The 57671-nt window shown below is 58.7% G+C and carries 44 protein-coding genes, 1 tRNA gene and 2 pseudogenes (1 of these 47 running past the window's edge); 36 read left to right on the forward strand and 11 right to left on the reverse strand.

Features of this window, described 5'->3' with window-relative positions; translation table 11 throughout:
• Nucleotides 1-143 precede the first annotated feature (143 nt).
• The 6 genes and pseudogenes from PSES9_RS0121735 to PSES9_RS0121760 all read left to right on the forward strand — a co-directional run bounded on the left by PSES9_RS0121735 (nt 144) and on the right by PSES9_RS0121760 (nt 8531).
• Nucleotides 144-1586: an aldehyde dehydrogenase family protein gene (locus PSES9_RS0121735; protein WP_010490557.1), complete on the forward strand. Its 1443-nt coding sequence runs from the start codon at nt 144-146 to the stop codon at nt 1584-1586.
• A gap of 102 nt (nt 1587-1688) precedes the next feature.
• The gene (gene gudD / locus PSES9_RS0121740; protein ID WP_010490559.1) at nt 1689-3044 is read left to right on the forward strand and encodes a glucarate dehydratase; all 1356 of its coding nucleotides are present in this window, start codon (nt 1689-1691) and stop codon (nt 3042-3044) included.
• Between the two features lie 63 nt (nt 3045-3107).
• Nucleotides 3108-4475: an MFS transporter gene (locus PSES9_RS0121745; protein ID WP_010490561.1), complete on the forward strand. Its 1368-nt coding sequence runs from the start codon at nt 3108-3110 to the stop codon at nt 4473-4475.
• A 26-nt stretch (nt 4476-4501) separates the two neighbouring features.
• The gene (gene garD / locus PSES9_RS0121750) at nt 4502-6058 is read left to right on the forward strand and encodes a galactarate dehydratase (protein WP_010490562.1); all 1557 of its coding nucleotides are present in this window, start codon (nt 4502-4504) and stop codon (nt 6056-6058) included.
• 103 nt (nt 6059-6161) lie between these two features.
• A pseudogene (locus PSES9_RS24065) lies at nt 6162-7571 on the forward strand (FAD-binding oxidoreductase).
• A 27-nt stretch (nt 7572-7598) separates the two neighbouring features.
• A complete protein-coding gene (locus PSES9_RS0121760) occupies nt 7599-8531 on the forward strand; it encodes a 2-hydroxyacid dehydrogenase (RefSeq protein WP_010490564.1) in 933 nt (310 codons plus the stop codon).
• A 47-nt stretch (nt 8532-8578) separates the two neighbouring features.
• Here the strand turns inward: PSES9_RS0121760 and PSES9_RS0121765 are convergent, their stop codons facing one another.
• On the reverse strand, nt 8579-8977 hold the full coding sequence (locus tag PSES9_RS0121765; protein ID WP_010490566.1) for a RidA family protein: 399 nt from the start codon (nt 8975-8977) through the stop codon (nt 8579-8581).
• Between the two features lie 137 nt (nt 8978-9114).
• Here PSES9_RS0121765 and PSES9_RS0121770 point away from each other — a divergent pair, with 137 nt between their 5' ends.
• A complete protein-coding gene (locus tag PSES9_RS0121770) occupies nt 9115-10047 on the forward strand; it encodes a LysR family transcriptional regulator (protein WP_010490568.1) in 933 nt (310 codons plus the stop codon).
• A 116-nt stretch (nt 10048-10163) separates the two neighbouring features.
• Complete coding sequence (locus PSES9_RS0121775) at nt 10164-15089, forward strand: alpha-2-macroglobulin family protein (protein ID WP_010490570.1); 4926 nt, start codon at nt 10164-10166, stop codon at nt 15087-15089.
• A gap of 206 nt (nt 15090-15295) precedes the next feature.
• On the opposite strand, the gene PSES9_RS0121780 is transcribed toward PSES9_RS0121775, so the two are convergent.
• Nucleotides 15296-15589 carry a hypothetical protein gene (locus PSES9_RS0121780; protein WP_010490572.1) on the reverse strand — a complete coding sequence of 98 codons (294 nt, stop codon included), beginning with the start codon at nt 15587-15589 and terminating at the stop codon, nt 15296-15298.
• A gap of 212 nt (nt 15590-15801) precedes the next feature.
• On the opposite strand from PSES9_RS0121780, the gene pbpC reads away from it, so the two are divergent.
• The 6 genes and pseudogenes from pbpC to PSES9_RS24075 all read left to right on the forward strand — a co-directional run bounded on the left by pbpC (nt 15802) and on the right by PSES9_RS24075 (nt 23090).
• The gene (gene pbpC / locus PSES9_RS0121790; RefSeq protein ID WP_010490574.1) at nt 15802-18120 is read left to right on the forward strand and encodes a peptidoglycan glycosyltransferase PbpC; all 2319 of its coding nucleotides are present in this window, start codon (nt 15802-15804) and stop codon (nt 18118-18120) included.
• Between the two features lie 113 nt (nt 18121-18233).
• Nucleotides 18234-19100: pseudogene (locus PSES9_RS24070) on the forward strand (EamA family transporter); the annotation flags it as partial.
• A gap of 213 nt (nt 19101-19313) precedes the next feature.
• Nucleotides 19314-20237 (forward strand): glycine betaine ABC transporter substrate-binding protein OsmF, encoded by a 924-nt coding sequence (osmF, locus tag PSES9_RS0121800; RefSeq protein WP_010490579.1) that lies wholly within the window; start codon nt 19314-19316, stop codon nt 20235-20237.
• Nucleotides 20237-21397 (forward strand): ABC transporter permease, encoded by a 1161-nt coding sequence (locus tag PSES9_RS0121805; protein ID WP_010490581.1) that lies wholly within the window; start codon nt 20237-20239, stop codon nt 21395-21397. Before osmF ends, PSES9_RS0121805 begins: the two co-directional genes overlap by 1 nt.
• The gene (locus tag PSES9_RS0121810) at nt 21394-22350 is read left to right on the forward strand and encodes an ABC transporter ATP-binding protein (RefSeq protein WP_010490583.1); all 957 of its coding nucleotides are present in this window, start codon (nt 21394-21396) and stop codon (nt 22348-22350) included. Before PSES9_RS0121805 ends, PSES9_RS0121810 begins: the two co-directional genes overlap by 4 nt.
• Entirely contained in the window at nt 22347-23090 is a 744-nt protein-coding gene (locus PSES9_RS24075; RefSeq protein ID WP_010490586.1) for an ABC transporter permease subunit, read from the forward strand. Before PSES9_RS0121810 ends, PSES9_RS24075 begins: the two co-directional genes overlap by 4 nt.
• A gap of 8 nt (nt 23091-23098) precedes the next feature.
• On the opposite strand, the gene PSES9_RS0121820 is transcribed toward PSES9_RS24075, so the two are convergent.
• The 3 genes from PSES9_RS0121820 to PSES9_RS0121830 all read right to left on the reverse strand — a co-directional run bounded on the left by PSES9_RS0121820 (nt 23099) and on the right by PSES9_RS0121830 (nt 26138).
• Nucleotides 23099-23950 carry a universal stress protein gene (locus PSES9_RS0121820; protein WP_010490588.1) on the reverse strand — a complete coding sequence of 284 codons (852 nt, stop codon included), beginning with the start codon at nt 23948-23950 and terminating at the stop codon, nt 23099-23101.
• A 29-nt stretch (nt 23951-23979) separates the two neighbouring features.
• A complete protein-coding gene (locus PSES9_RS0121825) occupies nt 23980-25467 on the reverse strand; it encodes a SulP family inorganic anion transporter (RefSeq protein WP_010490590.1) in 1488 nt (495 codons plus the stop codon).
• Between the two features lie 221 nt (nt 25468-25688).
• Nucleotides 25689-26138, reverse strand: a complete 450-nt coding sequence (locus PSES9_RS0121830; protein WP_010490592.1) for a DMT family transporter — start codon at nt 26136-26138, stop codon at nt 25689-25691.
• A gap of 423 nt (nt 26139-26561) precedes the next feature.
• Here PSES9_RS0121830 and PSES9_RS24965 point away from each other — a divergent pair, with 423 nt between their 5' ends.
• The 3 genes from PSES9_RS24965 (at nt 26562) to PSES9_RS0121840 (ending at nt 30137) form a co-directional block, all read left to right on the forward strand.
• Nucleotides 26562-27764, forward strand: coding sequence for a collagen-like triple helix repeat-containing protein (locus PSES9_RS24965; RefSeq protein ID WP_051121020.1), 1203 nt, complete (start codon nt 26562-26564; stop codon nt 27762-27764).
• Nucleotides 27765-27829: 65 nt separating this feature from the next.
• Nucleotides 27830-28369 carry a collagen-like triple helix repeat-containing protein gene (locus tag PSES9_RS24970; protein WP_036988398.1) on the forward strand — a complete coding sequence of 180 codons (540 nt, stop codon included), beginning with the start codon at nt 27830-27832 and terminating at the stop codon, nt 28367-28369.
• Between the two features lie 97 nt (nt 28370-28466).
• On the forward strand, nt 28467-30137 hold the full coding sequence (locus tag PSES9_RS0121840; RefSeq protein WP_010490595.1) for a ShlB/FhaC/HecB family hemolysin secretion/activation protein: 1671 nt from the start codon (nt 28467-28469) through the stop codon (nt 30135-30137).
• 477 nt (nt 30138-30614) lie between these two features.
• Here the strand turns inward: PSES9_RS0121840 and PSES9_RS0121845 are convergent, their stop codons facing one another.
• Both PSES9_RS0121845 and PSES9_RS0121850 read right to left on the reverse strand, forming a co-directional pair.
• A complete protein-coding gene (locus PSES9_RS0121845) occupies nt 30615-31028 on the reverse strand; it encodes a response regulator (RefSeq protein WP_010490596.1) in 414 nt (137 codons plus the stop codon).
• A 45-nt stretch (nt 31029-31073) separates the two neighbouring features.
• Nucleotides 31074-31298, reverse strand: coding sequence for a Flp family type IVb pilin (locus tag PSES9_RS0121850; RefSeq protein ID WP_010490598.1), 225 nt, complete (start codon nt 31296-31298; stop codon nt 31074-31076).
• A gap of 286 nt (nt 31299-31584) precedes the next feature.
• Here PSES9_RS0121850 and cpaB point away from each other — a divergent pair, with 286 nt between their 5' ends.
• From cpaB to PSES9_RS0121895, 9 genes are all read left to right on the forward strand, one after another.
• Nucleotides 31585-32526 (forward strand): Flp pilus assembly protein CpaB, encoded by a 942-nt coding sequence (gene cpaB / locus PSES9_RS0121855; protein WP_010490600.1) that lies wholly within the window; start codon nt 31585-31587, stop codon nt 32524-32526.
• A gap of 73 nt (nt 32527-32599) precedes the next feature.
• Nucleotides 32600-33790: a type II and III secretion system protein family protein gene (locus tag PSES9_RS0121860; RefSeq protein ID WP_051121025.1), complete on the forward strand. Its 1191-nt coding sequence runs from the start codon at nt 32600-32602 to the stop codon at nt 33788-33790.
• A 9-nt stretch (nt 33791-33799) separates the two neighbouring features.
• Complete coding sequence (locus PSES9_RS0121865; protein ID WP_010490603.1) at nt 33800-34972, forward strand: pilus assembly protein CpaE; 1173 nt, start codon at nt 33800-33802, stop codon at nt 34970-34972.
• Nucleotides 34969-36240: a CpaF family protein gene (locus PSES9_RS0121870; RefSeq protein ID WP_010490605.1), complete on the forward strand. Its 1272-nt coding sequence runs from the start codon at nt 34969-34971 to the stop codon at nt 36238-36240. The genes PSES9_RS0121865 and PSES9_RS0121870 overlap by 4 nt, the downstream gene beginning before the upstream one ends.
• Nucleotides 36237-37118 (forward strand): type II secretion system F family protein, encoded by an 882-nt coding sequence (locus PSES9_RS0121875; protein ID WP_010490608.1) that lies wholly within the window; start codon nt 36237-36239, stop codon nt 37116-37118. Before PSES9_RS0121870 ends, PSES9_RS0121875 begins: the two co-directional genes overlap by 4 nt.
• A 1-nt stretch (nt 37119) precedes the next feature.
• A complete protein-coding gene (locus PSES9_RS0121880) occupies nt 37120-38022 on the forward strand; it encodes a type II secretion system F family protein (RefSeq protein ID WP_010490610.1) in 903 nt (300 codons plus the stop codon).
• Nucleotides 38019-38807 (forward strand): tetratricopeptide repeat protein, encoded by a 789-nt coding sequence (locus PSES9_RS0121885; RefSeq protein ID WP_010490612.1) that lies wholly within the window; start codon nt 38019-38021, stop codon nt 38805-38807. Before PSES9_RS0121880 ends, PSES9_RS0121885 begins: the two co-directional genes overlap by 4 nt.
• A complete protein-coding gene (locus tag PSES9_RS0121890; protein ID WP_010490614.1) occupies nt 38804-39106 on the forward strand; it encodes a DUF3613 domain-containing protein in 303 nt (100 codons plus the stop codon). Before PSES9_RS0121885 ends, PSES9_RS0121890 begins: the two co-directional genes overlap by 4 nt.
• A gap of 81 nt (nt 39107-39187) precedes the next feature.
• Complete coding sequence (locus PSES9_RS0121895; RefSeq protein ID WP_010490615.1) at nt 39188-41257, forward strand: pilus assembly protein TadG-related protein; 2070 nt, start codon at nt 39188-39190, stop codon at nt 41255-41257.
• An 86-nt stretch (nt 41258-41343) separates the two neighbouring features.
• On the opposite strand, the gene PSES9_RS0121900 is transcribed toward PSES9_RS0121895, so the two are convergent.
• Both PSES9_RS0121900 and PSES9_RS0121905 read right to left on the reverse strand, forming a co-directional pair.
• A complete protein-coding gene (locus PSES9_RS0121900; protein WP_010490616.1) occupies nt 41344-42120 on the reverse strand; it encodes a response regulator transcription factor in 777 nt (258 codons plus the stop codon).
• A 149-nt stretch (nt 42121-42269) separates the two neighbouring features.
• Nucleotides 42270-42746, reverse strand: a complete 477-nt coding sequence (locus PSES9_RS0121905) for a prepilin peptidase (protein WP_010490617.1) — start codon at nt 42744-42746, stop codon at nt 42270-42272.
• 111 nt (nt 42747-42857) lie between these two features.
• Here PSES9_RS0121905 and PSES9_RS0121910 point away from each other — a divergent pair, with 111 nt between their 5' ends.
• From PSES9_RS0121910 to PSES9_RS0121955, 9 genes are all read left to right on the forward strand, one after another.
• On the forward strand, nt 42858-43316 hold the full coding sequence (locus PSES9_RS0121910) for a TadE/TadG family type IV pilus assembly protein (protein ID WP_010490618.1): 459 nt from the start codon (nt 42858-42860) through the stop codon (nt 43314-43316).
• 9 nt (nt 43317-43325) lie between these two features.
• On the forward strand, nt 43326-46079 hold the full coding sequence (locus tag PSES9_RS0121915) for a PAS domain-containing protein (protein WP_010490619.1): 2754 nt from the start codon (nt 43326-43328) through the stop codon (nt 46077-46079).
• A 122-nt stretch (nt 46080-46201) separates the two neighbouring features.
• A complete protein-coding gene (fdnG, locus tag PSES9_RS0121925) occupies nt 46202-49282 on the forward strand; it encodes a formate dehydrogenase-N subunit alpha (protein ID WP_138943181.1) in 3081 nt (1026 codons plus the stop codon).
• A gap of 10 nt (nt 49283-49292) precedes the next feature.
• Nucleotides 49293-50222: a formate dehydrogenase subunit beta gene (gene fdxH / locus PSES9_RS0121930; RefSeq protein WP_010490622.1), complete on the forward strand. Its 930-nt coding sequence runs from the start codon at nt 49293-49295 to the stop codon at nt 50220-50222.
• A 57-nt stretch (nt 50223-50279) separates the two neighbouring features.
• Nucleotides 50280-50909, forward strand: a complete 630-nt coding sequence (locus PSES9_RS0121935; protein ID WP_010490623.1) for a formate dehydrogenase subunit gamma — start codon at nt 50280-50282, stop codon at nt 50907-50909.
• Nucleotides 50910-50996: 87 nt separating this feature from the next.
• Nucleotides 50997-51926 carry a formate dehydrogenase accessory protein FdhE gene (gene fdhE / locus PSES9_RS0121940; RefSeq protein WP_010490624.1) on the forward strand — a complete coding sequence of 310 codons (930 nt, stop codon included), beginning with the start codon at nt 50997-50999 and terminating at the stop codon, nt 51924-51926.
• Nucleotides 51927-51967: 41 nt separating this feature from the next.
• The gene (gene selA / locus PSES9_RS0121945; RefSeq protein WP_010490625.1) at nt 51968-53368 is read left to right on the forward strand and encodes an L-seryl-tRNA(Sec) selenium transferase; all 1401 of its coding nucleotides are present in this window, start codon (nt 51968-51970) and stop codon (nt 53366-53368) included.
• Nucleotides 53369-53371: 3 nt separating this feature from the next.
• A complete protein-coding gene (selB, locus tag PSES9_RS0121950; RefSeq protein ID WP_010490626.1) occupies nt 53372-55279 on the forward strand; it encodes a selenocysteine-specific translation elongation factor in 1908 nt (635 codons plus the stop codon).
• Between the two features lie 36 nt (nt 55280-55315).
• On the forward strand, nt 55316-55849 hold the full coding sequence (locus PSES9_RS0121955) for a metal-dependent hydrolase (protein WP_010490627.1): 534 nt from the start codon (nt 55316-55318) through the stop codon (nt 55847-55849).
• 75 nt (nt 55850-55924) lie between these two features.
• Here PSES9_RS0121955 and PSES9_RS0121960 read toward each other — a convergent pair whose 3' ends face one another.
• On the reverse strand, nt 55925-56485 hold the full coding sequence (locus PSES9_RS0121960) for a hypothetical protein (RefSeq protein ID WP_029529709.1): 561 nt from the start codon (nt 56483-56485) through the stop codon (nt 55925-55927).
• 198 nt (nt 56486-56683) lie between these two features.
• Here PSES9_RS0121960 and PSES9_RS25100 point away from each other — a divergent pair.
• Nucleotides 56684-56779: transfer RNA gene (locus PSES9_RS25100), tRNA-Sec, on the forward strand.
• Nucleotides 56780-56835: 56 nt separating this feature from the next.
• On the opposite strand, the gene PSES9_RS0121970 is transcribed toward PSES9_RS25100, so the two are convergent.
• On the reverse strand, nt 56836-57671 hold the 3' portion of the coding sequence (locus PSES9_RS0121970) for a phage integrase (protein ID WP_010490630.1). It continues 175 nt past the right edge of the window; the window shows 836 of its 1011 coding nt (coding positions 176-1011); the start codon falls outside the window, past its right edge; the stop codon is at nt 56836-56838.

Genomic DNA, 57671 nt, shown 5'->3' on the forward strand with positions numbered 1-57671 from the left:
GAAGAATACGAGCAACTCGCCGCACTGATGGCCAAGCAAGGCGCGCAGTAATTCATCTAGAACCCTTGGCGCGACTTGCCTCAAGGGCTCGCTAAACATTCAACGCGCCGTGGCGTGCTGCGGCCTGTTACCAGGAGGCTCTTGTGGCTGAGACAAAACGCTTTGAAAACTTCATCGGCGGCGAGTGGGTGGCTGGCGCTACTTATTCGGTGAACCGTAACCCCTCTGATCTGAGTGATGTGATCGGCGAATTCGCTCAGGCTGACGCCGCTCAGGTCGAGCAGGCAATTGCTGCTGCACGTGCTGCGTTTCCTGCCTGGTCGACCTCTGGAATCCAGGCGCGCAGTGACTCGCTGGATAAAGTAGGCAGCGAAATTCTTGCCCGCCGCGCAGAACTTGGCGAATTGCTGGCCCGTGAAGAAGGCAAGACATTGCCTGAAGCCATTGGCGAGGTGACTCGCGCTGGCAACATCTTCAAGTACTTCGCTGGCGAATGCTTGCGCCAGTCCGGTGAAGTACTGGACTCGGTGCGCCCAGGCGTGTCGGTCGAGGTGACCCGTGAAGGGCTGGGCGTGGTTGGCTTGATCACTCCTTGGAACTTCCCCATCGCAATCCCGGCCTGGAAAATCGCTCCGGCCCTGGCCTACGGCAACTGCGTCGTGATCAAGCCAGCTGACCTGGTGCCGGGCTGCGCCTGGGCAATCGCCGAAATCATTTCCCGTGCGGGCTTCCCGGCGGGCGTGTTCAATCTGGTGATGGGCAGCGGCCGTGTGGTCGGGGATGTGATAGCCAACAGCCCGAAAGTGGATGGCATCAGCTTTACCGGTTCCGTGGGTGTTGGTCGCAGCATCGCCGCAGCCTGTGTTGCGCGTCAGGCCAAGGTGCAGTTGGAGATGGGCGGCAAGAACCCGCAAATCATCCTCGACGACGCCGACCTGAATGTTGCAGTTGAACTGGCGGTACAGAGCGCATTCTACTCAACGGGCCAGCGCTGCACGGCCTCAAGCCGCTTGATTGTGACGGCGGGCATCTACGATAAGTTTATCGAAGCCATGGCCGCACGCATGAAGTCGATCAAGGTCGGCAACGCCCTGGAAAAAGGCGTGGATATTGGCCCGGTGGTCTCTGAGTCGCAGCTCAATCAAGACTTGAGCTACATCGAGATTGGCAAGGCTGAAGGTGCGCGCCTGGTCTGTGGTGGCGAGCGCGTCTCTTGCGAAAAAGAGGGCTACTACCTGGCGCCAACCCTGTTTGCCGACTCCACGGCTGACATGCGTATCAGCCGCGAAGAGATCTTTGGCCCGGTTGCCAACGTGATTCGCGTGGCTGACTACGAGGAAGCGCTGGCGATGGCCAATGACACCGAGTTTGGCCTGTCGGCAGGTATTTGCACCACGTCGCTGAAGTACGCCAATCACTTCAAGCGCCACGCTCAGGCGGGCATGGTCATGGTCAACCTGCCAACTGCCGGTGTTGATTACCACGTACCATTTGGTGGTCGTAAAGGCTCTTCCTATGGCTCGCGGGAGCAAGGTCGTTACGCCCAGGAGTTCTACACCACCGTCAAGACAACCTATATCGGCTGATACTTGAAAGATGTACGGCACCTCCTCGCAGGCGGGGAGGTGTCGTCGAGTGATGCAGCAGCATATGCAAGCCCTTCATAAGAATAATTTGGGTAAACAGCTATGAACACATCAAGCAATGGCCAGGCCTTCGCCGGCGCGCCAATGATTACCGAATTGACTGTCGTGCCAGTTGCTGGCCAAGACAGCATGTTGATGAACCTGTCTGGGGCCCACGGCCCGTATTTCACCCGCAACATCCTTATTCTCAAAGACAACGCCGGTCATATTGGCGTTGGCGAAGTACCGGGCGGCGAGTCTATCCGCCAGACCCTCGAAGACGCGCGCACCCTGCTGGTTGGCCAATCGATTGGTGATTACAACGGCATTCTCAATCGCGTGCGCAAGACCTTTGCCGATCGCGACTCGGGCGGCCGTGGCTTGCAGACTTTCGACCTGCGCATCACCATCCATGCCGTCACTGCGCTTGAAGCCGCTTTGCTCGATCTGCTTGGCCAGCACCTTGGCGTGCCTGTTGCCGCCTTGCTCGGTGAAGGCCAGCAGCGCGATGCCGTGGAAATGCTCGGCTACCTGTTCTACGTCGGCGACAAACAGCAGACCGACCTGGAATACCGCGATGAGTCCAATGCCGACGATGCCTGGTTCCGGGTACGTAACCAATGCGCAATGACTCCCGAAACCGTGGTGCGCCAGGCCGAGGCTGCCTACCAGCGCTACGGCTTCAAGGACTTCAAACTCAAGGGTGGCGTGTTGCAGGGCGCAGCCGAAGTCGAGGCCATTCGCGCCTTGGCCGAACGCTTCCCGGATGCCCGCGTGACCCTCGATCCAAACGGCGCCTGGTCGCTGAACGAAGCGGTGTCACTGTGCCGTGATCTGCACGGTGTACTGGCTTACGCGGAAGACCCATGTGGCGCAGAAAATGGCTATTCCGGCCGTGAAGTCATGGCCGAATTCCGCCGCGCCACTGGCCTGCCAACAGCCACCAACATGATCGCCACCGACTGGCGCCAGATGGGCCACACCATCTCCCTGCAGTCGGTGGATATCCCGCTGGCCGACCCGCATTTCTGGACCATGGCCGGTTCCGTTCGTGTCGCCCAGATGTGCAACGAGTGGGGCCTGACCTGGGGCTCGCATTCCAATAATCACTTCGACATCTCGCTGGCCATGTTCACCCATGTGGCTGCCGCCGCGCCGGGCAAAGTCACGGCCATCGATACCCATTGGATTTGGCAGGATGGTCAACACCTGACCCGCAACCCGCTGAAAATCGAAGGCGGCCTGGTGCAGGTTTCCAAGGCGCCTGGCATGGGTGTTGAGCTGGATTGGGATGCGCTGGCCAAGGCTCACGAGCTGTACAAGGCCAAGGGCTTGGGCTCGCGTGATGATGCGATTGCCATGCAGTTCTTGATTCCGAACTGGAAGTTCGACAACAAGAAGCCTTGCATGGTGCGCTAAACCGCGTGCAACTCACGTCAGTTCAACACTGGCGTGATCCTCAATCTTTGTTGAGTCAGCCAGATGTCCGCAGTCAAACAAGGGCGGGTGCGCTACAGCGTCCTGCTTATGCTGTTTCTCGCCACCACGGTGACCTTTGCCGATCGTTCAAGCCTGTCGATCGCCGGTTCCGCGATGCAGGCTGAGTTGGGTATTGATGCGCTGACACTTGGCTACATCTTCTCGGCATTCGGTTGGGCTTACGTTATCGGCCAGATTCCAGGTGGCTGGCTGCTTGATCGCTTCGGCGCCAAGCGCGTCTATGGGATCACTTTATTTTGTTGGTCAGTCTTTACCCTGCTGCAAGGCCTTGCTGGCGTGTTGCCGCTGGCTTGGGCAGTGGTGACTTTATTTCTTTTGCGCATGGCGGTTGGTTTTGCCGGTGCGCCTTGTTTTCCCGGAAACGCACGCATTATTGCAGCCTGGTTTCCCACTGCTGAACGCGGCACTGCCACTGCTATTTCAAGTTCGGCGCAGTACGCCGCGACGGCTGTTTTTGCGCCGCTGATGGGCTGGGTGGTGCAGGCGATGGGTTGGCAGCATGTGTTCGTGGTGCTGGGCAGCCTTGGCCTGGTGTTGTGCCTGGTGTGGCTGAGTGTCATGTTCGGCCCCCGTGAGCATCCGCGGATTGGCGAGGCGGAGTTCCGTCATATCGAGAAGGGTGGCGCCTTGCTTGATCTTGCCCCGCGTCCAGCTGGTGCTGCCGGCTTGCAAGGGCGCTACCTCAAGTTATTGCTGACCCAGCGGACCTTGATCGGGGTGTATTTTGGTCAGTATTGCAATAACGCGATCACCTATTTCTTTCTGACCTGGTTCCCGGTGTATCTGGTGCAAGCCCGTGGCATGACCATTCTTACCGCTGGCTTTGTTACTTCATTACCGGCCATAAGTGGCTTTGTTGGTGGCGTGCTGGGCGGGTTGTTCTCCGATGGTCTGCTGCGCCGGGGCTACTCATTGACCCTGGCGCGTAAATTGCCGATTGTCAGCGGTATGTTGCTGTCGAGTTGCATCGTTCTATGCCTCTACGCACAAAGCGATGCCGCCGTTGTCGCGCTGATGGCTTTGGCGTTTTTCGGCAAGGGCTTTGGCTCGCTGGGCTGGACGCTGGTGGCAGATACCTCGCCCCGGCAGATCATTGGTTTGTCCGGCGGCCTGTTTAATACCTTCGGCAATCTCGCGGCGATCACCACACCAATTGTGGTTGGCTACCTGGTCAGTCGCACCGGCTCATTTGATTCCGCGCTGATTTATGTCGGCGCAAACGCTTTGCTGGCGGTGATCAGTTATTTGTTCATCGTTGGTCGTATTCACAGGATCGAGTTGGGCGAAGAGACTGGACCAGGCGCCAATAGCGCTTTGCTTGGCCCCGCCACTTCTAACTCCGCATCCTGATCCTTATGTCACAGGAGAGCATGTCCATGCAGTTGATTCCCCATCAGGATTCGCCGCGCTACATCCGTCTGCACCCGGCCGATAACGTCGGCGTGGTGGTCAACGAGCAAGGTGTGGCAGCGGGCGGTTGCTTTGACGACGGCCTGGAAGCGGGTGAAGGTATTCCGCAAAGCCATAAGGTCGCACTGCAAGATATTGCCCTCGACGGCGAAGTGGTGCGTTATGGCGAGGTGATCGGCTACGCCCTGGAACCCATTGCCGCCGGGCGCTGGGTGACCGAAGCGCAATTGCGCATGCCCGAGCCGCCTGCCTTGGATAACTTGCCGAAAGCGACGATTCCGGCTGCCAGGGTTGAGCCGTTGGAAGGTTACAGCTTCGAAGGTTTCCGCAACCCGGACGGCACGGTTGGCACGCGCAATATTCTCGGTGTGACCACCACTGTGCAGTGCGTGGTTGGCGTGCTTGACCATTGTGTCGAGCGGGTGCGCAAAGAGCTGCTGCCCAACTATCCCTATGTCGATGATGTGGTCGCGCTGTCGCACAGCTATGGCTGCGGCGTGGCGATCAATGCGCCCGATGCCGTGGTGCCGATTCGCACGCTGTACAACATCAGTCGCAACCCTAACCTGGGCGGTCAGGCGCTGGTTATCAGCCTCGGTTGCGAGAAGCTGCAGGCCAGCCAGTTGATGGATGGCGATGCGCTGACCAATGGCATGGACGAAGAGGACTGGCTGTTCCGCCTGCAGGATTCGGGCACCGGTTTCAGCGGCATGATCGAACAGATCATGCAGATGATCGATGCGCGCCTGCAGGTGCTGAACCAGCGTCGCCGTGAAACCGTACCGGCCAGTGAGCTGTCGGTCGGCATGCAATGTGGTGGCAGCGATGCATTCTCGGGCATCACCGCCAACCCGGCGCTGGGCGTCGCCGCTGACTTGCTGGTTCGTGCCGGGGCGACCGTGATGTTCTCGGAAAATACCGAGGTGCGCGATGGCATCCATTTGCTGACCCCGCGTGCGGCGTCGGTCGAAGTGGCTGATGCCCTAATCCGTGAAATGGATTGGTACGACAAGTACCTGCAACGCGGCATGGCCGATCGCAGCGCCAACACCACGCCGGGCAACAAGAAAGGCGGGCTCAACAATATCGTCGAGAAAGCCATGGGCTCGATCGCCAAATCCGGCTCCAGCACCATTGCCGGTGTGGTTTCGCCGGGTGAGAGGATTCGCGGCAAAGGCTTGTGGTTCTGCGCGACACCCGCCAGTGACTTTATCTGCGGCACCTTGCAAATAGCCGCGGGCATGAACCTGCATATCTTTACCACCGGGCGCGGCACGCCCTATGGCTTGTCCATGGTGCCGGTAATCAAGGTGGCGACGCGCACTCAGCTTGCTGAGCGCTGGCCGGACCTGATTGACGTGGATGCCGGGCAAATCACCTCCGGGCGCATGACGCTTGAGGAAATGGGCTGGGCGATTTTCCAGCTGTATCTGGATGTCGCCAGCGGCAAGTCGCAGACCTGGGCTGAACGTCATCGGCTGCATAACGATCTGGTTTTTTTCAATCCGGCCCCGGTGACCTGAGTTTGGTTTCGCCGGGCCTGTTGTCGCGCGATACGGCTTGTCTTGCTGCGCGTTGAATATGGCAAGACGCGTTCCCAACCAACCCATTGTGGAGATTACCGTGCTGCACGAAAAACTGATTCGCGACATTGAGCAGGTGGTCGGCCCGGCCGGGCTTATAACCGACGCCGAGCGCATGCAGAGCTACCTCAGTGACTGGCGCAATGCATACAGCGGCAAGGCGGCGATGGTGGTGCGCCCGGCGAGCACCGAAGAGGTCGCGGCGGTCGTGCGCTTGTGCCATCAGGCGGCTGTGGCGGTTGTCCCCCAAGGCGGCAATACCGGCTTGTGCGGCGGTTCGATCCCTGACCAGAGTGGCGCCCAAGTGGTGTTGTCGCTGACCCGGATGAACGCGATCCGGGCGGTCGATACCGGCAATGAAACCATCACGGTCGAGGCCGGAGTCATTTTGCAGAACCTGCAAGAGGCCGCTGCTGAAGTCGGACGCTTGTTCCCGCTGTCACTGGGTGCCGAAGGCAGCTGTACGGTAGGCGGCAACCTGGCGACCAATGCTGGCGGCACCGCTGTTTTGCGTTATGGCAACATGCGTGACCTGACCCTCGGGCTTGAGGTGGTATTGCCCGACGGGCAGATCTGGAATGGCTTTTGTGGCTTTCGCAAGGGCAAAAACGGCTAAGACCACAAACAACTGTTCATCGGCGCCGAAGGCACCCTCGGCATCATCACTGCGGCGGTGCTCAAGCTCTATCCGGCGCCATGCAGCACCACTACGGCCTGGGTGGCGCTGCCAAGCACGGAGGCGGCCATCGAGCTGATCGCCCTGATGCGCGGCCAGTGCGGTGATCGCCTGACCGGCTTCGAGATGATGTCACGCCAGAGCGTCGAGTTTGTGGTCAACCATGTTGCTGGCTGCAATGACTTGTTTGCCCAGGTTTATCCTTGGTATGTGTTGATTGAAGTCAGCGATACCCTTGCCGATGCCGGGTTGGCGCAAATGCTTGAAACTGCGCTGGCGGATGCCTTCGAGCGGGAGATTGTGCTCGACGCAGTGATCGCCAGCAACGAGACGCAAGTGGCCGGTTTGTGGGCGATCCGCGAAGGGATTTCCGAGGCGCAAAATCACGAAGGTCCGAGTCTCAAGCACGACATCAGTGTTCCGGTGAGCAGTATTCCTGCATTTATCGAGGCGGCTGACCAACGTCTGCTTGAGGTCTTTCCCGGTGTGCGTATTGTGGCTTACGGTCATGTGGGCGACGGCAATCTGCACTTCAACATCAGCAAGCCTGTCGGTAGCGAGGATGCACCCTTCAAGGCGCAGGCCGAGGCGATCATGCAGGTTATCTATGATGCGACGCTGCAATTCAGTGGCAGCATCAGCGCCGAGCATGGCCTGGGCCAGTCCAAGCGCGAGGCGGCGGTGCGCTACAAAGACCCGCTTGAGCTCCAACTGATGCAGGCCATCAAAACCACGCTTGACCCTGCTGGGTTGATGAACCCCGGCAAGGTGCTCTGAAACGCATACAGACAACTAAGGAACCCCATGAGCAAGATTCTCCAGATTGGCCCCTTAAGTGAAAATTTCAACCAGGCACTGGCCGCTGAACACCAGGTAACAGCACTCTGGCAGCAGGCCGACCCACAGGCATTTCTGCGTGAGCAGGGCGCACAGTTCGAGCTGGTCGCGACCTCGGCGCGCTTCGGCCTCAGCGCCGGGCAAATGGAACTGTTGCCTTCGCTCAAGGCCATTTGCAGCTTTGGCGTTGGCTATGATGCTATCGCGGTGGAGCAGGCTCGCGACCGAGGTATTCCTGTCAGCACCACGCCTGATGTGCTCACCGATTGTGTGGCCGACCTGGCCATGGGCATGCTCATTGATATCGCCCGTCGCATCGCTGAATCAGACCGTTTCGTGCGTTCGGGCGACTGGGAAAAACGTGGGTTTCCCCTGGCCATGCGCGTGAGCGGCATGCGCATGGGCATTGTCGGTTTCGGCAGTATCGGCCAGGCAATTGCCCGCCGTGCTGGCGGTTTCGACATGCCGGTGCGCTACCACAGCCGTCGTCCGGTGGCGGATAGTCCTTACACCCATGAAGCCGACTTGCAGGAACTGGCGCGCTGGGCGGATTTCCTGGTCCTGGCATGCCCAGGTGGCGATGCAACCCGTAACCTGATCAACGCGCCGGTGCTCAAGGCCTTGGGGCACAAAGGTTATTTGATCAATATTGCCCGCGGTTCAGTGGTCGATGAGCCGGCGCTGATCGATGCCCTGCAACAGCATGTGATTGCCGGTGCGGCCCTTGACGTATTCGCCCATGAGCCCAGGGTGCCACAGGCCTTGCGTGAGATGAACAACGTCTTGCTGCTGCCCCATGTCGGCAGCGCAACAGTGCAGACCCGGCAACAGATGGAAGACCTGCTCACAGCCAATATCAAGGCTTTCGTCGAGTCAGGAAAGTTGCTGACGCCGCTTTGACTCGCAAGCGCTGAGGTCAGTCTTTAGACCCCAGCGCTGACCGAGGCTTAAGCCTGCTCTGGCAGTTTAGCCACGACTTTGATCTCGAACTGGAAACCATAGAGCCAGGTCACGCCCACGCAGGTGATATTGGGAAAGGGCGCATCACCCCAGAATTCAGGCACCACCTGCCAGATTCGTTCGAACTGTTTTTCGGGGTCGACGATAAACACCGTCACATCAACCACATCATCAAAGCTGCAATCAGCGGCTTGCAGAACCCCATTGAGATTGGTGAATGCCAGCCTGACCTGATCTTCCAGGTTCGGTTCGGGTGAGCCGTCTTCCTTGCTGCCCACCTGGCCGGATACAAATAGAAAACCGTTGGAACGAATGGCTGGCGAGTAACGGTTGGGTTCGTACAAGGCCTGGCGGCCAGCTGGAAAAACTACATCGCGCTTGTTCATGGTCCGTCTCCTTAATCGGCCTCGTTTGGCCCGTAATTAACTTGAAAACGACTTTATGGGCTTGTGCTCGGGCGATAAACCGGCAACCTTGTTCATCACTGTTTGTAGAAACCAAACAATCAACAAGGCTGGATGCTATGGACCGTTTTGATGCGATGCAGGCGTTTGCCCGGGTGGTGGAAACGGGCAGCTTTACCAAGGCGGCTGAAACCTTGCACATGAGCAAGACCACCGTGAGCCAGCTGATCCAGCAACTTGAGGCGCGCCTGAGGGTCAGGCTGCTCAACCGCACCACCCGCAAGGTTGCGCTGACCGCCGATGGCGCGGTCTTCTACGAGCGGGCGGTCAAGCTGCTCAATGATATGGATGATGCCGAAACCAGCCTGTCTGCTGCGGCGTCATTGCCCCGTGGGCGCTTGCGGGTGGATGTGCCGAGCCCCTTTGCCCGCCTGATATTGATCCCGGCCTTGCCTGACTTCCATGCCCAGTACCCGGATATCCAGATTGATATGGGCGTCAGCGACCGCATTGTCGATATCCTGGGTGAACATGTTGATTGCGTGGTGCGCGGCGGCGTGATAACCGACCAGTCACTGATAGCCAGGCGCATTGGCGACCTGCAATTGGGCATCTACGCCGCGGCGAGCTATTTGCAACGCCTTGGCACGCCAACGCACCCACGAGAGCTTGAAGACTCTACCCAGCGTACGGTTGGCTTTATTTGGGCGCGCACCGGCAAAGCGTTGGCCTACACCCTCACACGTGGAGCTGAACGCCAGCATGTTCAGGGGCGCCATGTCTTGGCGGTGGATGATGGCAATGCCTATCTCGCTGCCGGGCTCGCTGGACTGGGCGTACTGTGGTTGCCGGACTACATGGCCAGGGATCATGTAGCCGCTGGCGAGTTGGTGCCTTTGTTTCAGGACTGGCAGCTCGAACCCATGCCGATGTATGTCGCATTCCCGCCTAACCGGCACATCAGCATCAAGTTGCGGGTGTTCATCGACTGGGTGGCTGGGCTGATGCAGCAGCACGCGCCGTTGATCGAGCGCGGGGGTAATACAGGTTGATGCCGATCATCATATTTGAGCGGCAATTGGTCTAAAGTAGTGGGCTGGTGACGGCGCCCCACCGTGCTCGTCTATAGTGTCTGAATTTTACGCTCGCCATGACAGCGGAGGTTGCGATGCGCTACAAGGGAATATTGCTGGGCTTGGTACTGGGTTTGCTCGGTGCCTGTGATTCTTCTTCGGGAACAGCCCCAGCCCCGGTTGCCACGGCGCAAGCGCCTGATGCACCGTCCGTTGCCGCCAGCCCCGCGCAGCCCAAGCCGGCAATCGACCGACAAGCACTGGCCGAGCGCTACGCTGGTCGTGAACTCAGTGTGATCGACGCCTCCGAAGTACAGCTTGACGGTGCCAGCGCGCTGTCGGTGAGCTTCTCCGTACCGCTTGATCCCGATCAGGATTTTGCCAAGCGCCTGCACCTGGTCGACACCAAGACCGGTAAGGTCGACGGTGCATGGGAGCTGGCCGACAACTTGATGGAATTGCGCCTGCGCCATCTTGAACCCAAGCGCAAGTTGGTGCTGACGGTCGATGCCGGTGTGCGCGGCTTGAATGGCGCCACGCTTGGCGATGAAAGCATCACCCGCCTGACAACCCGGGACCTGCAAGCCAGCGTTGGCTTTGCCAGCCGCGGTTCGTTGCTGCCGACTCGCCTGGCCGAAGGGTTGCCGGTGATCGCCCTGAACGTCGACAAGGTCAATGTCGAATTCTTTCGCATCAAGCCTGAATCGCTGCCCGCGTTTCTCAGCCGCTGGGGGCGTAGCGCCAACCTCGACACCTGGGATGCGCAGTCGCTGTTGCCCATGGCTGATCTCGTCTACGGCGGGCGGTTTGACTTGAATCCTGCACGCAACACGCGTGAAACACTGGTGCTGCCAATCACCGGCCTTGAGCCGTTCAAGCAACCCGGGGTGTATCTGGCCGTGATGCGAGCGGCAGGCGGCTACAGCTACTCGCAACCCGCGACGCTGTTCACGCTCAGTGACATTGGCTTGTCAGCACACCGTTATCACAACCGCCTGGATGTATTCACCCAGGCGCTTGAGGGTGGGGAAGCGCAGGACGCAGTCGAGCTTGAGTTGCTCGATGCAAAAGGCAAGGTGCTGAGCACGGCGAAAACCGACAGCAAGGGCCACGCCCAGCTGCCGTTGACCAACAAGGCCGATGTGCTGCTGGCGCGCAAGGGGGCACAAACCAGCCTGTTGCGCTTGAACAGTTCGGCGCTGGATCTGGCCGAGTTCGATATTGCCGGGCCCAAGGCGCACCCGTTGCAGTTCTTTGTCTTTGGCCCGCGTGACCTTTATCGCCCGGGTGAAACCGTATTGCTCAATGCGTTGCTGCGTGATGCCGATGGGCGGCCGCTTAAGTCGCAGCCGGTGAATGTCGAAGGGCGCCGCCCGGATGAGCAGGTCAGCCGCAAGTTCGTCTGGACTGGCGACGACTCAGGTTTTTATCAATATCAACTGCAGTTGGCCGAAGAGGCGCCAACCGGGCGCTGGCAACTGGTGCTGGATTTGGGCGATGGCTCGCCACAGCTGTATGAGTTTTCGGTCGAAGACTTTTTGCCTGAGCGCATGGCGCTTGAGCTGAAGGGCAGCGAACAACCGCTGGCGCCGCAACAGGACGCGCAATTTGCAGTGACAGGTCGCTACCTTTACGGCGCGCCGGCGGCGGGTAATCGCATCAGCGGTCAAGTCTATGTGCGGCCATTGCGTGAGGCCGTCAAGAACCTGCCCGGTTACCAGTTTGGTTCGGTGACCGAAGAACAGCTCGATCAGGATATCGAACTGGATGAGCAAAAGCTCGATCCGCAAGGCAAGGCGACGCTGGATGTGGAGTCGCGCTGGTCGGACATCAAGTCGCCCGTGCAATTGATTTTGCAAGCCAGCTTGCAGGAGTCTGGCGGGCGGCCCATAACCCGGCGCCTGATTCAGCCGGTATGGCCCGCCGAGCGTTTGCCTGCGGTGCGTGGCCTGTTCGAGGGTGACGAGGTTGATGCCGATAGCCAGGCTGAGTTTGAAGTGCTGGTGGCTGACCCCGATGGCAATAAGCTGGCAGCTGATCAACTGACGGTACGCCTGGTCCGTGAGCGCCGCGATTACTACTGGAACTTCTCCGACAACGACGGCTGGAGCTATCACTACAACGAGAAGTACCTCAACCTGAGTGAAGAAAACCTCAGTGTTGCGGCCGATGGCACCGCCAAAGTCAGCTTCCCGGTGGAGTGGGGGCCATATCGCGTTGAAGTGATCGATGGGCAAACCGGTATGTTGAGCAGCCTGCGTTTCTGGGCTGGCTATCGCTGGCAAGACAACGCCGATGGCGGCGCCGTGCGCCCGGATCAAGTCAAGCTGGCCCTGGACAAACCGGCGTACGCCGAGGGTGAGACCGCCAGGGTAACAGTCACTGCACCGGCAGCAGGCAAGGGCTATTTGATGGTCGAGTCGAGCGACGGGCCTTTGTGGTGGCAAGAAGTTGAAGTCCCAGCCGAGGGCAAGAGCTTCGATATTCCAATCGCCAAGGACTGGGCACGCCATGACCTGTATGTCAGCGCATTGGTGATCCGCCCTGGTGAGCGGGCAAGCAATGCCACGCCCAAGCGTGCCGTGGGGCTGTTGCATCTACCGCTGCAGCGAGCCGAGCGCAAGTTGCAGCTGAGCCTCGACGCACCGGAGAAAATGCGCCCGTTGCAACCCTTGAACATCAAGGTCAAGGTGCGTAACGCCGACGGCAGTATCCCCAAGCAAGCGAAAGTACTGGTGGCGGCCGTTGACTCCGGAATCCTGAGCATCACCGATTACGCAACGCCGGACCCCTTCGCTAATTTCTTCGGTCGTAAAGCCTATGGCGCCGACCAGCTGGACGTGTATGGCCAGTTGATCGAAGCCGGGCAAGGACGCCTTGCCAAGCTGGCATTCGGTGGCGACGCGGCGTTGGCGGCTGGCGGCAAGCGCCCGGATACCAGCGTGCTCATTGTCGCGCTGCAAGCCAAGCCCCTGAGCCTGGATGCGCAGGGCGAAGGCGTGGTCAGTCTGGATATTCCGGATTTCAACGGCGAGCTGCGGTTGATGGCGCAAGCCTGGAGCACGGATCATTTCGGCATGGCCGAGGCTAAAACCCTGGTTGCCGCGCCGCTGGTGGCCGAGCTGTCGGCGCCGCGCTTTATGGCTGGGGGTGACCAGACCACCTTGGCGCTCGACCTGACCAACCTCTCGGGGCAGGCGCAAAGTCTCAAGGTCAATGTCACCACCAGTGGCCAGCTACGCAGTGAGTACAGCGAGCAGTCGCTGCAACTCAAGGATGGGCAGCGCAATACCCTGCACATCCCGGTCAGGGCGCTTGGCGGTTATGGCCAGGGCCATATCAAGGGGGCCGTGCAAGGTCTGGAGGTAACCAATGAGGTGCTCGGGCCCTTTGCCCGCGATTGGGACTTGGGGATTCGTCCCGCTTACCCCGCGCAGGTCAAGCAGTATCGCAGCGTGATCAAGGATCAACCCTGGAGCCTGCCGGAAGGTGCGCTGGATGTGTTTGAGGCGGCTGGGCTTGAGGCGCGGCTGGCGGTTTCCAGTCGCCCGCCGCTCAACCTGGGTGAGCAGATTCGCGCGCTCAAGGCGTACCCCTACGGTTGCCTGGAACAAACCACCAGCGGCTTGTATCCGTCGCTCTATGCCGATTCCAGCATACTCAAGCGTCTGGGCATCACTGGGGAGCCGGCACAGCAGCGCAAACGCGCGATCGAACTGGGGAGCGAGCGCTTGCTGAGCATGCAGCGCTACAACGGCAGTTTCGGCTTGTGGGGCGCGGACAGCCCGGAAGAATACTGGCTGACTGCTTATGTGACTGATTTTCTGCTGCGTGCCCGCGAACAAGGCTTTGCGGTACCGGCCGAGGCGCTTAAAAAGGCCAATGAGCGGCTGTTGCGCTATGTACAGGAACGTAACCTGGTTGATGTCGATTACAGCCAGAATGTCGAACACAGCCGGTTTGCCGTGCAAGCCTATGCGGGCTACGTGCTTGCGCGCAGCCAGCAAGCTCCCCTGGGCGCCTTGCGTAGCCTGTATGAGCGTCGTGGCGATTCCCGCTCAGGCTTGCCGCTGGTGCAACTGTCGATTGCCTTGGCGAAGATGGGCGACCAGCCCCGCGCTGACACAGCATTGGCCGAAGGCCTGGCACGGCAGCGTGCGGCCAACACCTGGCTGGCGGACTACGGCAGCCCTCTGCGCGATGATGCCTTGATCCTGTCGCTGCTGGAGGAGAACAACCTGGCGGCGAGTAACCGTGAACAGCGCTTGTTCAAGTTGGCCGATGAGGTGGCAAGTCATCAGTGGTTGTGGACCCAGGAACGCAATGCGTTGTATCTGGCCGGGCGCACCCTGCTGAGCAAACCCGAGCCTGACTGGAGTGCGGCCTTGCGCAGCGGCGACTTCAGCTTTGACCTGAGCAATCAGCAGTCCGGTATCAAGCTCGATGGCACTGAGCTTGCCGCGCCATTGACCATCAGTCATCAAGGCGATGATGCGTTGTACCAGCAACTGAGTATTTCCGGTTACCCGGCACAGGCACCGGCACCGGCCGCTGGAGGTACGAACCTGAGCATTGAGCGTGATTACCTGGGCATGGATGGCAGGCCTCTGGATGTCACTGATCTGCAAAGTGGTGAATTGGTGCTGGTGCACCTGACTGTGCGTGCTACAGAGCAGCGAGTGCCGGATGCCCTGGTGGTGGATCTGCTGCCTGCCGGGCTGGAGCTGGAAAATCAGAACCTGGCCCAAAGCGCGGCAAGCCTGGATGACGCCAGCCACCAGGTGAAGGATTGGCGCGATTCGATGCAGAACGCAGGTATCAAGCATCAGGAGTTTCGTGCCGATCGCTATGTGGCTGCATTGAATGTAAGCCGTTACCACAGCAGTCATTTGCTCTATCTGGCGCGGGCTGTTACGCCGGGAAGCTACCGTGTGCCACCGCCGCAGGTTGAGTCGATGTATCGACCCAGCTGGCAGGCTTTGGGGCATGCCCCGGCGCGCATGGTGGTCAAGCCGCGTTGATCGACTGGCAGCCCGTGGCTAGCTGCTGCGGGCTGCAACACAGCGCGTTGAGGGCTCGGCCCTTCGGGGCGCAACAACGGCAACGACCGTCGCACGAACGACTGCCGCAGCAACGGCTGCCGCAGTAACGACTGGCGTACTAAAGTGCGTTCAGCCTAAAGGATTTGAGCGGCTTTTCGACAGGATATGGCTGGTGCAGTAGTTGCTCAGGTAATCAAGCCGCTCAGCAGCCACAGGCCCAGGAAAGCCCAGATCAAACCTGCGATAATGCCAGCCCGCATAAAGGCGCGAACCGCTTTGTAGAGCATTAGCAAACCAATGATCAGGACCAGAACACTGAGGATGGACGGGGTAATGCCAAGGGTTTTCGACATGCCATTGATAAAGCCTCCAATGGCACCACCAAATGCGTTGAAAAAGCCGCTGAGGGCATCGACTATAAACTTGACCACGGCGCCAAATGCCTGGCCGAGTGACTCAAAAAAACCTGCTACCTGCATCGTGTTATTCCCTTCAATTCCGGGCTCATCATACCCGAGCCTGAGCAGCCTGCCTTGCTCACAATAACCGCCAGTGTGCCATTCATTCGCCTTTGCTGCTGGCGTATTGGTCTGCAAAGAGCAGTGCCGGGTTCCCCTTGCGCCGTGAAATATTCGCTGTACAGGGGATGGCTTTGACCGCGCAAATGCTCGCCAGGTGGCGGCGTCTGCCCATGCGTTGGCGGCTGCTGGTTGTGATGCCAGTGGTGCTTGTCGCCGGTTTATTGATACTCGACAGGGTGTTTCCCTTGCCGATGCCCGGTGATGACCAGGCGCGGGTGGTGTTGGCCGAGGATGGCACGCCGCTGTGGCGTTTCGCAGATGCCGAAGGTGTATGGCGCTACCCTGTCACCATCGACCAGGTTTCGCCCTATTACCTGCAAGCGCTGCTGACCTATGAAGATCGTTGGTTCTACCAGCACCCGGGCATCAACCCGCTGGCGGTGCTGCGTGCGGGTTGGCAGAATCTTAGCGGTGGGCGGGTGGTTTCAGGCGGCAGCACCTTGTCGATGCAAGTGGCTCGGTTGCTTGATCCGCACTCGCGCAGCCTGGCGGGCAAGCTCAAGCAAGTCTGGCGCACGGTGCAGCTTGAGTGGCATTTGTCGAAGGCGCAGATTCTCACGCTGTACCTCAATCGTGCGCCTTTTGGTGGCACCTTGCAGGGGGTTGCAGCAGCGAGCTGGGCATACCTGGGGAAGCCTCCCAGCCAGTTGACCCGTGCTGAAGCCGCGTTGCTCGCGGTGCTGCCCAAGGCGCCAAGCCGTCTTCGGCCTGATCGTCATCCGCGGCGGGCGCAAGCCGTGCGAGACAAAGTCCTGCAGCGTCTTGCTGCCTTCGATGTATGGCCGCAATCGGCGGTTAATGACGCGCTCGAGGAGCCGGTATTGCTGGCGCCCAGGCAAGCACCACGGCTGGCGCCGCTGTTGGCCCGCCGCTTGAATACGCCGGGCAGCCCAGCGTTGATTCACACCACTATAGATGCGGCCCTCCAGCGCCGCCTTGAAGACCTGCTGGTGGGTTGGAAGGCCCGGTTACCCGCACATACATCGGCGGCGATACTGGTGGCCGAGCTGCCAAACATGGCGGTGCGCGCCTATCTTGGCTCGGTCGACCTGGCGGACAGCCAGCGTTTTGGCCATGTGGACATGGTCAGGGCAACGCGTTCACCGGGCTCTACGCTTAAGCCCTTTTTGTATGGCATGGCCCTGGATGCGGGGCTGATCCACTCTGAGTCGTTGTTGCAAGATGTACCGCGTCGCTACGGTGATTACCGGCCGGGTAATTTCGCCGCTAACTTCAGTGGCCCAGTGTCGGCCAGTTCAGCCCTGGCGCTGTCGCTGAATCTGCCAGCAGTACAGCTGCTTGAAGCCTACGGGCCCAAACGCTTTGCCGGAGAACTGCGCAGCGCGGGCGTGCCCCTGGCATTGCCGCCATTGGCCGAGCCTAACCTGTCGTTGATTTTGGGCGGTGCGGGCAGTCGGCTTGAAGAGCTGGTCAGTGGCTACAGTGCTTTTGCCCGTGGTGGAAAAGTCGCGCGGCTGCGTTACCAGCCTCAAGCACCTTTGTATGAGCGGCGCCTGTTGTCACCAGGGGCCGCCTGGATCATTCGGAAAATACTCAGCGGTCAGGCGCGGCCCAGTACCGACCCCCATGCAGAGCTGGTGCAACGGCCAACCCTGGCGTGGAAAACAGGCACCAGCTACGGTTTGCGCGATGCCTGGGCAATAGGCGTGGCGCCGCGCTATGTGATCGGGGTATGGATTGGCCGCCCCGACGGTACGCCCGTGGCGGGTCAGTTTGGATTGGCATCTGCGGCGCCGCTGTTGCTGCAGGTGCATGACCTGCTGGTCAATCGCGACAGCCAGCGCGGTATTGCCCTGCCACGTGATCGGCAACCTGCCAGCGTTGGCGTCGCGGCGATTTGCTGGCCGCTGGGGCAGCCACTCGACAGCAAAAGCGATAATTGCAGGCGCCAGCGGTTTGCCTGGACCTTGGACGGCACCACGCCGCCCACCCTGCAAGCCCAAGACCAGCCACTGGGCCTTGGCCTGCTTGAGCGCGTATGGCTGAATTCGCAGCAGTTGCGTGTCGACGCCAGTTGCCCCGGTGCCACCGCGCGTGATGTGGCCCTGTGGCCCGCACCGCTTGAACCCTGGCTGCCGCGCCGGGAGCGTAGAGCCGCACGCTTGCCCGCGCCGGACCAGACATGTGCGCCACAGGCCGCACCTAACACAGCGCCACTTTCGATTGTGGGCGTGCGTGATGGCGATCGTTTGCGCCAGCCGGCAACCAGTGACCGGGCGTTGCGTATTGAGCTGACTGCGTTGGGCGGCAACGGTCGGCGCTGGTGGTTTCTGGAGGGCAGGCAGGTTGCTGAAACCGCAGCCGATGAGCGCTTTGTCCATGTTTTCAAGCGTACCGGCGAGTTCCAGTTGAGCGTGCTGGATGAGAGCGGGCAGACGGCGTTGCTGCACTTCAGTGTTTTACCCTAGGGCTGGAGGATACAGTGCACTGTACAGCCTGAATTTTCCCTGACTGTACTGCTCTTGTTGCACTCGGCAGTGTTTAGATAGAGGCTTTGCAAGCGCGAGCCCGGAGTACGCCGATGACGCCCAAAGACGTGTTTTTTGCCCTGTTGGTGATCCTGGTCTGGGGGCTCAACTTTGTGGTGATCAAGGTCGGCTTGCATGGTGTGCCACCGATGCTGCTCGGCGCCTTGCGTTTCACCTTGGCGGCCATTCCGGCGATATTCTTTATCAAGCGGCCCAACTTGCCGCTGCGCTGGTTGATTGCCTACGGCATGACGATTTCGTTCGTTCAGTTCGCCTTCCTGTTTTCTGCCATGTCGGTCGGTATGCCGGCGGGGCTCGCCTCCCTGATCCTGCAGTCCCAGGCATTCTTCACCCTGATGTTCGCCGCCCTGGTGCTTGGCGAGCGGGTACGGACCAGCAATATCATGGGGCTGGTGGTGGCGGCAGCAGGTTTGTTGCTGATTGGCATGCAAAGTGGCGCGGGCATGACCTTGGCCGGGTTCGGGCTGACGATTTGCGCCGCGGTTATGTGGGCCATGGGCAACATCATCACCAAGAAGGTTGGCCAGATAAACCTCGTCAGCCTGGTTGTATGGGGCAGCCTGGTTCCGCCGCTGCCATTTCTGGCGATGTCGCTACTATTTGAGGGCCCGGGGCAAATCGAGACATCGCTCCGCAATATCAGCCTGTCGTCGATCATGGCCATTGTTTACCTGGCGTTTTTCGCAACCATCCTTGGCTAGGGCTTATGGAGCCGGTTGATGTCCCGTTATCCGGCCAGCCAGATCGCGCCCTTCTCGATGCTGGTGCCGGTTATCGGCTTGAGCTCATCGGCGTTGCTGCTCAATGAACAGTTGAGCCAGCTGCAAATGCTGGGTGCGCTGCTGGTGATGGCCGGATTGCTGATCAATGTATTTGGCGGCCGGGTATACGGGCGGCTGGTCGCGCCCAAATCCTGGGCAGGTCGCACCTGCCGATTGCGTCTTATGACCGGCCTTTACTTGGCGCTGGCGAGCGCACTGCTTTACTCTTATGCCATCACATGGATGTCAGAGATGACTGGACCGGGATAAATGGCGGCCCAGTCATTGCGTTTGGCATCGTTTTGGGCGCTCGAATAAAGGCGTCGAACTGACCAGGATCGGGGGCATAAGATGTCGTTATCTTCGCGCTTCAAGCAGTTTTTTCATTGTCTGTTGATGTTTTCGGTACTCAGCGTCCCGGCGGCATATGCAGCAAAACCTGTGGTTGTCTCGTCGAAGATCGATACCGAGGGCGCAGTCCTTGGCCAGTTGATCGCACAAACCCTCGAGCGCGGCGGCGTGCCGGTTAGCCTGCGTCTGCAGCTTGGTGCCACCAGCATAGTGCGCAAGGCGCTTATCGCCGGCGAAATTGATATCTACCCCGAATACACCGGCAATGGCGCCTTCTTCTTCAATCGAGCAGACAGCGATGTCTGGAAGGACCCGAGCAAAGCCTACAACACGGTCAAGGAGCTTGATCTGGCTGCCAACCAGCTGGTTTGGTTGCCGCCAGCCAATGCCAATAACACCTGGGCGATGAGCGTGCGCGGTGACCTGGCCCGCGAACATACCCTGGTGACACTCGATGACCTGGCCAAGTACCTGAAGCAGGGCGGAGACTTCAAGTTCGCCGCCAGTGCCGAGTTTGTCGACTCGCCAACCGCCTTGCCAGCCTTCCAGAAAGCCTATGGTTTTAGTCTCAAGGCCGATCAGCTCGTGGTGCTTTCAGGAGGCAATACTGCCGCCACCTTACGGGCCGCCGCACTGCAAACCAACGGTGTAAATGCCGCCATGAGCTACGGCACTGACGGCGGCTTGAGTGCGCTTGATCTGGTTGCATTGACCGACAGCAAAGGTGTGCAGCCGGTGTATCAGCCTGCGCCTTTGGTGCGTGCCGATGTGCTCAAGGATTATCCGCAGATTGAAACCCTGCTGGCGCCTGTATTCGCGGCGCTGGATGAAAAAGTCCTGCAAAAGCTCAACGCCGATGTGGCGGTCAATGGGGCAGATCCACAAGCGGTGGCGCGTAACTTCCTGGATGGCCTCGCTGATTGATGACAAGTGAGCCCAATCGCGTTGTCCTGACCCTGGCGTTGCTGGCGCTGTTGATCGTCTGCCTGGGCGACTTTGCCAGTGTACAGGCCAATCGAATTGTCCCGGGGCAGGGGCTGGGCTTGCTGGCCGGTCCGGGTTGGCCCTGGATGACAGGGATTGTCGCCGGCTTGCTCGGCTTGGCGGGCCTGGCCCTGCGGCCGACAGGCAGGCGCTATGGGCTGATGCTGGGCCTAAGTGGCGCCTTGCTGATCCAGCTCCCGGTGGCGCTCGCCTGGTTTGTCCAGCAGCACATCAGTGCCGAGCAGCCTTACGCGCGGGTGGGCTTGGCGGCCAGCTGCTGGAGCCTGTTGTTCATTGGTGCGCTGTTGCTGGTTGAGTTGCAGCAGCGCGTTGTCGTTGGGCGGCACTGGGTCAAGTTGATCCTGGTGCTGTTGCTTGGTGTCAGCTGGCTGTTGATTGGTACGGGCGCCCTGGCACCTCTGGCCTTGCTGCGTGAGTACAGCAGCCGCAGCTCGACCTTCTGGCAATTGCTTTACGGGCACCTGAGCCTGGTAGGCGGCGCATTGCTGGCGAGTTTGTTGATTGGCTTGCTGGTGGCTTGGCTGATCCTGCGCGTTCAGCCTTTGCAGCGTCCGGTATTTGCCCTGCTCAATTTTTTTCAAACCATCCCGAGCCTGGCCTTGTTTGGCTTGCTGATCGCGCCACTGAGCTATTTGTCCGCGCATTCGCCCCTGCTGCAGCAGCTCAACGTGCGCGGTATTGGCTGGGCCCCGGCGTTGCTGGCCTTGATTGCCTACAGCCTGCTACCAGTGGTGCGTAATACCTGTGTGGCCTTGCAAGGCGTTGCCGCCGATGTGATCGAGTCGGCGCGCGGCATGGGCATGAGCGGTTGGCAGGTCTTCACCCAGGTGCAACTGCCGCTGGCATTGCCGGTGATTATCGAGGGGGTTCGCATTACCACTATCCAGGCGATTGGTCTCACCGCGGTCGCGGCGCTGATCGGGGCCAGTGGCTTTGGCAGCTTTATTTTCCAGGGGCTGGGACAGGGCGCGATGGATCTGGTATTGCTCGGCGCTTTACCGACCATTGTCCTGGCGCTGCTGGCGGATGCCTTGTTCAGTAGCCTGGCGTCATGGGCCAGGGCGGGAGTGCAAAGATGAGTGATGCTGCCATGATCGAGTTACGCAATGTCAGCCGCCAGTTTGGCGATATTACTGCGGTGGACAAACTGTCGCTGCGCATTGAAAAAGGTGAGATCTGCGTTTTTATCGGCACTTCCGGCTGCGGTAAATCAACCACCTTGCGCTTGCTCAACAAGTTGATCGACTGCTCCAGCGGCGAGATATGGGTCGATGGTGAGGATGTTGCCAGCCTCGACAGCAAGCTGCTTCGCCGGGGCATGGGCTACGCGATCCAAAGCACAGGCTTGTTCCCTCACTGGACGGTGGAGCGCAATATCGGAGTGGTTCCACGATTGCTGGGTTGGTCGGCTGACAGGATTGATGCGCGGGTTCGAGAGCTGCTTGAGTTGCTTTCGCTGCCCTACGCAACCTTTGTGCATAAGTTTCCCAGCCAGCTTTCCGGTGGCCAGGCCCAGCGTGTGGGTGTTGCTCGCGCGTTGGCGGCCGACCCGGATATCCTGTTGATGGACGAGCCCTTCGGCGCGCTCGATCCCATCACCCGCGAGGCCTTGCAAAACGAGCTGCTGAGAATCCAGTCGCATATCCACAAGACCATAGTCTTTGTCACCCACGACATTGACGAGGCCTTGCGCCTGGCAACGCGGATCGTGGTGATGGACAAAGGCCGGATTGTCCAGCACGACACGCCGGAAAACCTGCTGAACAATCCGGTCAACAGCTTTGTCGAGGACCTGCTTGGCCAAGGTGAACGCGGTCTCAAGCGTGCCAGCCTGGAACGGGTCGAGGACTTTATGCTGCCCCTTGGCGCAGCAGGCCTGCCAAGCCTGTCCATTGAAGCCGGCAGCAGCTTGCGCCAGGCCCTGTCGCTGATGCTGTGGCAGCGCGCCGATCTGTTGTGTGTGCGTGATCAGGCGCAGGTGCCGCTGGGCATTTTGCCGATCAGTGCATTGCTGCAAAGCAAAAGCTCATGATCGCCATCATCAAGTATTGGCGGGGGCCGCTTTTCTGGTTGGCATTGCTGTTACTCGCCGTATTTTGCATGGGCCAGTTCGAGTTCCTGTTCCGCCAGTTGACGCCCGACGCGGCCGAGGTGATTTATCACCGTGAGAGCTTCGCTCAATTGCTCCTCAACCACTTGCTGGTTGTTGCCGTGGCCGCATGCCTGGCGATCATTATCGGGGTTCTGGCCGGGGTAGTTGTTACGCGCAGTTGGGGGCGGGACTTTTTACCCCTGGTCAGCCAGGTTGCATCCATTGGCCAAACCTTTCCGCCGGTTGCCGTGCTGGCGTTGTCAGTGCCGTTACTTGGTTTTGGTGACCTGCCGACTATTTTTGCGCTGATGCTTTATGGCTTGTTGCCGTTGTTGCGCAATACCCTGGCGGGGTTGCAAGGGGTTGCGGGTTCTACCCTGGAAGCGGCTCGCGGGATTGGCATGTCGCCGCTGCAGGTATTGCTCCAGGTTGAACTGGCGCTGGCCAGCCCCGTGATCCTGGCCGGTATCCGCACCTCTGTAACCATTACCATCGCCACGGCGGCGATTGGCTCGACCATTGGCGCTAGCACGCTGGGCAACCCGGTGATTGCCGGCCTGGTCAACGGTAATACAGCTTATGTATTGCAGGGCGCTGTGCTGATTGGCTTGCTGGCCGTTTGCGTCGACAGCACCTTCGAGCGCATCCAGCATGGGCTTGCCCTGCGTTACGGTGGTTGAGCCTGTCCTCAGCGCAGGATCAACAGAGGGCAGAGGCTTGAGGCGATCAGCTGGCTGGTCGTGCTGCCGAGCAGGAACTGGCGAATGCGTGAGTGGCCATAAGCGCCCATCACCAGCAGGTCGATTTTCTGCTGCAACTGGTAGGTACGAATTGAAGGCTCTACGTCCGCTTCACGCCAGGCAATGCTGACCTCGCTGGCCGAGGGCCTGATGACCTCGGCGGCCTCTTCGAGCAGGGCCTGGCAGGCCGCGCGGTCGCTGCCAACCATCAATAAATGGCAGTGCAGCCCTTGCAGCAGCGGACTGTCTGCGACTCTCTGCAAGGCCTTGCGCGCAGTGAAGCTGCCGTCATAGGCGAACAGGTAGTTCTGTGGTGCAAGGAAGTCTCCGCACGTTACCAGGGCCGGGCATTGCAACGTGCGAATGACGGGTTCCAGCTGGCTGCCTACATGCTCTGCGATGTTGTCGTTGGTGGTGCTGTGGCGGCCGATGACCAGCAAGCGAATGCTTTCTTCCAGGGCAACGAGGCTTTCCACCAGGCTGCCGTGTCGCTGGCGGGTCAGTGGCGACTCAATACCCGCCTGAATGGCACGTTGTTGCGCCGCCTCAAGCATCTGCTGGCTTTGCTCCAGCGCTCGCTTGCTGTGTTGCTGATCCACGCTGGCAAGTTCTTCAAGCAAGTGCTCGCGAGTGCCAAGACCGATGATGCCGCTCAGGTCACTGCGTTGCGGGTACTGGGTCTTGTCCAGAACATGCAACAGGGTCAGTGAAGTTTGCAGGCGCTGGCTTGCCCACACAGCGTAATCACAAACAGCAGGGGCGGTGGTCGAACCATCAATGCAGGCGAGTACTTCTGGCATGGGCATTCCTTATCGATATACGAAGTGTCTCAGTGACCTATCAAGGTGTCTGCCGCCTCGGGCTTATCGTGTACGCCGAACCGGTCGACAATAGTGGCACTGGCTTCATTCAAGCCTAGCACCATGACCTCAGTGCCCTCGCGGCGTAGCTTGAGCACCACTTTATCCAGCGCCGCCACCGCAGTGATGTCCCAGAAGTGAGCGCGGGTCAGGTCAATGGTGACCTTCTCGATCGCTTCCTTGAAGTCAAAGGCATCGGTGAACTTGCTCGATGAAGAGAAGAATACCTGGCCGATGACTGAGTAGGTACGGTGTGTGCCGGCTGCATCCATCTCGGATTCAATGTACAGGAAATGGCCAATCTTGTTGGCGAAGAACATGGCCGCCAGCAGCACGCCGACAAGAACCCCGTAGGCGAGGTTATGGGTGAAGACCACAACGGTCACCGTGGCCAGCATGACGATGTTGGTCGACAGCGGGTAGTGCTTGAGATTGCGAATCGAGTCCCAGCTAAAGGTGCCTATGGAAACCATGATCATCACTGCAACCAAGGCAGCCATGGGGATCTTGCTCACCCAGTCGCTGAGGAACACCACCATGATCAGCAGCACCACACCGGCAATCAACGTCGACAAACGTCCGCGCCCACCGGATTTAACATTAATCACCGATTGGCCGATCATTGCGCAGCCGGCCATGCCGCCGAGCAGGCTGGAGGCAATATTGGCCACGCCCTGGCCCTTGCATTCGCGGTTCTTGTCGCTGCTGGTATCGGTCAGGTCGTCGACAATGGTTGCGGTCATCATCGACTCCAGCAAGCCCACCACAGCCATGGCGGCCGAGTAAGGGAAAATGATCGCCAAGGTGTCGAAGTTCAGCGGCACATCGGGCCAGAGGAAGATTGGCAGGGTGTCGGGCAGTTCACCCATGTCACCCACGGTGCGGATGTCCAGGCCCAGGGCAATGGCGACAGCGGTCAAGGACAAGATGCACACCAGCGGGGAAGGAATAACCTTGCCTACGACCGGTACATAGGGAAACAGGTAGATGATGCCCAAGCCCGCTGCGGTCATTGCATATACATGCCAGGTGACGTTTGTCAGTTCGGGCAACTGCGCCATGAATATCAGGATCGCCAGGGCGTTGACAAAACCAGTCACCACCGAGCGCGAGACAAAACGCATCAATGAGCCCAGCTTGAGATACCCCGCTCCGATTTGCAGCACGCCACAGAGCAAGGAGGCTGCCAGCAGGTATTGCAGGCCGTGATCCTTGACCAGGGTGACCATGAGCAATGCCATGGCGCCGGTGGCCGCGGAAATCATGCCTGGACGACCGCCGACAAAAGCAATCACCACCGCGATACAGAACGAGGCGTACAGGCCGACCTTGGGGTCGACGCCGGCGATGATCGAGAACGCAATCGCCTCGGGAATCAGCGCCAGCGCGACCACCAGCCCGGCGAGAATGTCGCCGCGTATATTGAACAGCCAGGTATTTTTCAGTGTTTGCAGCATGAGCGTTTCCAATAAGGCGAATGTCCGCCGGCTGTTATGCCGCGCGCGAATTTTTGATAGTAAAGCTGGGTTACCCATTCTTATGGGTGCAGGTTAAAACTTTTGATGCACCCTGTAGGCACCTGGAAAAGGCGCACCGAGTGCGGTGCCGGTGTGATTTGGCCGGCAAAATAACACAGGAGCCTCGTAAAATCAGGGCTCTCCCCAGCCTGGCAGGAGGCCTAGCCGCGTCGGATCAGCCAGATTCCGGCAACAAACAACAACAACCCGCCGATTTTTCCGGCGCTGATAGGTGCTTCCTTGAAACCGGCCCAACCAAAGTGATCCGGGTTTCCCGCCATCGTCAATTGCCCGGCAATCCCCAGCGCCATGAACAACACGGCGCCTACCCTTGGTCCTGCAAATGCAGCGGTGGCAATAAACATTACGCCGAGCATGCCGCCACACCAGTGCCACCATGTCAGCCCTTTGAGTGCGCCAAGCGAGGGGACTTCGCGTTGTGCCAATACAAGCAGCAGCAACGCCGTGGTGCCCACTGCGAAGGAAATCAGTGACGCCGCCAGTACGCTCGAAACCTGTTTGGCTAATTGACCATTGATACCAGCCTGTAACGGCAGGCAGGTGCCTGCGATAAAGGGCAGGGCGAGTAACCACCAGATCGGTGCCGGCATGGATGATGTCCTTGGGTGAGGCAGGGGCGCCGTATTATGCCGCAAACCCGCCACTGCCTACAGACCCAAAGTTTCATGCCGGACCCGACATGCAATGAATTGGGCAATCCAATAACAATAAAGGCTGGATAATTAAAGTTGTAAGGGCTATAGCTTAGTAGGCGAGTGGTTAATTGTGGGGCGAATGTATATAACTTTGTGACTAGTCGTTCGTTAGTAGTTTCTCGCTGTTGGGAGAGGGTTATATAAACTGTTAATACCAAGATACGGGTTGTTGTGAATGGGTTATTGGACTTTTATAAGTCACGGGTTGTCTGGGGTTTGAAGTACTAAAGCCCTGAGATGTACAACACTTATAGAGGGACTTTGATCATGAATAATTCCACAATAATTAAAACAAGTAGTGCACTCGCGCTGATACTAATGATTTCGCTCTCTGCGGGTTGCAGCAGTGGCGGTGGTGGTTCGAAAAGTGTTGTAGATGGCAGTGCATCCGACCCAGCCACCGTTGATAACGGCACAGGCAACGGCGGTGGAACTGGTAATGGCGGAGGTACCGGCAATGGTGGCGGAACAGGTAACGGCGGTGGTGGCGATGGCACAGGTAATCCACCGGTGGTGACTAATCCAGATCCCGATCCAGATCCGGGCACCGATCCTGGTGCAGGCCAGACGCCCCTGGTGACTGGCGATGTTGTGGATAACCTTGGCAACACCACCGGGGCTGTTGGCGATGGTTTAACTGATCTGGGTGATCAGATTTCCAACACGCCAATTGCAGGCAGCACGGACTTGACCTCGGGCGTGGGTGGCTTGGTTTCATCAACAGGTGCGGCGGTCAACAGCATCAGCGACGGTTTGAGTGATGGCCTGGGCCAACTCGGTACGGACAGCAACTCGGTAGGTATTACCGTGGCAGGCGTGGGCAATGCGGTGGGCGATCTCGGCACAGGTGTCTCCAGCGTGGGGAACTCGCTGCAGCTTGTCGGTGACAGCGCCGCGATCCAGAAAGTACCGCTGGTGGGTGGCGTCGTCAGTAAAGTCGGTGGCGTTGTCGATGGCGTGGGTGAGCGTGTGACCATGCTGGGTGACACCTTGAGTATTGCCAGCACCACTGGGCCTTTGGGCCAGGTGACCGATCAGCTTGGTTCAAAAGTGTTGGTGCCTGTGGTGAGCATTGTCGAGGGCACAACACAAACCCTCGGCACTGCGACCGGGTTGGGTGATCCTGTATTCGGTGTGGTTGCCAAGGTGGGCGATACCCTCGGTGGGCTGGGTGACAAAGCGGGTGGCGTCGGTGGCGGTAACGCATTGACCACAACAGTGGGTGGTGTATTGAAAGGGGTTGGCGGCACTGCTGGTGCAGCAGGTGGCTACGTCAAGCCTGATGGCGAAGGCACCACAGGCCTGCCTTTGGCGGTTGGTGGACTGAACAGTCTGGTGGCAACCACAAGTGGTGTAACCAGTGGTCTGGCTGAGAAAACCAAACTCAGCGGCCCCGTTGCCGGCTTTCTCGAAACCACAGGTGGGGCAGTGCAGTCGCCTAGCCAGGGCATCAACATCGGCAGCGGCAAAGGCATTGTCGGCGGGGCAGCCGGGAACGGGGGGGGGGGTGAAGTCGCTTAGCCAGGGCATAAACATCGGCAGCGGCAAAGGCATTGTCGGCGGGGCAGCCGGGAACGGGGGGGGGGGTGAAGTCGCTTAGCCAGGGCATCAACATCGGCAGCGGCAACGGCATTGTCGGCGGCGCAGCCGGTAACGGTGGGGCGCTTGGCGGGACTGTTGCCTCGCTTGGTTCCTTGGTCGGTGGCACCGGCCAGCCCAACACCAATTCTGGCCTGACCGCACCATTGACTGTAGCGGGTGCGGCGCTGGGCAAGGTTGTGACTCCGGTGGTAGGTGGGGTCAGCAGCGTAACCCAGCAAGTCGGGGCTGCTACCAAGCTTGATACTCCGGTCAACGCTGCGCTGAATCAGGTGGGTGGCGTGGTGAGCGGTCTTGGAACCCAGGTTGCGGCGGGGAGCAACAACCCGGTGATCAAGCAAGTGGGTAATACCGTGAACACTGTTGGCCAGACTGTTGGCGCCCTGGGAGGCTTGGTCAAAGGTGCCACAACAGGAACTGGTTCAACCGGTGGACTGGGCGGTTTGCTGGGAGGTTTAGGTGCGGGTGTCGCTGCTAACGGTGGAGCAAGTGGTGGTCTGACTGGTGGCCTGCTCAACCGGAAATAGTTGACAGCCTTAGGCGCTGAGCCCTCTCCCTGGGGTTCAGCGTCATTTTTGTTTGTGTGGTTTCAAACGTGTCAGTAGTTTGGTCATGGAGTGTCCTATGCGCGCTTTGTTAGTCCCTGCTTTACTGAGCCTTTCGTGCTCTCAATTGGCCTTGGCGGCACAGCAGTTGCCAAGTTATCTCAACAGCAATGATGTCGAACGAAATTTACCGACGCCCAACCTTCCGGTCGACGCCTATCGACCGAGTACTCCCGAGCTGCAGGTGCCTGAACCCCAGCCATCGCAGCTGCAGATGGGCTCCAAGGTCATGGTCAGGAATATCCAGGTTGCCGGCGGCAGCGTTTATTCCCTGAATGACGTGGCGGCGATCTTTCAACCCCTGGTGGGTCGTGAAGCCAGTATCGGCGAATTGATCAGTGCAACTCGCAGCATTACCCAGCGCTATCAGGATGATGGCTACTTATTGTCCTATGCCTACCTGCCGCCACAGTCTTTCAACGAAGGCGTGGTGCGTGTCGTGCTGGTCGAGGGCTATGTAAAGAACTACCAGCTGAGTGGCGACATTGGCGCTGTGTCCAACTACGTGCGCAAGTTGCTGGATAAGATTCAGGGTGAGCGGCCGCTGACTCGCAAGACGTTTGAGCGCTACACCACGCTGTTGACCATGATCCCGGGTGTCTCTGTCGGTGCTCAGGTTCCGCCGCCAGGCACCACCGATGGCGCCACCACCTTGATCGCGCAAGCATCGCGTAAGCCATGGACATCAAGCATGAACTTGAGCGATAGCAGCCGGGATGATATCCAGGCGATATTGTCGGGCAGCAGCAATGCCCAGACCGCAATGGCCGAGCAAATCACCGTCAGCGGCTTGTTTCCGCCAGGAGAGGACGAAGAGCGCTACTACCGCCTTGATTACAGCCAGTTTCTCGGCAGCGAAGGCACTCAGCTAAGCCTTTATGGCTCGACCTACAAGAGCGAGCCCCATGATCGTCTGCGCCTGGATAATGGCATAGAGCTGACCCGCAAGCGCCAGAACGACCGCTACTCAATTGGCTTATCCCATCCGTTGATTGCGGCGCCTGATCAGCTATGGACAGCCGGTGCGCGCCTGTATGCGGTCAACGACCAGAGCCAGTTCGATGTGGTGGGGTTTCCGCTGAGTATCGATAACGACACTGATATCCGGGTGCTGGGCCTGGAAACAGACTGGCGCCAAGCCGATAGCCAGCGCTTGCGCATCCTCAGTGCCGGCCTCTACCAAGGCATCGATGGCATGGGTGCGAACACGGACAACACGCTTTATGACCTGGACTTCCTGCGACTGCGTTTGTCCGGCGTGCAAAGTGACCAGTATTGGGCGAACTGGCAGGGCGTGATCTCGGCGGCTGTGTACTGGACCGATGACAACCTGCCGGATGCCGAAACCGTCGTACTTGGCGCGCAAAACTTTGGTCGTGGTTACCCCAGTGACCAGGCTTCCGGCGACAAGGGGTGGGGCGCGTCGTACGAGCTCAACTACAGTTACCGGCGCGAGAGCGAATGGTTGCGGCTGTTGCAGCCCTACATCGCGGTCGATGCGGCGCGCAGCTGGTACAACGACTCACCACTGCCGACCTCGCAGCTCTCCTCGGCGGCGCTTGGCCTGCGCTTCGGTGATGCGCGTTACTACAACATCTCTGTGGAGGCGGCAAAACCTATGTCTGACGTCGCCCTGGACAGCAACAACCGGCGTCCACGCCTGACCTTCAGTTTTAGCTACCAACTTTGAGTCAGTGCAGGACGAACACCGCTGCGCAGGGTGTGCGCCGCTTGTCCCCCACGGATCGGCAGGCAGTCATTTTCGCGGTGTACATGGCGGACAGAAAAACGCTGTCCGCCCTACGGGGTGAATATCAACCCTGGGGGGCGACAGCGCGTAGCTTGTCCGCCACGGGTCGGCGGGTAGCCATTTTTCGCGGTGTAAATGGCGGACAGAAAAACGCTGTCCGCCCTACGGGGTGAATATCAACCCTGGGGGGCGACAACGCGTAGCTTGTCCGCCACGGGTCGGCGGGTAGCCATTTTTCGCGGTGTAAATGGCGGACAGAAAAACGCTTTCCGCCCTACGGGATAAATATCTTCCGTAGGGTGTGAAAACGCGCAGCTTGTCCACCATGACCGGGCTAGGTGCTCGACTGAGACATAAAAAAGCTCCCGACCACTAAGGGCAGGGAGCGCGTGGAGTTAAAGCGAGCCGAGCCGACGCTCAGTAGCGTGCGGCCTGCACCGGCATGGGCGGCAGCAGTCGGTGCAGGATCTCGAGCAGTCGGGTGTGGTAAATCGGTTTCTTGAAAAAATCGATCACATTCATCCCCAGTACGTCAGCCACTTCATCTGCTTCGGCGTGACCTGAGGTAACGATAATCGGCAAGTGTTGGCGCGAACAATGCTCGCGCATGTGCTGAATCAGTTGTGCACCGTTTTCTTCCGGCATGCGCAAGTCGGTGATCACCAGCCCAATGTACGGATGGTGGGTCAGTTGCTCGAGGGCCTTGTGCACCGATATTGCGGTGTGGCAGCAATAGCCCCCCAACTCCAACAGCTCTGCCAGCTCCAGCAGAATATCCTCTTCATCATCGACCAACAGCAGCTCGTGGCGCTCGCTGGATTGATGCTGCATGGCGTAACTCCTAGTTTGATAACTAACTTATGAAGTTAGTGTGAACTAGGCTGTTGGACAGCTCGCACCGCCTACTGCAGTACAAATATTAATAAATATAGCTTTTACTGCTGTGCTGATTGGTCCGGCAAACCCAACCAATACAACGGCCACTAATGTAGCCACAATGGCATATTCAATGCCCGCCGCGCCTTTTTCTTCTTTTAGAAAGGTGGTGGTTTTAACCACGGCGGCAATATGCAGTTTTCGAATCATATTAATCAGGGACATCTTAATCTCCTTATATACAGACGTACTCGCACCTTGAGCATTGTCCAGAGCTGGCACCAGCGCAACTGTAAAAAGTAATTAGACCCATGGGTATAGTTATAAAGTCATAGTGGTGAAATGGTGCAATTCCAGCTATCACTTAAACAAGCCAGTAAACGCTTTGGCGCGGGGTTTTACGCCCGAGTGGCGAGCGCGATGGAAAGCTGTTTACTGCCACCTGTATTGATGCCGCGCATTTAAAACAATAAGGCATTCACTAGTTGTCAGGGCAAAGGAGAAAGTCACCATGGACAGCCGGGTAACCATGGCGTTGGCTGGGGTTTTACTGCTGGGAGCAGTGGTTGCAGGGTATTGGGGAATTACGCTGAGCCAACAACCGCCACCCAGCAATAATGCAGCCGTAGCGCCAGCAGTCACTGCACAACCTCAAACCCTGAGCACGCGTATCGACGAGGCCGCAGATAACGCACAGCGTTCAGCCGTGGTGGTTTCAGTCAAGGCATTAGCCCCCTTTGTGCCGATCAAGGCTGAAGATCTTGCCATCGAACAGCTGCGCGTGGCGCCGCAAGGCAGCTTCTCAAGTATCGAGCAGGTTGTCGGGCGCAGCAGCTGGAACCCCATTGGTGCGGGCACCTGGCTGAGCGAGGACAGCTTTGCCGCTGGCGGTCCGCTGGCGCAGATGATTCGTCCACAGGAGCGTGCAGTCGCCGTTGCGGTTGATGAGGTTATCAGCGGTGGCGGCCATGTGCGTCCCGGAGACTATGTGGATGTGCTGCTATTCATGCAGGAACAGGACGGCCAAAAGCAGCAAACCGCTCAGGTTGCAGTGCCTGCCGTGCGGCTCTTGAGTTATGGCCAGGAGCTGGGGCCGAACCTCAATGGCCAGACGGTGCAGATCAAAGACAAGGACGACGCGAAAAAGCAACCCAAGGCCGGTCGCAGCGTCGTGCTTGCGGTGCCGCAGGAGTTGGTGACTCGCCTGATGCTGGCCAGCCAGGCCGGTACTTTGCGCCTGGCCGTGCGCAGTGCTGACGAAGACTTGCACAAGCGTTACGCCGCAGGTGAGAACAATCTGGTGGCGCTCGATGATAAAACCCGCAGCCTGCTGCCGCTCAAGAGTCTTGAGGGCAGGGCGTCACCGCGTGCGGTGACAAGCCCGCGCGCTGTTGCCCGTAGCCCTGGAGTCCAGGTGTTTCGCGGCGTAGAAAACTCTTGGCAAACACCCTGACCTGCAAGGAAGCCAAAGCATGATCTGTATGAGTCGTCGGATCGCTTTCACCCTGGGCCTTATTGGCTGCGGCATGCTTCACCCCTCATTGCTGTTGGCTGCACCGGCGGCCTGCTCATCACTCGCGTCAGTGTCCGCGGTGATTGAAGTAGGGCAAGGCATGCAGCAGCAAATCCGTTATCCAATGGCGATCAAGCGTCTGGCGGTGGGTGATCCTGAAACCGCCGATGTGCGTTTGACCGGTAATGACAGTTTTTTGCTGACCGGTAAAAAGTCGGGCGCTACCAGCCTGATGGTCTGGACCTCATGCAGCGCCGAGCCACGCAGCAGCATGGTCTATGTCGAAGGCGTGGCAACGGCTGCCTTGGCCCGGCCTGTTCATCCCGACCCTCTGCAACTGCCTATCAGCCAGGTGCAGACGGACATCCGCTTTGTCGAAGTCAGCCGCAGCAAGATGAAACAGGCGAGCACCTCGATATTTGGCACCGGCTCCAACAACTTTCTCTTCGGCGCGCCAGGTACTGTCGGCGGGGTAACTGTTTCTCCCGGTCAGGTGGGTGGTATCAGTCCGGCGATCCCGCTGGTGAACAACGGCTTCAATGTTGTCTTCGGCGGCGGCAGCAGCAAAGTGCTGGGAATCTTGAATGCCCTGGAAGGCAGCGGTTTCGCCTACACCCTGGCCAAGCCCAGCCTGGTTGCGCTGAGTGGCCAGAGTGCAAGTTTCCTTGCCGGTGGCGAATTCCCTGTCCCGGTGCCAAGCAGCGGCAGTGACAACATCAGCATCGAATACAAGGAGTACGGCGTGCGCTTGACCCTGACACCGACGGTGGTTGGGTCCAACCGGATCAACCTCAAGGTCGCCCCCGAGGTGAGCGAGTTGAATTTCGCCGCCGGTATCGAGATCGCCGGCACCGTGGTTCCGGCGCTGAATGTACGACGCACAGACACCAGCATCAGCCTGGCGGACGGTGAGAGCTTTGTGATCAGTGGCTTGATCAGCAGCAGCAATACCGCCCAGCTGGACAAGTTTCCTGGCCTGGGCGACATCCCGATCCTGGGCGCCTTCTTTCGTTCGACCAACATCAACCGCGAAGACCGTGAGCTGCTGATGGTCGTCACGCCTCATCTGGTCCAGCCGCTTGCGGCCGATGCACAAATGCCTTCTTTGCCAGGGGAAAACCTGCGTACTTACGATCCGAACTTTTTCAAGATGTACTTCTTCGAGAACGGCAATTTCGACAAACGCTCCGGCTTGTCGCAATAGGGGTTGATTATGAGTCAGACATTTTTAGCCTTGACCCGTAATGACGCCGACCTTGAATGGCTGCGGGGCTCATTGAGCTCGTTGGGCGAAGTGCTCAAAGTCGGTCATGGTGCTCTGAACGAAGTGCTATCGCTGGCAGACGTGACCGGTGCCGGGTTGTTATTTGTCGGCCTTGATCGGGAAAACCTGGTGGCGCAGAGCTCACTGATCGAAGGCGTGCTTGAAGCCAAGCCGATGCTGGCAATTGTGGCGCTGGGCGATGGCCTGGATAACCAGTTGGTATTGAGCGCCATGCGTGCTGGGGCGCGTGACTTTATTGCCTACGGCGCGCGTACCAGCGAGGTGACGGGCTTGGTGCGTCACCTGAGTCGACGCATGCCGAGCCTGCAACCGAGTCCCCAAGCCGGCAAGCTGATTGCCTTGTATTGTCGCCAGCAGGATATCGATGCAAGTGTGATTTCCAGCCACTTGGCACTGGCGATCTCCCAGACCAGTCAAACCACCTTGCTCCTCGACTTGGGATTGCCGCCAGGCGAGGGCTTGGCCACTCTGGGGTTGCAGGCGTCATTCAATTTTGCCGATGCCATGCGCAATATCCGGCGTATGGATGCAAGCCTGATCGACAGTGCCTTCAGCCAAACCGCTTGTGGCATGCGTGTCCTCCCGCAAGGGGCAAAGGATCAGCCTTTTGAAACGGCCACGGCAGCGGAGTTGTACCTGCTGCTCGGGGCGCTGCGCCAGCACTTCCAGTTTATTGTGGTCAATCTTGCAGGCCAGCCCGACAGCGAGGCGCTACGCCTGTTTGTGAGTAACGCCGAACGCTTGCTGTGGTGCACCGATCAAGGGGTTTCTGGTTGTCAGCGCAATCTTGAACTGCTGGCCAACTGGCGAGAGGCCGGGCTCAAGCTACACAACGCCAGCTTGCTGGTTGACCGGTACATGCCCAGCGTCGCCCCGGACAGCGAAACCCTGGGCAAGACCTTCGCGCTACCGGTGATCGAAGTGCTGCCTTCCAGCCCCGAAGTGCGAATGAGTGCGCGCAATCTGGGGCGTAGCTTGTTCGATGTGGCGCCCCGTGAGCGGATCAGCAAGGCGCTGCGCCAGTTGGGTTGCCTGCTGGCCGAGCGCCGTAAAGATGCGCGGGCATCACGCTGGCCATGGCCGAGGAGGAAGTCCGCATGAGTGGCGAAACACTGTTTGGTGGCACCGCTCGCTACAGCCAGGAAGGTCAATATGACGGCCAGGGCCTGAAGCTGATCCTGCACCGTTTTATCATCGATGCCATCGACGATGAAGGGGTCAATATTCTTGAAAGCCCAAGGCCTCAGGTTTCACGTTTTGTCACGGATCGGGTGGTGGATTACGTCAACCGTCATCATCTGGCCGTGTCGCGTTATGAAATGGAGCGGCTGGCCGAAGAGCTGGTCGATGAACTCACCGGTTTTGGCCCGCTCGAGGTGTTGCTGCATGACAGCTCGGTGACCGAGATTCTGGTCAATGGCCCCAATCGCGTGTTTATCGAGCGCGACGGCATGCTCCATCAGAGCGACCTGCGTTTTATTGATGACCAGCATGTGCAGCGGGTCATTCAGCGAATCCTGGCCCCGCTTGGGCGCCGGCTTGATGAATCTTGCCCAATGGTCGATGCACGTATGCCGGATGGCAGCCGGGTCAATGCGATTATCCCGCCAATCGCCCTTGATGGCCCCTGCCTGTCAGTGCGTAAGTTTCGCAAGGACTTGCTGCAAAGCGCGGATTTGCTCGCGCACCAGTCGGTTGATGAAGCCGTCCTGCAATTTATCCGGCTGGCCGTGAGCCAGCGCTGTAATGTTCTGGTCAGCGGCGGCACCGGCACCGGCAAGACCACCATGCTCAATGTCATGAGCTTGTTGGTTGCAGGCCACGAGCGGATTGTCACCATCGAAGACACCGCCGAGTTGCAGCTTAACCACCCGCACGTTGTACGCCTGGAAACACGCCCGCCCAATGCCGAAGGTCATGGTGAGGTGGCGGCCAGTGACCTGATTCGTAACGCCTTGCGGATGCGCCCGGACCGAATCATTCTTGGTGAGATTCGCGGCGTGGAAGTGATCGACGTGCTGCAGGCCATGAACACCGGCCATGACGGCTCAATGAGCACCGTACATGCCAACAGCGCGCAGGATGCGTTACTGCGCCTGGAAACCCTGGTCGGGCTCACTGGCCGTCAGGTCCCCGAGCGTACCTTTCGCCCGATGATCTGTGCTGCGCTCGACATCTTTATCCAGCCCACCCGCCTGCCAAATGGCCGCCGTTGCGTCAGTGAAGTGGTTGAGGTGGTGGGCATTCGGGATGATGTTTACGTGACCAATACCTTGTTCCGGCTCGAACGTCATTCCGGCAAGTTCCTCCGCGAAGCCATGAACCCTGCCAGTGAAAAACTCCAGCATGCCTGGCGGGAACTGCAATGAGCGCGCCGCTGCTGCTGGCTGCAGTCTGCCTGGTGTTGGCGGCATTGGGCCTGCTGGTGATGCAGTACGGTTGGCGCCAGTCACGTGCCGAGCAGGTCATTGAGCGGCTCGGTCAATCCAAGCCGGAAATGATCAAGGACAGTCGTTGGGGCTGGCTGGAACGTGCCTTCCTGCGCGCCGGCTTGAAGCTGCCCAGCGAGCGGCTTGGACTCTTGTTCAGCCTCTGGATGGTACTGCTGGTGCTGAGCCAGTTGCTCGGCGGCTGGCTGTTTACCTTGTTTGCGCTGGTGTTGCCGCCATTGGGCCTGCATATGTTGCTTGGTTGGCGTTATCGCCGGCGCCTGCGGCGGGTGGTGCATCAGTTGGCGCAGATGCTCCACCAGGTGATGCGCAGCCTGCAGACCGGCCGAACCCTGGGTGATGCTCTGGTCAAGGGGATCGATAACGCTCCGGAGCCCCTGCATGGCGCATTGGCGCGGGTGCAGCGCAACGTCAAACTCGGGGTCAGCTTGCCGGAGGCATTGGATGATGTCGCCGAACTCTATGAGCAAGAGGAGCTGCGGATTCTCGCCTTGGGGGTCAAGGTCAATCATCGCTTTGGTGGCAGTGCCAGCGAATTGTTGGCAGGCCTGATCAAGGTGATCCAGGAGCGCGAGCAAATCGCCCGGCAGCTTCGTGCAATGACCGGTGAAACCCGGCTGACGGCCGTGGTTCTGGGCTTGCTCCCGATTTCGATGGCCGCCTATATATTGGCGGTCAACCCCAGCTATTTGATGAGCATGTGGCTCGATAGCAGCGGCCAGAAAATGCTCCTGTGTGCCTTTATTCTGCAAGTGCTGGGCACCCTGATGCTCTGGCGCATGCTGAGGAGTATCTGACATGGCCTGGGCTGCGATGGTCTTGCTGCTGTCCATGGCGGCAGCCTTGTTGATTGCCAATGCGGTGCAGCAACAACGGGTGCGGGCTGTTGTCGCCAAGCGCCTGAGCGGTAGCCGTGAGCAAGCCGATCACAAGCACCGGCGCGGCGATGTACTTATCCAGCAGCTTGGTCGCAGTGGCCTGGGGCGCAAGTTGCTGAGCATGGATGGTGAGACGCACCTACTGCTTAACCGCATCGGTTGGCGTCGGGCTCATCAGCGGGCGTTCTACATGGCCTGCCAACTCCTGCTGCCATTTCTTATGTTGGGGCTGGTAGTCCTGGTGATTTCATTCCTGGCGCAGCCTCCGGAAAAAGCCTGGGTGTACTGGATACTGGCCCTGGGTTGCGGTTTTCTGTTGCCCAAGCGGGTGCTGGCTATGACCGCGACCCGGCGTCAGCAGCAATTGGTTAACGAAGTCTCCATATTCATTCCGCTGTTGCGCATCTTATTTGATGCCGGCTTGACGGTTGAGCAGTCTCTGCGGGTTATCAGCCTGGAAAGTAAAAAATTGCTGCCGGTACTGACCACGGAGCTCGATGCGGTGCTCAAGCATGTTGACTCAGGCCTGGAACTGGCCGACGAACTTAGCATCATGGGCAAGCAGTTGGATGTCGATGAGCTGAGTGACAGCCTGGCAATTCTGCAACAACTGATTCGCCAGGGCGGCGGCGCAATGAGTTCTTTGCTGGCGCTGAAAAAACTACTGGATGAACGCCGCTTGACCAACCTGCAGGAGTACATCTCCAAGCTGTCAGGAAAGATGTCAGTGGTGATGATGCTGTTTCTGTTTCCTGCATTGCTGATCGTCCTTGCCGGGCCAGGCATGAGCGCAATAGGCCGCGCACTTGGAGGTATTTCATGAAGTTGGCAACAGTGTTTTGCAGCGCGTTGTGCGCAGCGGTGTTAACTGGCTGCGCGTCGAACCAGGTGATGCCCGGATATGCCGCCGATAGCGGTAAAGCCTGTGCCAACAAACCCAGCCAGGAACAGGAGTTGGCGCTGAACCTGGCCAAAGAAATGGCGGACGAGGGGCGCCTGTATGCGGCGCTGGCCAACTTGCAGGGGTTGCCGCAATCCTCGCCCGAGGTGCGCCTACGCCAGGCACGGATCATGCGCAGCATTGGTCGTGGAGAGGCGCAAGCGCTTTATCAAAGCCTGATCGGGACTTGCCTGAGCGCCGCCGGCGAGCAAGGGCTTGGGCAACTTGCTGCCGCGCGCGGTGATCAGGTCGAGGCCATGCAACGGCTCGAACGCGCCGCAGCGTTGGCTCCCACCGACGCCAAGATTCGCAATGACCTTGGCGTGGTTTATCTCACACAAAAGCGTACTGACGATGCACGGTTCGAGTTTCTGACCGCCGTGGAGCTGAGTCAGTCAGACAGCTTGCCAGCGACCAATCTGCTGGCCCTGTTGTTTGTGGAAAACAAATCGCAGCAAGCCGCTGACCTTGTCTCGCGCCTGCACCTGAGCGCGGCGCAGGTTCGTGAAGCGTTGCAGCGATCCGAACAGCTGAAATCAGCTGCAACCCCGCTGCCACTGGCTACCCAGGATGGCGCAAGTGATTCGACTGCTGGCTCAGCCGCTGTCGCATCTGTAGGTGTAATCGGTGAGGCCGTCAGCCTAATTCAACAGGACATCCAACCATGAATAGCTCATCCATAAAGCCTCTGGCCATTTGCGGTTTGTTGGTGTTGGGCTTGCTTGTGCCTGTTCCTTCAAAGGCCGAGGACGCCGCGACCACCAGGCCGATACCCCAGAATTCAAAAACCGAAAGTTGGTTGGCTATCCAGCGTGAGGGGCGGGCTGCGTCCACGAAACTACAAACCGCGACCCCCGCCGAGCGTGAACTGGCTTACCAGCGCTGGCTCGACAGTTACAGCCACCCGATCCCCGAGTTTTACGAACAGGAGCAGGGCGGGAAAATGTCAACGGGAGGCAGCAACTAGCAGGGCGGACAACGCTTTCTTGTCCGCCATCTCGATGGTGGACAGGTTGCAGTTGTTTCATCAACGCGCAGGAGCACGAGCATGGCAGGCAGATGTTCTCCTCAATATGCACTGAGCTATCAACGCCAGCGTGGTGCGATCGGCATCATGGCCGCCTTGGTGATGCTGATGGCGCTTACCTTTTTGATGCTGGCAATCGACACGGGCCGCCTGTATCTGGAAAAGCGCAGCCTTCAGCGGGTGGCGGATATGGCGGCGCTGGAAGCGGTGTTGCGTGATGGAAATTGCCAAGCCGGGGCCGGGGCCACGACCGCGCAAAGCTATGCGGCCGAGAACGCGCAAGTTCGCAATGGCTTCTCCCTTTATGCCAAGCGCACCTTGGTTGCCATCTGCGGGAATGTCGATGAAAGTGGCAGCCGCCGCAGCTTTCTTGCCGATACCACGGGCAGCGCGATCCAAGTCGATGCCCGGCGCGAGGTGCCTGCCAGCCTGATTCTGGGCGGACTATTTGGCGAGCAGGTGACTATTGCCGCCCAAGCGGTTGCCGCCAAGCGTGAGCCGCTTGCCGCATTGACCTTGCGCACGACCTTGGCAACGGTTGATTCCACCCAGTCGCCGCTGCTCAATGCACTGGTGGGTGGTCTGCTCGGAGGCTCGGTCAATCTCTCGGCTGTGGGCTGGAATGGCTTGGCCAAGAGCCAGATAAACCTTGTGGATTACCTCGATCAACTGGCTATCAACCAGGGCATTACCGTGGGCGATTACCAGTCCGTGCTCGATGAAAACCTGTCGCTCGGCACCTTGCTGGATGTGGCCGCCACCACGCTGCAGCAGGCGGGTACGAGCGCCGATCTGGATGCGGCGATTGCAGGGCTTAATGCCCTTTCCGCTGTGGTACCAGCCGCCTCGCCACTGCTGCAATTGAGCGATCTGATCAATGTCCAAAGCGCCACGCAAAAGGCGGGGCTGGACACAGCGCTCAATCTTCTGCAGTTGGTCCAGGGCACGGTCGAGTTGGCCAACAGTAAAAGCGCCGCCATTGCCAGCCTGCCCATTACGGTACCAGGGCTGAGCAATGTAACCCTGAATATCAAGGTCATAGAGCCGCCACAGCTGTCGGCGATTGGTAACCCCGAGCTGGCCAAGGCCGATCCCTATGGGCCGAACCAGATTGCCGTACGCTCGGCGCAAATCCGCACCGCATTGAGTATTGATTTGAGTGGGACGACCAATGCTTTGGATAGCCTTTTACAGCCTGCGGGTGCTACCTCATCTGTTGGCAGCTTTTTGAATAGCGTTCTCAACCTTAACTTGCTCGGGGCAGTCGGTGATCTGGTGCAGGGAATTCTTTGTGGACCATGCGCAAGTAAAAGCATCAGTGCTGCACAGGTACTGCCTGGTGGTCGGATTGATGTGATGCTGGATGTCGCCGAGGCCCAGGGACGGGTTACCGATTCCAGCTGCACAAGCAACACCGATAAGACCCTTGAAGTGGATTTGACGACATCCGCCTTGAACCTGGCCGTTGGGCAATTGGGCGATGATCCGGCAGATGTTCAGGATAAGGTATTCAACTCGCCCAACCTACCTGTCGCGGCCCCATTGGCTTTGATCAAACTCGGCGAGCAAAGGGTCAGGCCAACATCATGCCTGCTGACTATTTGCTTCGATCCTCAGTGGCAAACAACCAGCGGAAGCTGGGTGTCAGACCGCAAGCAAGCTGCATTTACCGTTCGCTCCGGACTTGGCCTTACCCTTAACTCCAGCGTGATTGGCAGTGGGGTTAATGCGCCGCCCTTTCTCTACAGTGCGCCCAGCGCAAATGAACTGCCAAATGTTGGCGAGACGCCTTATTACCAGTCTGCTAACGCCAATAACAACGTGGCGGGTAGTTTGGCCACAACCTTTGGGGGGATCGATCTAGAGCCCTATGCCAGCAACAGTCCAGGCTTGCTGGATGGCCTGATAACGACTTCAGTTAACCTTATCAGCTCACTGCTGGGGAGTTTGGAAGGTGTGATTCAGGGCGTACTTGCGCCGCTGGTTGATCCCTTGGTCGATACCCTGCTCAATGGTCTGGGCATTGAGTTGGCCAAGGCCGATGTGGGCGCCAACCTGACTTGCGGCAGTCGCGCCGAGTTGCTGCTATGAACCCCGGCGCGCACTGTGTTCGAGTTAAATCAGGCCCTACGAATCAGCAGGTCAAAGGACAGCTGCGCGCTCGGCGCAGCAGCCATTTAGTGAGCGATCGCCGCAGAGCCTTCACTCTTTCGATTCGGCGACAACGCCAGCGCCAATTGCGTGCGGTTATGCATGTGGGTCAGGCGCAGTACTTGCGACACATAGAGTTTCACCGTGTTTTCGGTAATCCCCAGCTCGCAAGCAATCTGATAGTTGGTCAAGCCCTTGCCAATCAGGCGTGCGACTTCCAGTTGGCGCGGAGACAATTGATTGAAGTGCGCAGGGATTGCATCAGCACATTCTGTGGCAGGGTTGGGTTCAGTCTGGCCAAAGTGGCTGCGCATCTGGTGCAGGTCCAGGTGCAGTTCACCGATCGACTCAGCCAAAAAATGCAGTTTCTGGTTCATCTGGTCGAGCTTGGCGCCATCGTCGAGGCGCTCCTGCAAGTGCCGTTCAAGGCGTCGGACCGCCCGGCCAACTTCATCCATATTGATGGGTTTTTGATAGAAGTCGGCAACCCCTGCGCGCATAGCCGCGACCACATCCTGGGTTTCGGTTTGGCCCGTGAAAATAATTGCCTCGAACTGACGATTACCGTCGTAGGTTTTCTCCAGGGTGTTGATCAGGCTGATGCCACTTTTCCCCGGCAAGTGCAAATCGCTCAGCACAATGCCTATTTGCGGGTCAGCGCAGAACAACTCTATTGCCTCGTGCGCACTGTGACAGCCAATACAGGTGTAGCCGCTGTGGCTAAGAAACTCACAAAGCTCGTCAACGATATCCGGCTCGTCGTCCACAACGAGGAGTTTAATCAAGCGTTGATGCCTTTCCATGTCAACTCATCCAGTCATTTTAGTTTTTTTAGTATCGATGTTGTGTTTGCAGCGAAAGCCCGGGCGATAAGTGCTGAATGCTCAAGATTGGTGGTTTCAAACAGTCAGTACGCTCGTCCCATACTTAAGGTATAGCACTTTGTCTGTATTCAGAAAGTTTTAGTCAGAATAAGGGATGTCAAAAATCCGCCAAAAAGAAATAGCCCGTAGGGGTAAGTCGATTTGGAGTGAGGTTGCAGATATTTGAGTCGCTCCTGGGTTGTGCGGCTGAGGGTCGGCCAGATGTTCTGGGCGGCGGCCGCCCAAGCGAGAAGAAAGATGCCCGCGGCGGCAATCGTTATCAGCAGTATCTGGCTGTTGCCGCAAAGGCCAATAAATAGCAAAAGCTTGACGTCTGCCGCGCCCAGTTTGTTGAGCATGTAGCCGGGCAGACTGAGTAATACGGCGAAGCCCGCGGCGATAAAGGCATCTACTGCGGTGTAGCCGAGCAGGCTTTGATCACGTAGCAACAAATAGAAAAGGGCGAAGGCAATGCCACCGAATGTCAGCCAATTGGAAATGCGCTTTTTCTGGACATCCTGCAAGGCGCAAATCGCCAGCCAGAGAAGCAATATGGCTGTATTCATGAGGTTAAGGGCCTGTGAGTAAAAACAACAAAATGGTACGTTCGTGCATGATTGTGAGTATTCGGCAATTCAACCTTGCTTTACAACCCTGCAAAACCTGTGGAATTAGTGATGGAGGCATTTGAAATGCGGCACATCGTCAAAGGCAGTTTTGCTCACCATCAGAAGGGTGCCGCCGCGATTGAATTCGCCTTGGTATTCGTACTGTTCTTCGCCATTTTCTACGGCACTGTTAGTTATAGCCTGCCATTGTTGATGATGCAGTCATTTAACAACGCCTCCGCCGAGGCTGTGCGCCAAGCCGTGGGCCTGGTGCCGGGGCAGGCGGACTACCAGCAAGAAGCAATGACTGTGATTGATCAACAATTGAGCTGGATGCCCAGTTCGAGTCGTGACCTGGTTGCAGTCGCCATCACTCCGCCGGGGGCCGATGGTGTGATGACGGTGCAGATCAGCTATCCGTACAACGCAAATCCGCTGGTGCCATTTCTTGTCATTCCGGGCATTGGGCGATTGCCAAACTTGCCGGATGACCTTGTCGCAACTGCTAGCATCAAGTTGAATAATTAAGGAAAGGTCATGGCGAGCCGGGTCGGCTTCAATTCAAAAAATGATCTGGCAGCCAGTAATCAAGCGCCTGGGGACGCAGGAGCGCAGGCCCCATTGAATATGACGCCAAGTCCGGCGGGGTTGAGCTTGTATCTGGACACTCAAGGCTTGGTTACCCGCATTGCCGGGCCTTTGGCCGCGCGCCTGGCCGTCACGGCAACACAGCGCCCGCTCAATGACTACCTCTGCAATAGCTCGGCCCTGGCTGCTGATATTCCGAGTTATCAACAGCAATTGCTTGAACTTGATTTCAACGGTCGTGGCGGCTCGGTTATAACCCTGCGCGGCTGGTTGCAAGCATATGCCGAGGGTTGGTTATTGCAGCTATTGGATGTGTCTGACCTGGTCGAGCAGGCACGCAGCAGCGACCTGCGCCGCCATGTGCTGGCCGAGGCCGCCGACTTCGCCCAGCGCCTGGGCTATCAGTCAGGCGAGCGCTTGCAGACCGCAACTGTCGAGGTGCTCTGCGAGTTGCGCCAACGATTGCGAATCCCCAGTGTGGCGATAGCCTTGCGCGACCAGGCAGGCGAGTGGAGGGTCTATGCCCAGCAAAACGCTTACAACAGCCAGGCATGGCGTGACGAGCAGGCTTTGGGGCGGGTATTCGATGACATGTCGCAGGCCAGTCCACAGCAACTGAGCGCGCTGACATTAACCAAGCATCCTGGGCTTCAAGTGCTGTTTCCCCAGGGCCTTGGCTTTATTACGCCTTACCAGCATCAGGGGGTTACAACGGCCTGGCTGCTCTGTGCAGGGTTTGACGCCCAACTCCATGCCCCGGCCCTGCAGATTGCCGACTGGACGCGATTGTTTGACCAGATCGGCAGCGCCTTGACCGGGCGTATCCAGGCCTTGCAACAGGCCCATCAACAAGATCGGCAAAGCGCGTTGCAGGGCTTGCTTGGCGCTGGTTGGTGGACATTCAACAGTCATGACCAGCGTTTGCAACTGGCGCCAGAACTGGTTGCTACGCTGGGGATCGAACACGCTGGCGAGCTTGAGTTGTCAGCCTGGCTTGAGCACATCCATGGCAGTGACCGCGATGAGTTTCGCGTGCGACTCAATCGCCTGGTTGAGGGCGGGCACAGTTTTATCCAGTGCCTGCGTCTGCAGGTCGGCGGGCCTTGCGCTGGCTATAGCTGGTATCGCCTGCAAGCCCTGGCCAAGGGTGCGGGCAAGAGCCTGCGCATTTATGGTTTCCTGATCGATATCAGCGACATCAAGGAACAGCAGGCCAAGGCCTCGCAGGCCCATGAGCGGCTGAGCAACCTGATCGCCAGTGCGCCGGCGGTGATATACGTGCAGCGCCACGACGATGGGGCTTTGCTGCTGGAGTTCTGCAGCGACAGTTTGCAGCCCTTGCTGGGGTGGAGCCTGGCTGAGCTGCAGGCGGGCCTGCTTGCCGAAATAGTCCATCCGGATGACCACGAAATCTTCTTTGACCGTGCACGGCAGTTGCTGCGCAGCGGCGCTGTCAGTTGCCGCTATCGCTTGCGTGATCGCCAAGGCCAATACCATTGGTTGTTGGATGAGTCGAAGCTGCTGCGCGATGAGCTGGGTCGCCCCCGTGAAGCCGTCGGCCTGTGGCTGGATATTACCGAGGCCACGCTTGCTGCCGAACGTATCCGTGAAAGTGAAGAGCGCTATCGAATTCTGGTCGAGGATTCACCAGCGATGATTTGCCGTTATCTGCCAGACCTGACGCTTAATTTCGCCAACCGGCCACTGGCGGATTACCTGGAACGCAGCACCGAGCAACTGATTGGAGTCAACCTCGGGGAGTGGCTTTCCAGCGAGCAGCGTGATGCCTTTGCGCAACGGCTGCTTGGCCTCACGCCCGAGCAGCCGATCAGCACCGCTGAAATATGCATGCAGTTACCGGGGCGTGAGCATGCCTGGTGGGTGTGGGCCGATCGCGGCATTTTCGATGAGCAAGGCCAGCTGGTTGAAGTCCAGGCTGTCGGGCGCGACAACACCGAGGTCCGCAAGGCCCAGCAGCAACTGTTCCAAGGCGCCAAGATGGCAACCCTGGGCGAGATGGCGACCGGCATGGCCCATGAGTTGAATCAGCCGCTGAATGTGATGCGCATGGCGGTGGCCAATACCCTCAAGCGTATCTCGGCGGGCGAGGTGCCTGCCGAATACCTGGAAGACAAGCTCAAGCGGATCGAGGCGCAGGTGCTGCGCGCGGCGAGGATTGTCGATCATATGCGCGTGTTCGGGCGCCGCTCCGAGGCTGAACATGCCTTGTTTGACCCCATGCAGGCAATCGAGGGTGCCATGTCGCTGCTGCGCGATGGCCTGTTGGGCAAGGGAGTCGAACTGCAGTTTGCGCCGGTGGATTTCAGGGTCAGGGTCAGTGGTCATGGCGATCAACTCGAGCAAGTGTTGATCAACCTGATGGTCAATGCGCGGGATGCACTGTTTTCGCGCCTGGAGCGTGAATCCGACTTTGCCCCGCGCATTGCCTTGTCCGCTACGTTGTTGCCCGAAGGGGTGCTGATCGAGGTGCAGGACAACGCCGGGGGCATAGAACCGCGCTTGCTGGAGCGCATCTTCGAGCCGTTCTTTACCACTAAACCGGCGGGCAAAGGCACGGGTTTGGGGTTGTCGGTCAGCTTCGGCATCATCGAGCAAATGGGCGGGCAACTCAGGGCGTTTAATCGCGAGGAGGGTGCCTGTTTCAGCATTCTCTTACCGCCCGCTTTAAACCCCAACCCATAGTATGGCTAGCCATACAAAAGATCTGTCTCCTGCTGGTAAATAGTCAGGCACAAGCTAGTCTTCATGGTGCTACGTTCCGGCAATGTATCGGGACGACAACTGCCTGATGCAGGAGAATCACGATGGATATGAATCGTCGACAGTTCTTCAAGGTCTGCGCTGTAGGCCTCGGAACGTCGAGCCTAGCGGCGTTGGGAGTTGCACCGCCCAATGCCTATGCCGACCAGATACGCCATTTCAAACTGGCGCGTACGATAGAGACGCGCAACACCTGTCCATATTGCTCGGTCGGTTGCGGCCTGATCATGTATAGCCAGGGCGACGCCGCGAAGAACGTTGCGCAAAATATTATCCATATCGAAGGCGACTCTGATCATCCGGTCAACCGTGGCACCCTTTGCCCCAAAGGCGCAGGGCTGCTCGACTTCGTGCACAGCGAAAGCCGCTTGAAGGTCCCGCAGGTGCGTGAGGCCGGTTCCAACGAGTGGAAAGAACTCGGCTGGGACGAAGCGCTTGATCGCATCTCCAAGCATATGAAGGCGGATCGTGACGCCAATTTCATCGAAACCAACGAGCAGGGCCAAAGGGTCAATCGCTGGTTGAGCACAGGTTTTCTCGCGGCGTCGGCATCGTCCAACGAAGCGGGCTACATCACTCACAAGGTGGTGCGTTCACTCGGCATATTAGGATTCGATAACCAAGCACGTGTCTGACACGGCCCGACGGTGGCAAGTCTTGCCCCGACGTTTGGCCGCGGCGCCATGACCAATCACTGGACCGACATCAAGAATGCCGATCTGGTTTTGATTATGGGCGGCAATGCTGCTGAAGCGCATCCGTGCGGCTTCAAATGGGTGACCGAAGCCAAGGCGCATAACAACGCCAAGCTGATTGTGGTTGATCCGCGCTTTACCCGTTCCGCCTCGGTGGCGGACCTGTATGCGCCTATTCGTACCGGCTCGGATATCGCCTTCCTCGGCGGCTTGATCTCCTACCTGATCGAAAACGACAAGTATCAGCACGAGTACGTGCGTAACTACACCGACGTCAGTTTTATCGTGCGCGAAGGCTATGACTTCGAGGCCGGTTTCTTTAGTGGCTACGACGAAGCCAAGCGCGGCTATCCGGACAAGTCCGGCTGGGGCTACGAGATTGGCGAGGATGGCTTCGCCAAGGTCGACCCGACCCTGAGTCACCCACGCTGCGTGTTCAACCTGCTGAAGAAGCATTACAGCCGCTATACGCCGGACATGGTCAGCAGCATTTGCGGCACGCCGAAAACCCAGATGATACAGGTGTGGGACACCATCGCCGAGACTTCGGCGCCGGGCAAGGTCATGACCATCATGTACGCGCTCGGCTGGACCCAGCATTCAACTGGCTCGCAGATGATTCGTGCTGGCGCCATGTTGCAGCTGCTGCTGGGCAATATTGGTATGCCGGGCGGCGGCATGAACGCCTTGCGCGGTCACTCCAATATCCAGGGGCTGACTGACCTTGGCTTGCTTTCAAACTTGCTGCCGGGTTACCTGACCCTGCCCAGCGACGCCGAGCAGGACTATGCGGCCTACATCGCCAAGCGCGCCAGTAAACCGCTGCGTCCGGGGCAACTGTCGTACTGGCAGAACTACGAGAAGTTCCACGTCAGCCTGATGAAGGCCTGGTACGGCAAGAACGTCAGCGCGGACAACAATTGGGGCTACGACTGGTTGCCCAAGCTCGATGCGCCGGCACCGGGTTACGACGTACTTAAAGTCTTCGACATGATGTATCAGGGCAAGGTCAATGGCTACTTCTGCCAGGGCTTCAACCCCATTGCCTCGTTCCCGAACAAGGCCAAGATTGGCGCGGCACTGGCCAAGCTCAAGTACCTTGTCATCATGGACCCGCTGGCCACCGAGACCTCCGAGTTCTGGCGCAACGTCGATGAGTTCAACGACGTTAATACCGCGGATATCCAGACCGAAGTGTTCCGCCTGCCAACCTCATGCTTTGCCGAGGAAGACGGCTCGCTGGTAAACAGTGGCCGTTGGCTGCAGTGGCACTGGAAGGGCGCCGAGCCGCCGGGCAAGGCGCGCACTGATGTCCAGATCATGGCCGGCTTGTATCACCGCCTGCGGGATATGTATGCCAAGGACGGTGGTAAATGCCCGGATCCGATCCTCAATCTGGACTGGCCGTATTTGCAGCCGGATGAGCCCTCGGCGGAAGAACTCGCCAGGGAGTATTCAGGCAAGGCGATAACCGACCTGACCGACCCTGCAACTGGCGCCCTGCTGGTCAAGGGCGGTGACCAACTGGCGGGCTTTGCGCAATTGCGCGCCGATGGCAGCACATCCAGCGGTTGTTGGTTGTTCTGCGGCTCCTGGACCCAGCAGGGCAACCAGATGGCGCGGCGTGACAACTCAGATCCGTACGGTATCGGCCAAACCCTTGGCTGGGCCTGGTCCTGGCCTGCGAACCGGCGGATTCTCTACAACCGCGCCTCTGCCGATGTGTCAGGCAAACCCTGGCAAGACCTGAAAAAACCGCTGGTGTTCTGGAACGGCAAGTCATGGGGCGGCGCCGATGTGCCGGACTTCAAGGCTGATTCACCGCCGGAGGCGGGGATGAATCCGTTCATCATGAACCCGGAAGGGGTGGCACGATTCTTTGCCGTCGACAAGATGGCCGAGGGCCCGTTCCCGGAACACTACGAACCCTTTGAAACGCCGATTGGGCGCAACCCGCTGCATCCTGACGATCCGCGTGTCACCAGCAACCCCGCTGCTCGGGTGTTCAAGGGTGACATGGAGCTGTTCGGTAGCGCGGCGGATTTCCCCTATGCCGCAACGACCTACCGGCTGACCGAGCACTTCCACTTCTGGACCAAGCACTGCCGCCTGAACGCGATTGTGCAGCCCGAGCAGTTCGTGGAAATCAGCGAGGCCCTGGGTAAAGAGCTGGGCATAGCCGCAGGCGATTGGGTCAAGGTGTCGAGCAACCGTGGCTACATCAAGGCGGTGGCGGTGGTCACCAAGCGCCTCAAGCCATTGACGGTCGATGGTAAAACCGTGCACCAGATCGGAATCCCGATTCACTGGGGGTTCTCCGGTACGGCGCGCAATGGCTACCTGACCAATACCTTGACCCCCTTCGTTGGCGACGCCAACACGCAAACGCCGGAGTTCAAGTCCTTCCTCGTCAACGTGGAAAAGGCATAGGAGCTGACGCATGGCTACTCAAGACATCATCGCCCGCTCCGCCACCACGACCCATTCGCCGTCCATCCGGCAGATTGACGAGGTGGCCAAACTTATCGACGTGTCCAAGTGCATCGGATGCAAGGCCTGCCAGGTGCCGTGCTCGGAATGGAACGACCTGCGTGACGAGGTCGGCCATAACCACGGCACCTACGAAAGCCCGGCAGACCTCAGCGCTGATTCCTGGACCCTGATGCGTTTTGCCGAGCACGAAGACGAAGCGGGCAAACTCGAATGGCTGATCCGCAAGGACGGCTGCATGCACTGCGCCGAACCGGGTTGCCTGACGGCGTGCCCAAGCCCGGGGGCGATTGTGCAATACGCCAACGGTATCGTCGATTTCAACCAGGACCATTGCATCGGTTGCGGCTACTGCATCACCGGTTGCCCATTTGATGTGCCGCGTATCTCGAAAAAAGATAACAAGGCCTACAAGTGCAGCCTCTGTTCAGACCGTGTTGGCGTCGGCCAGGAACCGGCCTGCGTCAAAACCTGCCCGACTGGCGCGATTGTCTTCGGCAGTAAGGAAGACATGAAGGATCACGCCGCCGAGCGCATCGTCGACCTCAAGTCACGTGGCTACGAAAATGCCGGTTTGTATGACCCGCCTGGTGTTGGTGGCACCCATGTGATGTACGTGCTGCATCATGCCGACAAGCCCGCGCTGTACTCCGGCTTGCCTGCTGACCCGTCCATCGATCCTATGGTCCATGCCTGGAAGGGCGTGGCAAAGCCACTGGGGTTGCTGGCGATGGGGGCGACTGCTCTGATCGGCTTTTTTCACTACCTGCGCGTTGGGGGCAACGGGGTTGGAGAGGACGAACCGGGTGCAGCTGGCGATGCGGCCGTGCAAAAGGGTGATCCAGCGGTGCATGATTTCGCCCCTAAGCCCCCGCGCTGAGTGAAATTACCAACCTCTGCAACGGACAGCCCGGTGCAGAGGTTAGGGGGGGTCAAGATGAAACATGACATCCAACGTTACACCGCAGGCGAGCGCAGCAATCACTGGGCGGTCGCGATTCTGTTTGTCCTTGCGGGGTTATCGGGCCTGGCGCTGTTTCACCCGGCCTTGTTCTGGTTGAGCCACCTGTTCGGTGGCGGGCCCTGGACGCGTATTTTGCATCCCTTTATCGGCATTGCCATGTTCCTGTTTTTCATATGGCTGGTGATGCCCTTCATGAGCCATAACATGATCCATAAAAGGGACGTGCAGTGGCTCAAGCAAGCGGGCGATGTGATGGCCAATCGCGAAGGCAATATGCCGGAAGTCGGTCGCTACAACGGTGGCCAGAAGCTGCTGTTCTGGGTGCTGCTGGTGTGCATGTTGCTGTTGCTGGTGACAGGCATAGTCATCTGGCGCGAGTACTTCAGCCATCTGTTTGGTATCGAGCTGATTCGCTTATCCGTGCTGCTGCATGCACTGGCTGCACTGGTGCTGATTGTCAGCATCATCGTGCATATCTACGCCGGTATCTGGGTCAAGGGCTCGGTCGGCGCGATGCTTACCGGCTGGGTTAGCAAAGGCTGGGCGCGCAAGCATCACAGCCTTTGGTATAAGGAAGTCGAGAAGGGCGAGAACAAACATTGAGCCAAGGTTGCCATGCGGGTGCATTGCACCTGCATGGCGCCCGCTGTCATATGCACTCATCAAGCTGTTTTGTGAAAGGAGTCCTGCGTGCCAGGCAGAATATTAGAGCGCGGCGAAATCGAAGCGTCGGCAAATATCCCACCGTTTCTCAATCCCTCTAACCCAGCATTATTCCAGCGTCGTGCCGAGCGCTTCAGAGCCCTTGCACAAAACCATCCACTGAGCGGCTATCTACTTCTTATGGCGCAGCTTTGTGACGCGCAACATGCCGCGCTCGCGAATCTACCCGCCTTGCCGGGGCCGGATCAGCGTGCGCTGGAGCTGAGCCGCGAACACCGCATGCCGCCGCTGGCGTTCGAAGCCCTGGTGCGTGGCGATGACTGGCTGCAGGCGCTCGATAAAGTGCTCGAGCAGTTCAATGCGCAAGGCAATCCAGCCGTTACAGCGGCCCTGCAGCAATTGGCGCAAGCGGACAGCGGCCAGCGCAAGGCCTGGGCGGTGAACCTGTTAAGTGGCCAGTTTGATTTGCTGCCCGCCGCCGTGGTGCCATTTCTCGGCGCCGGGTTGCAGGTGGCGTTCAGCCATTGGCTGCTGGCATTGCCCGAAGGCACCTTGTCCGAGCGCGAAAGCTGCACTCAATGTCCCGCCTGTGGTTCGCCACCTGTGGCAGGCATGATTCGCCATCGCGGCAAGCAGATTGGCTTACGTTACCTGAGCTGCTCGCTGTGTTCCTGTGAGTGGCATTACGTGCGGGTCAAATGCAGTCACTGTGAAGAAAGCAAGGAGTTGGCCTACCTGTCGCGTCAGCTTGATGATGCGAAGCCCGAGGTTGCGCCCATTCGCGCCGAGGTTTGCCCGAATTGCCAGGGCTACTTGAAGCACTTCTACCTTGAATATGACAGCGAAGCCGACGCTCTGGCCGATGACCTGGCCAGCCTTGACCTGGATATGATGGTTGCGGACGCAGGCTATATGCGCCGGGCACCAAATCTCTTGCTTGCCCCCGGCGCTGAGTGAGAGCCTACACTGAGGTGTGCCCCATACGTTAAGGACGCTCGATGACGCCCGTTCGTCTACCTTCGGTCGATCGCTTGCTGCGCAGCCCGGCCATTGCCCCATTGCAACAACGCTACGGCCGCGAAGCCATGCTCAGGACCCTTCGCGATTTGCTCGATGAGCTGCGTGAGCCTGCGCAAAAGGGTGCCTTGGCCGCCATTGAACTCAGCGAGGCGGTGCTGGCCGGACGCGTAGGTGAACGCCTCGCTGCGCAGCACGCCAGTAGAATCCGCCGCGTGTTCAACCTCACTGGCACCGTGTTGCACACCAATCTCGGCCGCGCCTTGTTGCCGGAAGAGGCGATAGAAGCCGTCAGCCCCGCCGCGCGGTATCCGCTCAATCTTGAATTCGACCTGGCCACCGGAAAGCGGGGCGACCGCGATGACTTGATCACCGGGCTGATCCGCGAGCTGACCGGCGCCGAAGCGGTCACCGTGGTCAACAACAATGCTGCCGCCGTACTGCTGACCCTCAACAGCCTGGGCGCCCGCAAGGAAGGGGTGATCTCCCGTGGTGAGTTGATCGAGATCGGCGGTGCGTTTCGCATTCCCGATATCATGTCGCGCGCCGGGGTGAAACTGGTTGAGGTCGGCACCACCAATCGCACCCACGCCCGTGACTACGAAGCGGTGATCAACCCGCGCACCGGCTTGCTGATGCGCGTGCACACCAGCAACTACAGCGTGCAAGGCTTTACCGCCAGCGTGCCGACGGCGCAACTGGCCGGCATTGCCCACGCCAACAATCTGCCCCTGCTCGAAGATTTGGGCAGCGGCACCCTGGTCGACCTGACCCGCTGGGGCTTGCCCAAGGAACCAACGGTGCAGGAAGCCCTGCGCGACGGCGCGGATATCGTCCCCTTCAGCGGCGACAAGCTCCTGGGCGGCCCGCAGGCAGGCTTGATCCTTGGCAGCCGCGAGCTGATCAACAAGATCAAGAAGAACCCGCTCAAGCGTGCCTTGCGGGTCGATAAGCTGACCCTGGCCGCGCTTGAGGCCGTGCTTAATCTGTATCGCGATCCGGACAGCCTGGCCGAGCGCCTCACCAGCTTGCGTTTGCTCAGTCGCCCGCAAGGGCAAATCATGGCCCAGGCGCAGCGCATTGCCCCACTGGTCGCGCAACAGTTTGGCCAAGACTGGCAAGTCTCGGTGCAAGCGGCCCTGGGCATGATCGGTAGCGGCGCCCAGCCGGTTGCGCGCCTGCCCAGCGCGGCCATCTGCATTCGACCCATGCAGTCCAAGCGCCTGCGTGGCCGAGCGTTGCGCAGTCTGGAAGAAAACTTGCGCTGCTTGCCGATCCCGGTGCTCGGTCGTATCGATGATGACGCCTTGTGGCTGGACCTGCGCCAACTGGATGACGAAGCTGCATTCACCGCGCAACTGCACCTGCTCGCCGAGGATTGAAGCTTGATTTTCGGCACGGCAGGTCACATCGACCACGGCAAGACTGCATTGCTGCAAGCGCTTACCGGGCAGCAGGGTGACAAGCGCCCGGCCGAACGCGAGCGCGGCATCACCATTGACCTGGGCTACCTCTACGCCGACCTGGGCGATGGCCAGCTCACCGGGTTTATCGACATGCCGGGCCACGAGCGGTTTGTGCACAACATGCTCGCCGGTTCCAGCGGCATTGACCTGCTGCTGTTGGTGGTTGCTGCGGATGATGGCGTCATGCCGCAAACCCGCGAGCACCTGGCGATTGCGCAACTGCTGGGCATCCGCCGCGCGATCGTGGCGCTGAGCAAAATCGACCGGGTCGATAGCCAGCAAGTGGTAAAGGTGCAGCAGCAAATCACTCAACTGCTCAGTGCCGGGCCGCTTGCGGGTGCTGAGATCTATCCCGTATCGAGCGTTACAGGTGATGGCATCGCTGAGCTGCGCCAAGCCCTCAGGAACAGCGCGGAGCATGTGCAACAGCGCAGTGTCAGTGGCTACTTTCGCTTGCCCATCGACCGCGCATTCAGCGTTGCCGGTGCCGGCATTGTCGTCACGGGTACCGCCAAGGCCGGGCAGGTTGCAGTGGGCGATGAACTGACGCTCAGCCCCAGTGGCCGCAGCGTACGCGTGCGCGGCATCCATGCGCAAAACCAACAGGCCGAGCAGGCCATTGCCGGGCAACGGGTGGCGTTGAACATAGTCGGCGAACGTTTGGCCTTGGAGCATGTGCGCCGTGGTGACTGGCTGCTGACACCGGCCTTGCACGCACCGACTACGCGCATTGATATTCAGCTCGAAATACTGCCCGGCGAAAGCCGCGACTTCAGCCACTGGACGCCGGTGCATGTGCATCTGGCCGCACAAGATGTCACGGGCCGTGTGGCGCTGCTGGAAGGCACCCAGGTCGAACCGGGTAAAACCGCCCTGGCGCAGATCCTGCTTAATGCGCCGGTGCATGCCGTGCATAACGACAGGCTGGTTCTACGCGATCAGTCGGCGCAACGCACCGTGGCGGGTGGCCGAGTACTGGACCCCTTTGCCCCGGCGCGCAACCGACGCTCCGAGCAACGCCTGGCGCAACTCAATAGCCTGCTGGTCGATGAGCTTGGGGACGCGCTACCGGCGTTGTTGCAACGCGCCTTCAATGGGCTTGATCCAACACTGCTCGAGCGTCAGTTCAATCAGCCCCGGGCGCTGTGGGCCTTACCCGAGGATGTGCTGCAAGTCAGCACGCGGCTCGGCACTCGGTTATTCAGCAGCAGTGTCTGGCTGCAATTAACTGTGCAGTTGCTTGAGAGCTTGCAGCGCTTTCACTGTGAGTGCCCGGATGAACTTGGCCCTGACCGCGATCGCTTGCGACGTTACGCATTGCCCGCACTGGAGCGACCGGTGTTTATCAGCCTGCTCGAACAGCAGCTTGCATCCGGCGCTGTCGCCAGCAGTGGCCCCTGGCTGCACCTGCCCGAACACCAGGTGCAACTGAGTGAGATCGATGAAGCCTTGCGCGAACAGATCTGGCCTTTACTGATTGCCGGTCACTTTGATCCACCCTGGGTGCGCGATCTTGCCAGCAGCCTGCAAAAGGATGAAGCCGAGGTGCGTCTGCTGCTGCGCAAACTGGCCAGGCTCGGCCTGCTTCACCAAGTGGTCAAGGACCTGTTCTACCCCGAGCAGACCTTGCGCCAGCTTGCTGCAATCGCAGTGACTATCGAACGGCAAAACGGCTCGATCAAACCCGCCATCTGGCGTGACAACATCAACATCGGCCGCAAGCGCAGTATTCAGCTACTCGAGTATTTCGACCGCATCGGCTTCACCCGCAGGCTGGTTGGCGAGCGCAGGATCAGGACGGATTCTGCCCTGGCCGAGATCAAGTAAGACCTGTCAATCACCGGATAAATTTCAGGACATATCATGGCTTCAGCCTTCGCCCACGCAGTGGTTCCACTGGTTGTGTACGCCGTTTTCAAAAGCCCGTCGATGAACCTGCGTCTGCTGGTCTTGGCGATAATCCTGGCCATCGCCCCGGATGCGGATGTACTGGCTTTCAAGTTCGGCATTGCCTACAGCTCGGAGTGGGGGCACCGGGGTTTTACCCATTCATTATTTTTCGCAGGCTGCATAGCGGCTTTCTTCATGCTGTTCGCCAAGCCACTTAAATCAAAGCCCTGGGTCGTCTTCGCCATGTGCTTTATCGCCTGTGCATCCCATGCGGCACTGGATGCGCTAACCAACGGCGGGCTAGGGGTCGCCTTGTATTGGCCGTTTAGCACGGAGCGCGTGTTTTTCCCGTTCAGGCCGGTGCAGGTGTCGCCGATTGGGGTTGGCGCCTTCTTCACCGAAAGAGGCCTGAGGGTGATCACTTCTGAGTTTGTCTGGATATTTATTCCAGGGTTTGTAATCGGTTTGGTTGGGGTTTTTATCAGGCGGAAAATAGCGCCGCGTTAACCGGCAATAGGTGATGTGCAAGAAGCCTGAGCCTATCCATTATCCCAAGTGATTTTCTCAGCTTGGCGGGCGTGTTTAATCAGTAAGCGAAACCAGTAGGTCTATCGCTGACAAGGGCAGGTAAATAAGGGTTATTGCGGCGTAGATTCTCCGTGACTTTGCCAAGAATGCCACGGTGGGCAAGATGATCATCAAGGCATCCAGCACCGCCCAATACGCCAGCATGGGGCTGTGCAGAATAAATACGTTGAGGATAAAACCGAGCACCAGAAATGCTGACAGTGAAAGCAGGGCGAAGCGACCGTCCTTCTCGAAATATACTTGCGCACCATCGGCCTCATCTTCACTGCGGTTGGGCAGCAACAAAGACGCCGTGATAAAAAGCATCAGCGTTAGCAGTACAAAGAAAATAAATTCCGAAAACGAAAAGCTATCCTCGAGCATTGGCAACTGATTGATCGCCCACCAAAACTCAAGCTGAGTCGAAAACAGCACTGTCGCCCAAGCAACCGGAACCCAATCGATGGGCGCTGTATGGCGAATACGGAACAAGGTGACAAGCCCGGTCAGCAGCCGGGTCACAGACAAGCCAAGAATCATCGACAAAATGGTTGCGATTACTGGGAAATTACTCAAGTGCGCGGCTCTCGCAGTGGCTAGGCTGGTGTCAGGAAAATCAGGGGTGTCCGGTATTTATCTTAGCTGTGGATACGCTGCCCATTGGCAAAATGATTGCTATGGTTTTCAAGATTCTTGCATTGCGCTCGGATCGAGCTGCATTGATGGGTTATGCTCGGTTTGACGATTCAACGACGCGTTGAGACAAAGCAATATGGAAGGCAATCACGCCCGGTGGCGTGGCCGGGCTTCAAACCGGGTAGGGGACGGCAGCCGTTTCTAGGTGGGTTCGACTCCCACTGCCTTCCGCCATTTTCATGTTCTAAGCTATTGAATCTAAAGTCTTTTATCTAGCGGCTTTTAGTCCCTCAATCGTTTGTGTCGAATAAGTGTCGAAAATCTTTCAGCGGCCCGAGTGAAATCACATCCTTCAAAAAGTCTGGAGCGAGGTGCGTGTAGCGCATCGTCATGTTGAGCGATGCATGACCCAGTACTTTCTGCAGTGTCAGGACATTGCCGCCATTCATCATGAAATGAGACGCGAAGGTGTGGCGCAGAACATGTGTTTTCTGCCCAGCAGGTAGATTTAACCTGGAGCAGTTCACCGCAAAGTCGAAGCTATCACGGCAGTTAGTGAATAGGCCGTAGCGCTGGAAGTGTTCATGTATACGGTCATGCAGTTTTTCATCGATAGGCACAGATCGACGGCGCTTAGATTTTGTATTGATGAAGTGAACAGCACCGTCACGGACACGATCAGGTTTAAGGGCTTGGGCTTCACCCCAGCGACAACCAGTCGCTAAACAGATCGTAGCAACCATGATGGTATGAGGTGTTTTGCAGTTGACCTGGATAGAGTCAAAAAGGATTTTGATTTCAGCAGGGCTCAGGTATGAAAGTTCACGATCTTGCAGCTTTAACGGCTTCACTTTTGACAGCGGGTTGCTGTAGTCAATTTCACCAAGCTGATGCAGGACGCTGTAAACCGAACACAGGTAGCCGAGCTGGTTGTTTACAGTTTTACGATGGATACCAGCGGCAAGGCGCTTAGCTCGGTATTCGGTGTAAAGCACACCAGTGAGATTAGCCGCAACAGGGTTGCCCATTTCCTTAGCCATGCGACGCAGAACCAGGCTCGTGCGGTATACGTCAGACAATGAGTTACCGTGAAGTAACTGCCAACGATCAATCAGATCTAGAAGTC

Origin of the sequence: Pseudomonas sp. S9, from assembly GCF_000222125.1 — a bacterium.
In the GTDB taxonomy this organism is placed as follows: Bacteria; Pseudomonadota; Gammaproteobacteria; order Pseudomonadales; family Pseudomonadaceae; genus Aquipseudomonas; species Aquipseudomonas segetis.

Bases quoted from the DNA above. Each gene is read 5' to 3' on its own strand.
- gudD (WP_010490559.1), top strand. From the start codon at position 1,689: ATGAACACATCAAGCAATGGCCAGGCCTTCGCCGGCGCGCCAATGATT.
- PSES9_RS0121745 (WP_010490561.1), top strand. From the start codon at position 3,108: ATGTCCGCAGTCAAACAAGGGCGGGTGCGCTACAGCGTCCTGCTTATG.
- garD (WP_010490562.1), top strand. From the start codon at position 4,502: ATGCAGTTGATTCCCCATCAGGATTCGCCGCGCTACATCCGTCTGCAC.
- PSES9_RS0121760 (WP_010490564.1), top strand. From the start codon at position 7,599: ATGAGCAAGATTCTCCAGATTGGCCCCTTAAGTGAAAATTTCAACCAG.
- PSES9_RS0121765 (WP_010490566.1), bottom strand. From the start codon at position 8,977: ATGAACAAGCGCGATGTAGTTTTTCCAGCTGGCCGCCAGGCCTTGTAC.
- PSES9_RS0121770 (WP_010490568.1), top strand. From the start codon at position 9,115: ATGGACCGTTTTGATGCGATGCAGGCGTTTGCCCGGGTGGTGGAAACG.
- PSES9_RS0121775 (WP_010490570.1), top strand. From the start codon at position 10,164: ATGCGCTACAAGGGAATATTGCTGGGCTTGGTACTGGGTTTGCTCGGT.
- PSES9_RS0121780 (WP_010490572.1), bottom strand. From the start codon at position 15,589: ATGCAGGTAGCAGGTTTTTTTGAGTCACTCGGCCAGGCATTTGGCGCC.
- pbpC (WP_010490574.1), top strand. From the start codon at position 15,802: ATGCGTTGGCGGCTGCTGGTTGTGATGCCAGTGGTGCTTGTCGCCGGT.
- osmF (WP_010490579.1), top strand. From the start codon at position 19,314: ATGTCGTTATCTTCGCGCTTCAAGCAGTTTTTTCATTGTCTGTTGATG.
- PSES9_RS0121805 (WP_010490581.1), top strand. From the start codon at position 20,237: ATGACAAGTGAGCCCAATCGCGTTGTCCTGACCCTGGCGTTGCTGGCG.
- PSES9_RS0121810 (WP_010490583.1), top strand. From the start codon at position 21,394: ATGAGTGATGCTGCCATGATCGAGTTACGCAATGTCAGCCGCCAGTTT.
- PSES9_RS24075 (WP_010490586.1), top strand. From the start codon at position 22,347: ATGATCGCCATCATCAAGTATTGGCGGGGGCCGCTTTTCTGGTTGGCA.
- PSES9_RS0121820 (WP_010490588.1), bottom strand. From the start codon at position 23,950: ATGCCAGAAGTACTCGCCTGCATTGATGGTTCGACCACCGCCCCTGCT.
- PSES9_RS0121825 (WP_010490590.1), bottom strand. From the start codon at position 25,467: ATGCTGCAAACACTGAAAAATACCTGGCTGTTCAATATACGCGGCGAC.
- PSES9_RS0121830 (WP_010490592.1), bottom strand. From the start codon at position 26,138: ATGCCGGCACCGATCTGGTGGTTACTCGCCCTGCCCTTTATCGCAGGC.
- PSES9_RS24965 (WP_051121020.1), top strand. From the start codon at position 26,562: ATGATTTCGCTCTCTGCGGGTTGCAGCAGTGGCGGTGGTGGTTCGAAA.
- PSES9_RS0121840 (WP_010490595.1), top strand. From the start codon at position 28,467: ATGCGCGCTTTGTTAGTCCCTGCTTTACTGAGCCTTTCGTGCTCTCAA.
- PSES9_RS0121845 (WP_010490596.1), bottom strand. From the start codon at position 31,028: ATGCAGCATCAATCCAGCGAGCGCCACGAGCTGCTGTTGGTCGATGAT.
- PSES9_RS0121850 (WP_010490598.1), bottom strand. From the start codon at position 31,298: ATGTCCCTGATTAATATGATTCGAAAACTGCATATTGCCGCCGTGGTT.
- cpaB (WP_010490600.1), top strand. From the start codon at position 31,585: ATGGACAGCCGGGTAACCATGGCGTTGGCTGGGGTTTTACTGCTGGGA.
- PSES9_RS0121860 (WP_051121025.1), top strand. From the start codon at position 32,600: ATGCTTCACCCCTCATTGCTGTTGGCTGCACCGGCGGCCTGCTCATCA.
- PSES9_RS0121865 (WP_010490603.1), top strand. From the start codon at position 33,800: ATGAGTCAGACATTTTTAGCCTTGACCCGTAATGACGCCGACCTTGAA.
- PSES9_RS0121870 (WP_010490605.1), top strand. From the start codon at position 34,969: ATGAGTGGCGAAACACTGTTTGGTGGCACCGCTCGCTACAGCCAGGAA.
- PSES9_RS0121875 (WP_010490608.1), top strand. From the start codon at position 36,237: ATGAGCGCGCCGCTGCTGCTGGCTGCAGTCTGCCTGGTGTTGGCGGCA.
- PSES9_RS0121880 (WP_010490610.1), top strand. From the start codon at position 37,120: ATGGCCTGGGCTGCGATGGTCTTGCTGCTGTCCATGGCGGCAGCCTTG.
- PSES9_RS0121885 (WP_010490612.1), top strand. From the start codon at position 38,019: ATGAAGTTGGCAACAGTGTTTTGCAGCGCGTTGTGCGCAGCGGTGTTA.
- PSES9_RS0121890 (WP_010490614.1), top strand. From the start codon at position 38,804: ATGAATAGCTCATCCATAAAGCCTCTGGCCATTTGCGGTTTGTTGGTG.
- PSES9_RS0121895 (WP_010490615.1), top strand. From the start codon at position 39,188: ATGGCAGGCAGATGTTCTCCTCAATATGCACTGAGCTATCAACGCCAG.
- PSES9_RS0121900 (WP_010490616.1), bottom strand. From the start codon at position 42,120: ATGGAAAGGCATCAACGCTTGATTAAACTCCTCGTTGTGGACGACGAG.
- PSES9_RS0121905 (WP_010490617.1), bottom strand. From the start codon at position 42,746: ATGAATACAGCCATATTGCTTCTCTGGCTGGCGATTTGCGCCTTGCAG.
- PSES9_RS0121910 (WP_010490618.1), top strand. From the start codon at position 42,858: ATGGAGGCATTTGAAATGCGGCACATCGTCAAAGGCAGTTTTGCTCAC.
- PSES9_RS0121915 (WP_010490619.1), top strand. From the start codon at position 43,326: ATGGCGAGCCGGGTCGGCTTCAATTCAAAAAATGATCTGGCAGCCAGT.
- fdxH (WP_010490622.1), top strand. From the start codon at position 49,293: ATGGCTACTCAAGACATCATCGCCCGCTCCGCCACCACGACCCATTCG.
- PSES9_RS0121935 (WP_010490623.1), top strand. From the start codon at position 50,280: ATGAAACATGACATCCAACGTTACACCGCAGGCGAGCGCAGCAATCAC.
- selA (WP_010490625.1), top strand. From the start codon at position 51,968: ATGACGCCCGTTCGTCTACCTTCGGTCGATCGCTTGCTGCGCAGCCCG.
- PSES9_RS0121955 (WP_010490627.1), top strand. From the start codon at position 55,316: ATGGCTTCAGCCTTCGCCCACGCAGTGGTTCCACTGGTTGTGTACGCC.